The 49,697-nt window shown below is 60.6% G+C and carries 45 protein-coding genes and 9 pseudogenes (1 of these 54 only partly in view); 13 read left to right on the forward strand and 41 right to left on the reverse strand.

Annotated elements, in window-relative coordinates; genetic code table 11:
• The 14 genes from K408_RS41400 to K408_RS0130380 all read right to left on the reverse strand — a co-directional run.
• Positions 1-545, reverse strand: the 5' portion of a protein-coding gene (locus K408_RS41400) for an NUDIX hydrolase (protein WP_245265963.1). Its footprint begins 316 nt before the window's first position; 545 of the gene's 861 nt are visible here — the first part of the coding sequence; the start codon lies at positions 543-545; its stop codon lies beyond the left edge, outside the window.
• Positions 546-947: 402 nt separating this feature from the next.
• On the reverse strand, positions 948-1,925 hold the full coding sequence (locus K408_RS39220) for a branched-chain amino acid ABC transporter permease (RefSeq protein ID WP_024342803.1): 978 nt from the start codon (positions 1,923-1,925) through the stop codon (positions 948-950).
• Positions 1,922-2,824 carry a branched-chain amino acid ABC transporter permease gene (locus K408_RS0130325; protein ID WP_245265962.1) on the reverse strand — a complete coding sequence of 301 codons (903 nt, stop codon included), beginning with the start codon at positions 2,822-2,824 and terminating at the stop codon, positions 1,922-1,924. Before K408_RS0130325 ends, K408_RS39220 begins: the two co-directional genes overlap by 4 nt.
• The gene (locus K408_RS0130330) at positions 2,787-3,491 is read right to left on the reverse strand and encodes an ABC transporter ATP-binding protein (protein WP_024342801.1); all 705 of its coding nucleotides are present in this window, start codon (positions 3,489-3,491) and stop codon (positions 2,787-2,789) included. The genes K408_RS0130325 and K408_RS0130330 overlap by 38 nt, the downstream gene beginning before the upstream one ends.
• Positions 3,484-4,251 carry an ABC transporter ATP-binding protein gene (locus K408_RS0130335; protein WP_049820495.1) on the reverse strand — a complete coding sequence of 256 codons (768 nt, stop codon included), beginning with the start codon at positions 4,249-4,251 and terminating at the stop codon, positions 3,484-3,486. Before K408_RS0130335 ends, K408_RS0130330 begins: the two co-directional genes overlap by 8 nt.
• Positions 4,248-5,387: an ABC transporter substrate-binding protein gene (locus tag K408_RS0130340; RefSeq protein ID WP_049820494.1), complete on the reverse strand. Its 1,140-nt coding sequence runs from the start codon at positions 5,385-5,387 to the stop codon at positions 4,248-4,250. The genes K408_RS0130335 and K408_RS0130340 overlap by 4 nt, the downstream gene beginning before the upstream one ends.
• A 115-nt stretch (positions 5,388-5,502) precedes the next feature.
• Entirely contained in the window at positions 5,503-6,663 is a 1,161-nt protein-coding gene (locus K408_RS0130345; RefSeq protein WP_028139125.1) for an acyl-CoA dehydrogenase family protein, read from the reverse strand.
• Positions 6,664-6,712: 49 nt separating this feature from the next.
• Positions 6,713-7,177 carry a MaoC/PaaZ C-terminal domain-containing protein gene (locus K408_RS0130350; RefSeq protein ID WP_024342797.1) on the reverse strand — a complete coding sequence of 155 codons (465 nt, stop codon included), beginning with the start codon at positions 7,175-7,177 and terminating at the stop codon, positions 6,713-6,715.
• Positions 7,178-7,190: 13 nt separating this feature from the next.
• Positions 7,191-8,363, reverse strand: a complete 1,173-nt coding sequence (locus K408_RS0130355) for a thiolase C-terminal domain-containing protein (protein ID WP_024342796.1) — start codon at positions 8,361-8,363, stop codon at positions 7,191-7,193.
• Position 8,364: 1 nt separating this feature from the next.
• Positions 8,365-10,536 carry an acetate--CoA ligase family protein gene (locus K408_RS0130360; RefSeq protein ID WP_024342795.1) on the reverse strand — a complete coding sequence of 724 codons (2,172 nt, stop codon included), beginning with the start codon at positions 10,534-10,536 and terminating at the stop codon, positions 8,365-8,367.
• The gene (locus K408_RS0130365) at positions 10,533-11,675 is read right to left on the reverse strand and encodes an acyl-CoA dehydrogenase family protein (protein ID WP_024342794.1); all 1,143 of its coding nucleotides are present in this window, start codon (positions 11,673-11,675) and stop codon (positions 10,533-10,535) included. Before K408_RS0130365 ends, K408_RS0130360 begins: the two co-directional genes overlap by 4 nt.
• Positions 11,672-12,085 carry a Zn-ribbon domain-containing OB-fold protein gene (locus tag K408_RS0130370; RefSeq protein ID WP_024342793.1) on the reverse strand — a complete coding sequence of 138 codons (414 nt, stop codon included), beginning with the start codon at positions 12,083-12,085 and terminating at the stop codon, positions 11,672-11,674. The genes K408_RS0130365 and K408_RS0130370 overlap by 4 nt, the downstream gene beginning before the upstream one ends.
• 15 nt (positions 12,086-12,100) lie before the next feature.
• Positions 12,101-12,886 carry an SDR family oxidoreductase gene (locus K408_RS0130375; RefSeq protein ID WP_024342792.1) on the reverse strand — a complete coding sequence of 262 codons (786 nt, stop codon included), beginning with the start codon at positions 12,884-12,886 and terminating at the stop codon, positions 12,101-12,103.
• Between the two features lies 1 nt (position 12,887).
• Positions 12,888-13,655, reverse strand: a complete 768-nt coding sequence (locus tag K408_RS0130380) for an enoyl-CoA hydratase/isomerase family protein (RefSeq protein ID WP_028139122.1) — start codon at positions 13,653-13,655, stop codon at positions 12,888-12,890.
• 24 nt (positions 13,656-13,679) lie between these two features.
• On the opposite strand from K408_RS0130380, the gene K408_RS0130385 reads away from it, so the two are divergent.
• Complete coding sequence (locus tag K408_RS0130385) at positions 13,680-14,714, forward strand: enoyl-CoA hydratase/isomerase family protein (protein ID WP_210163722.1); 1,035 nt, start codon at positions 13,680-13,682, stop codon at positions 14,712-14,714.
• 55 nt (positions 14,715-14,769) lie between these two features.
• Here the strand turns inward: K408_RS0130385 and K408_RS39225 are convergent, their stop codons facing one another.
• Positions 14,770-15,477, reverse strand: a complete 708-nt coding sequence (locus tag K408_RS39225) for an ABC transporter substrate-binding protein (RefSeq protein ID WP_080654981.1) — start codon at positions 15,475-15,477, stop codon at positions 14,770-14,772.
• A gap of 62 nt (positions 15,478-15,539) precedes the next feature.
• On the opposite strand from K408_RS39225, the pseudogene K408_RS43640 reads away from it, so the two are divergent.
• From K408_RS43640 to K408_RS39235, 3 genes and pseudogenes are all read left to right on the forward strand, one after another.
• Positions 15,540-15,791: pseudogene (locus tag K408_RS43640) on the forward strand (ABC transporter substrate-binding protein); the annotation flags it as partial.
• A gap of 82 nt (positions 15,792-15,873) precedes the next feature.
• Complete coding sequence (locus K408_RS41405; RefSeq protein ID WP_080654979.1) at positions 15,874-18,204, forward strand: CaiB/BaiF CoA transferase family protein; 2,331 nt, start codon at positions 15,874-15,876, stop codon at positions 18,202-18,204.
• Between the two features lie 131 nt (positions 18,205-18,335).
• On the forward strand, positions 18,336-19,997 hold the full coding sequence (locus K408_RS39235; RefSeq protein ID WP_024342788.1) for a sigma-54 interaction domain-containing protein: 1,662 nt from the start codon (positions 18,336-18,338) through the stop codon (positions 19,995-19,997).
• Between the two features lie 186 nt (positions 19,998-20,183).
• Here the strand turns inward: K408_RS39235 and K408_RS44420 are convergent.
• Positions 20,184-20,336 (reverse strand): annotated as a pseudogene (locus K408_RS44420) (PaaI family thioesterase); the annotation flags it as partial.
• Here K408_RS44420 and K408_RS43645 point away from each other — a divergent pair.
• Positions 20,292-20,438, forward strand: a complete 147-nt coding sequence (locus tag K408_RS43645) for a hypothetical protein (RefSeq protein ID WP_245265961.1) — start codon at positions 20,292-20,294, stop codon at positions 20,436-20,438. The pseudogene K408_RS44420 and the gene K408_RS43645 sit on opposite strands and share 45 nt — an antisense overlap.
• Positions 20,439-20,488: 50 nt before the next feature.
• Here K408_RS43645 and K408_RS0130415 read toward each other — a convergent pair whose 3' ends face one another.
• The 10 genes from K408_RS0130415 to K408_RS0130460 all read right to left on the reverse strand — a co-directional run bounded on the left by K408_RS0130415 (position 20,489) and on the right by K408_RS0130460 (position 30,791).
• Positions 20,489-21,121: a 3-hydroxyacyl-CoA dehydrogenase family protein gene (locus tag K408_RS0130415; RefSeq protein WP_024342787.1), complete on the reverse strand. Its 633-nt coding sequence runs from the start codon at positions 21,119-21,121 to the stop codon at positions 20,489-20,491.
• Between the two features lie 4 nt (positions 21,122-21,125).
• Positions 21,126-22,007, reverse strand: coding sequence for a 3-hydroxyacyl-CoA dehydrogenase family protein (locus tag K408_RS0130420; protein ID WP_024342786.1), 882 nt, complete (start codon positions 22,005-22,007; stop codon positions 21,126-21,128).
• Positions 22,004-23,170, reverse strand: coding sequence for an acyl-CoA dehydrogenase family protein (locus K408_RS0130425; RefSeq protein ID WP_024342785.1), 1,167 nt, complete (start codon positions 23,168-23,170; stop codon positions 22,004-22,006). Before K408_RS0130425 ends, K408_RS0130420 begins: the two co-directional genes overlap by 4 nt.
• A complete protein-coding gene (locus tag K408_RS0130430) occupies positions 23,171-23,878 on the reverse strand; it encodes an SDR family NAD(P)-dependent oxidoreductase (RefSeq protein WP_024342784.1) in 708 nt (235 codons plus the stop codon).
• Positions 23,871-24,638, reverse strand: a complete 768-nt coding sequence (locus K408_RS0130435) for an enoyl-CoA hydratase/isomerase family protein (protein WP_024342783.1) — start codon at positions 24,636-24,638, stop codon at positions 23,871-23,873. The genes K408_RS0130430 and K408_RS0130435 overlap by 8 nt, the downstream gene beginning before the upstream one ends.
• Positions 24,639-24,641: 3 nt before the next feature.
• On the reverse strand, positions 24,642-25,421 hold the full coding sequence (locus K408_RS0130440; RefSeq protein WP_024342782.1) for an enoyl-CoA hydratase-related protein: 780 nt from the start codon (positions 25,419-25,421) through the stop codon (positions 24,642-24,644).
• A 128-nt stretch (positions 25,422-25,549) separates the two neighbouring features.
• Positions 25,550-26,542 carry an NADPH:quinone oxidoreductase family protein gene (locus K408_RS0130445; RefSeq protein WP_024342781.1) on the reverse strand — a complete coding sequence of 331 codons (993 nt, stop codon included), beginning with the start codon at positions 26,540-26,542 and terminating at the stop codon, positions 25,550-25,552.
• A 9-nt stretch (positions 26,543-26,551) separates the two neighbouring features.
• Positions 26,552-27,664 (reverse strand): CaiB/BaiF CoA transferase family protein, encoded by a 1,113-nt coding sequence (locus K408_RS0130450; RefSeq protein ID WP_024342780.1) that lies wholly within the window; start codon positions 27,662-27,664, stop codon positions 26,552-26,554.
• A 28-nt stretch (positions 27,665-27,692) separates the two neighbouring features.
• A complete protein-coding gene (locus tag K408_RS0130455; protein WP_245265959.1) occupies positions 27,693-29,387 on the reverse strand; it encodes a class I adenylate-forming enzyme family protein in 1,695 nt (564 codons plus the stop codon).
• A gap of 189 nt (positions 29,388-29,576) precedes the next feature.
• A complete protein-coding gene (locus tag K408_RS0130460) occupies positions 29,577-30,791 on the reverse strand; it encodes an ABC transporter substrate-binding protein (RefSeq protein ID WP_024342778.1) in 1,215 nt (404 codons plus the stop codon).
• A 360-nt stretch (positions 30,792-31,151) separates the two neighbouring features.
• Here K408_RS0130460 and K408_RS42945 point away from each other — a divergent pair, with 360 nt between their 5' ends.
• A complete protein-coding gene (locus K408_RS42945) occupies positions 31,152-31,415 on the forward strand; it encodes a hypothetical protein (protein WP_196232426.1) in 264 nt (87 codons plus the stop codon).
• Here the strand turns inward: K408_RS42945 and K408_RS44005 are convergent.
• The 5 genes and pseudogenes from K408_RS44005 to K408_RS42950 all read right to left on the reverse strand — a co-directional run.
• Positions 31,312-32,414: pseudogene (locus K408_RS44005) on the reverse strand (IS256 family transposase). The gene K408_RS42945 and the pseudogene K408_RS44005 sit on opposite strands and share 104 nt — an antisense overlap.
• 345 nt (positions 32,415-32,759) lie before the next feature.
• The gene (locus tag K408_RS44425; RefSeq protein WP_366864308.1) at positions 32,760-32,963 is read right to left on the reverse strand and encodes a transposase; all 204 of its coding nucleotides are present in this window, start codon (positions 32,961-32,963) and stop codon (positions 32,760-32,762) included.
• The gene (locus K408_RS44430) at positions 32,938-33,081 is read right to left on the reverse strand and encodes a hypothetical protein (RefSeq protein ID WP_283805292.1); all 144 of its coding nucleotides are present in this window, start codon (positions 33,079-33,081) and stop codon (positions 32,938-32,940) included. The genes K408_RS44425 and K408_RS44430 overlap by 26 nt, the downstream gene beginning before the upstream one ends.
• Positions 33,059-33,748 (reverse strand): annotated as a pseudogene (locus K408_RS44435) (IS256 family transposase). Before K408_RS44435 ends, K408_RS44430 begins: the two are co-directional and overlap by 23 nt.
• A gap of 170 nt (positions 33,749-33,918) precedes the next feature.
• A pseudogene (locus K408_RS42950) lies at positions 33,919-34,668 on the reverse strand (IS21 family transposase); the annotation flags it as partial.
• Here K408_RS42950 and K408_RS41415 point away from each other — a divergent pair.
• Together K408_RS41415 and K408_RS43670 are read left to right on the forward strand one after the other, a co-directional pair.
• A pseudogene (locus tag K408_RS41415) lies at positions 34,658-36,203 on the forward strand (integrase catalytic domain-containing protein). The pseudogenes K408_RS42950 and K408_RS41415 sit on opposite strands and share 11 nt — an antisense overlap.
• A gap of 335 nt (positions 36,204-36,538) precedes the next feature.
• Positions 36,539-37,235 (forward strand): annotated as a pseudogene (locus K408_RS43670) (ISNCY-like element ISBva1 family transposase); the annotation flags it as partial.
• 6 nt (positions 37,236-37,241) lie between these two features.
• On the opposite strand, the gene K408_RS41420 reads toward K408_RS43670, so the two are convergent.
• From K408_RS41420 to K408_RS0130535, 7 genes are read right to left on the reverse strand one after another with little or no spacing between them, the layout of a single operon-like run.
• On the reverse strand, positions 37,242-37,967 hold the full coding sequence (locus K408_RS41420) for an ABC transporter ATP-binding protein (protein ID WP_028139116.1): 726 nt from the start codon (positions 37,965-37,967) through the stop codon (positions 37,242-37,244).
• On the reverse strand, positions 37,964-38,746 hold the full coding sequence (locus K408_RS0130510) for an ABC transporter ATP-binding protein (RefSeq protein WP_024342770.1): 783 nt from the start codon (positions 38,744-38,746) through the stop codon (positions 37,964-37,966). The genes K408_RS41420 and K408_RS0130510 overlap by 4 nt, the downstream gene beginning before the upstream one ends.
• Complete coding sequence (locus K408_RS0130515) at positions 38,743-39,705, reverse strand: branched-chain amino acid ABC transporter permease (protein WP_024342769.1); 963 nt, start codon at positions 39,703-39,705, stop codon at positions 38,743-38,745. Before K408_RS0130515 ends, K408_RS0130510 begins: the two co-directional genes overlap by 4 nt.
• 2 nt (positions 39,706-39,707) lie before the next feature.
• On the reverse strand, positions 39,708-40,583 hold the full coding sequence (locus K408_RS0130520; protein WP_024342768.1) for a branched-chain amino acid ABC transporter permease: 876 nt from the start codon (positions 40,581-40,583) through the stop codon (positions 39,708-39,710).
• A gap of 51 nt (positions 40,584-40,634) precedes the next feature.
• Positions 40,635-41,783 carry an ABC transporter substrate-binding protein gene (locus K408_RS39275; RefSeq protein ID WP_024342767.1) on the reverse strand — a complete coding sequence of 383 codons (1,149 nt, stop codon included), beginning with the start codon at positions 41,781-41,783 and terminating at the stop codon, positions 40,635-40,637.
• Positions 41,784-41,817: 34 nt separating this feature from the next.
• A complete protein-coding gene (locus K408_RS0130530; RefSeq protein ID WP_024342766.1) occupies positions 41,818-43,521 on the reverse strand; it encodes an FAD-dependent oxidoreductase in 1,704 nt (567 codons plus the stop codon).
• Positions 43,522-43,568: 47 nt separating this feature from the next.
• On the reverse strand, positions 43,569-44,339 hold the full coding sequence (locus K408_RS0130535; RefSeq protein WP_024342765.1) for an SDR family NAD(P)-dependent oxidoreductase: 771 nt from the start codon (positions 44,337-44,339) through the stop codon (positions 43,569-43,571).
• Between the two features lie 151 nt (positions 44,340-44,490).
• On the opposite strand from K408_RS0130535, the gene K408_RS0130540 reads away from it, so the two are divergent.
• The 5 genes and pseudogenes from K408_RS0130540 to K408_RS43675 all read left to right on the forward strand — a co-directional run.
• Positions 44,491-45,321: an IclR family transcriptional regulator gene (locus K408_RS0130540; protein WP_024342764.1), complete on the forward strand. Its 831-nt coding sequence runs from the start codon at positions 44,491-44,493 to the stop codon at positions 45,319-45,321.
• Positions 45,266-45,547 carry a hypothetical protein gene (locus K408_RS42380; RefSeq protein WP_155248752.1) on the forward strand — a complete coding sequence of 94 codons (282 nt, stop codon included), beginning with the start codon at positions 45,266-45,268 and terminating at the stop codon, positions 45,545-45,547. The genes K408_RS0130540 and K408_RS42380 overlap by 56 nt, the downstream gene beginning before the upstream one ends.
• A gap of 597 nt (positions 45,548-46,144) precedes the next feature.
• Positions 46,145-46,414, forward strand: coding sequence for a helix-turn-helix domain-containing protein (locus K408_RS43165; RefSeq protein ID WP_210163721.1), 270 nt, complete (start codon positions 46,145-46,147; stop codon positions 46,412-46,414).
• Complete coding sequence (istA, locus tag K408_RS39280; RefSeq protein WP_245265958.1) at positions 46,411-47,103, forward strand: IS21 family transposase; 693 nt, start codon at positions 46,411-46,413, stop codon at positions 47,101-47,103. The genes K408_RS43165 and istA overlap by 4 nt, the downstream gene beginning before the upstream one ends.
• A 118-nt stretch (positions 47,104-47,221) precedes the next feature.
• Positions 47,222-47,389, forward strand: a pseudogene (locus K408_RS43675) (ISL3 family transposase); the annotation flags it as partial.
• 651 nt (positions 47,390-48,040) lie between these two features.
• On the opposite strand, the pseudogene K408_RS44175 reads toward K408_RS43675, so the two are convergent.
• The 3 genes and pseudogenes from K408_RS44175 to K408_RS0130560 all read right to left on the reverse strand — a co-directional run.
• Positions 48,041-48,565 (reverse strand): annotated as a pseudogene (locus K408_RS44175) (copper resistance D family protein); the annotation flags it as partial.
• A gap of 288 nt (positions 48,566-48,853) precedes the next feature.
• Positions 48,854-49,195, reverse strand: coding sequence for a copper resistance CopC family protein (locus tag K408_RS0130555; protein WP_028139113.1), 342 nt, complete (start codon positions 49,193-49,195; stop codon positions 48,854-48,856).
• 57 nt (positions 49,196-49,252) lie between these two features.
• Positions 49,253-49,697, reverse strand: a 445-nt coding sequence (locus K408_RS0130560; protein ID WP_028146074.1) for a transposase, incomplete at its 5' end; no start/stop codon positions are given.

The following is a 49,697-nucleotide window of genomic DNA, read 5'->3' on the forward strand; positions in this document are numbered from 1 at the left end:
CATGTAGAGTCGACGGCTTCGTGACCGTCGTGCCGTAAAACATGATCAATCGGAGCTTGAGCGAGAAAAAAATAGGTGTCGAAACGCTTTGGCATATGCGGCGGCGTAATCCAGTGGGCAAAGTGCACAAGCTGATCGAAGGCCGCGATCAAATATTCCCGCTCGATCATGTCAGCAAAGCCAAGTGTCCCGGCCTCGATGGCCTGACGATAAGCGATACCCAACGTTTCTGCTCGCGCACCATCAACCAAGGGACCACCGCGGTACTCGCGAGCGAAAAGAACGCCACATTCTTCAAAAGCTTCACGAGCCGCTGCCGCCATGAGACCAAGCATCTCGTCGTCAACCCCGGTCACACCTTCGGCCAGCTTGCGCCACCGCGGATCAAAGTCCAACTGACTTACGGAACCACCGGGAAAGACTAAGGCGCCAGATGCGAATTCAATCTCATGATGCCGAACGACCATAAATAGCTCAATGCCTTCAGCGCTATCACGAGCAAGCATCAGCGTTGCAGCAGAACGAGGTTTGATCTGTCCAGTCATGCGGATCCTCGAATGTTAAATTCTAAGTTCGGTCTACACGATGTGCGTCAGAAATACTTCTTCAGCAAAACTGGCGAAGCGCTTAAGCAGTGCAATAGATGAATACAAATTTCACCTACCTGTTCGTAGCTATCGATTTCGGACTTCGGGAGGCCGGCGATCGTGATAATCTTCGTCATGGCGTGATCTCCTCCGACGCTGAAACGCCGAAATCGCCTGTTGGATCAAGCTGGAGATTACGCCGCCTTCATTTTCCAACCACTCCTGCTACGGCACCATTGCCACGACAAAAGCCCACTAGTTCACTCACGATCCAACGGGGCTGGGGCGCGAGGCGCCAAGCCACCCTTTCAACGGACCTCGCCTAACTAAGACATACCAATTCAGGTCGCAGAAACTTGTTTAAGTTATTTGACGGCACGCGGATCGGAACCGACTCGCGAACCACCCAGTTATGCCTGAGGGCATGAGGCGAATGACGGCGACGAGAATGACGCCGAACAAAACAAGATGCAAACCAGGGAGATTGTTGGCCAAGTTCCCGCGGAGGATCTCTCCTAGCGGAAACAACAATCCGACCCCAAGTACGGGCCCCCACAGCCTGCCCGCGCCGCCGACCACCGTGAATAGCGCTATGGATATAATCAATATAGGTGACGCTACGACTTCGGGATCAACGAATCCGTCGTAGCGAGCGAGGACCGAACCGCCCAATGAACTGAGAACTGCGCTGATCACCATCGCGGTCGCCTTCGATCGGAAAAGGTCTATTCCGATGGCTTGCGCAGCGTTTTCGTTCCCTTTTAGCGCTCGCAGGCGATAGCCTAGCTTGGAGTGGAGGATCGCGTAACTTGTCGCGAGAGCTAAGGCCATGAAGCAAAGCGCAAGGAGGACATTTTGGTTTGCGACTGAAAGCTGCAGTCCGGATGCGGACATCGGCCTGTATTGAACGAGCAGTCCCGAGGCGCCTCCGAGAAACTCCGTGCCAATCACGATGATGCGTCCCAACTCGCCGATCGCAAGCGTCACCAGAGCAAAATACAGATGCCCAAGCCGAAATCTGAACGTGATCCAGGAAATCGCCGCGCCTATCGCACCAGACATTGCAGCCGCGCATAGCACACCTATCCACCACGGAACGGACAGTTTAAGCAACATCGCGGCCGGAAGGAGCGCGCCAAGACCAATGAAAACGCTGTGGCCCAGCGATAGTTGCCCCCCAATGCCACCAACGATGTTCCAGGCAGAAGCGAGCCCGATATAGATCAACGTTTTGGTGGCGATTCCGCCGTAGTAGCCGGGGAGCGCCATGATTGCCGCTCCCACGATGACGATGGTAGACGCAGTGATCGCGGCCTTCGTGACCTTGGCGAACTTCATGATCGCGATCCGAAAAGCCCTTGGGGCCGGAAGATGAGAATGGCGATGAATACCGCGTAAGGTACGGCGAATCCCAGTGGCCCGTTCAAGTAGACGTTCCCGAGCGTCTCGGCCACGCCGATGATGATGCCGCTGACGAGGATGCTAAGGAGATTGTTCATGCCGCCGAGCACGAACGGCATCAACGCGACCACGGTATAGTGAAGACCCTCGCCCGGATGAATCGGCCTTCCGGCGACGAGGAGCGATGCGGACACAGCAAGGATCGCCGCACTTAGCGATACCACGATGAGTTGCGTCCGTCGCACGTCGACGCCGACCAATGCCGCGGCTTTCGCGTTCTGGTGCACCGCCCGTACGCTTCGGCCGAAGTCGGTATACCCGAGCGTCCAGAAGAGGACGCCGGCGAGCCCCCATGTCGCAACGAAGGAAATGAGCAGCGACGTCTGTACAACAGCGAAATCGCCGATCACCAAGACGTCACCATCAAGTACGGACGGAACTCTTTGGAAGTTACCGCCGTAGACCATCAAGATCCCGTTTTGGATGACAAACATCAAGCCGAGCGTGAGTTGGATGACCATCAATTGCTGGGAACTGATCGGCTGGATCAGGTATCGATATACGACGGCCGTTACGGCGATGATGACCGGCATCGTAATCAGAATCGAGACGTACGGGTCTAAGTTCAGAAGGGTTGACAGCGTCAGCGTCATGAACATGCAGAGGACCATCAGGTCGCCCTGCGCGAAATTCGTGATGCCGCTCACGCCGTAGATCAGCCCCATGCTGAGGGCGATCAGTCCGTACGTGCTACCGATGAGCACGCCTTGGATCACCCCCTGGTATAATATCTCCATTTCAAGTCCCCAAATAAGCCCGCTTGACGGCGGGATCATCCTGCATATCCTCGCTTCGTCCGGAGATGACGATTTCGCCGCGTTCGAGGACGTAGCAGCGCTGCACGTTCTGTAGCGTCAGGTTCAGATTTTGCTCCACCAGCAGGATCGTCAGTCCTTCGCGGTGCATAGCCGTCAACGCCTCGAAGATCGTAAGCACAAACTTTGGAGAAAGACCGAGCGACGGCTCATCCAAGATGAGCAGCTTCGGTCCGGACATGAGCGCCCTTCCGATCGCAAGCATCTGCTGCTCGCCGCCCGAGAGAGTTCCAGCGGCTTGCACGCGCCGTTCGGATAGCCTGGGAAAGAGGTCGAGGACAAATTCTAGCTTGCGTGAACGTTCGAGGCGCGCCTTGCGGGTGTAAGCACCGAGAGCGAGATTCTCCCAGACGGTCATTTCCGGAAACAATTGTCGACCCTCGGGAACCTGGCTGATGCCGCGCTCGGTGACTTCGTGCGCATGCAGTCGCGAGATGTCGCTTCCCTCAAAAACGCACTTTCCGCCCCTCCACGGAACGATCCTGCTGATGCAATTGACGAGGGTCGACTTTCCGGCATTGTTCGCGCCGAGAAGACCCACGATCTCGCCCTTGGCAATCTTCAGCGACACCCCGCGCAAGATATCGAGGTCGCCGTATCCGGCACTCGCGCCTTCGATTTCAAGCATCCAACGCCGCTCCCAAATAAGCATCCTGCACGTCGGGATGCGACATGACCTCCTCCGGCGTCCCTTGCATTATCAGCTCGCCGAAGTTAAGGACGAGCATTCTATCTGCAAGCCGCATCACGACGGGCATCACGTGCTCGACCATGAGGAAGGTGATGCCGCGGTCGCGCAGCTTGCGAATGGCCGCGATCGGCACTTCCGCCTCCACAAGCGTCAGGCCCGCCATTACTTCGTCCAGGATGATAAGCTTTGGGTCGGTAGCCACGCACTTCGCCAGTTCGAGGCGCTTTCGGCTCTGAATAGGTAAAGACGAAGCGAGTTCCTTTCGCTTTTCCGCCAGGTCCAGCTCTTCGAGAATCTCGTCGGCAAGGCGGCGCGCGGCGGGCAAAGCGTGATGGAGCATCGCCGCCGCGACGACCGTTTCGTGCACCGTCAGGTCCGGAAACATTTGGACGATCTGGAAACTACGAACCATTCCAAGCTTCGCGATCACGTGCGGCGGAAGACCAGTGACGTCACGCCCATCGAACTGCACCTTTCCCTGGTCGTTGCGCAGAAAACCGCAGATCAGTCCGAACAACGTCGTCTTTCCCGCACCGTTCGGTCCAACGACGGCCAGTATTTCGTTGCGGGGCAGAACGAACGAGACGTCATTGACGGCGATAACGCCTCCGAAACGCTTCGTAAGATGTCTGACCTCCAGCAAAGCGCCCGGTCTTTTAGCATCAATCGGCGCCGCAGGCCCGGGACCCAGCCTCATTGATACGACCTCGGCTCCCCGCGCGAAAACTCCGCAGGCCACAACGCCTGTTGGCTGCCGTCCGGCTGCCACTGCAGCGCAAGCGCAGTCTGGTCTGTAAGGCAGTTGTCCTCGCCGAAGGCAAGCTCAGGCCGCGGCAAATACAAGAAAGGATCGCTGCGCCCGATCCGGACCTTCTCGAACGCGCCTCTGAGCGCTTCGCGGTCGTTATTTCCAGCAAGCTCGAACGCTGCCTGCACCAATCTGGCCGCTTGCGCCGCCCAGACCTGGTAGTGCCCGATGGGGCCCTGCATCTTCTTTTCGTTGATCTGCCGCTGTAATTCGGAAACGATCTGTTTCGCCCCTGGCTGGTCGATACCCACGACAAACCCCGTCGTGGCGAAGAGGTTACGCGTGAGGACCTGCTCGGCCAATTTTGCACCAAGCTCGTTCCAAAGCGTGACGTCCGCATATCCGGCGCCGCAGCCGACGAACGTCGCTTCGTTGTATCGCAAGTTGGCCCGCGCCTGATGCAGCAAGACGCCTTCCCGTGTCAGCACCAGGCCAACTACGGCATCGGGTTTCGCTGACTTGATACGAAGTATCGTGGATGTCTGGTCTTGAGCCGTACGGTCGACCGGGATGCGCGCCGCCACGGTGAGGCCCGCGGCTGTCACCATCTTTTCCTGGAAATTGGCGATCTGCTGGCCAGCTTCGTAATTCGAGTAAACGAGGGCCACCGACCGGATACTTCGTCGCTTTTCTTTAATGAGATAGTTCAAGAACTCGATTGGCGGAGCGGCGTATCCCTTTTCGTAGGTAAACCCGATCGAGAACAAATATTTAGATCGGCTATCGCCGCTGGTGAAGGAAAGCGCAGGAACCTTCAGTTCGTCGAGAACCGGAACCAATGCGAGCATTTCGCTCGTCACCAGCGGTCCGGCAATGAAAGACACCTTCTCCTGCTCGATCAAACGTCGGGCCTCGCTCGCAGTGCCGGCGCTGCCGCTCGCGTTGTCGGCGACGACAAGCTCGATCTTGGCCCCCCCCATGCTTTTGATGCCCCCCTCCGCGTTGACCTTGTCGATCACGTAGCGGAATGGCGGGAACATGTTCGCAGCATATTGGGCCAGATTGCCGCTGATCGGAAGGATCATTCCCACACGAACAACACGGTCGCTTTGCGCACGTGCGGAGCGTACTCCGACGGCAAGTACCCCCGTCCCGGCCAAGAAGGTTCGTCGAGAGAATCCACGCATTGTTCCGGTCCTCTTAAGAGAGCATCGATTTGGCGATGACGTTTCGAAGGATCTCGCTCGTTCCTCCGCCGATTGTGCCGACCCTGGAATCCCGAAAATACATCTGCATCTCCGAGTTCATCATCAATCCCGCGCCGCCCATGATCTGGATGCCGGTGTCAGCGCATTTGGAATTGCTCTCCGTGGCGAAAATCTTCGTGACGGCCGCCGCGGTGCTCGGTGCAACGCCTCTGTCCATGAGAGAAGCGAGCCGATAGGTCATGACACGCGATATCTCGGCCATGCTGCGTATGTCCGAGATCTTGTGGCTGATGGCCTGATATTCAGTGATCGGTTTGCCGAACTGCTTGCGCCGTCGGGCGAAATCGATCGCAGATTCCAGTATCCTGTAGCAATTCCCGCTTGCCGCGGCCGACAGGAGCAGCCGCTCGACATTCAAACCGCGCATGATGTTCTTCCATCCGCCATTGACCCCGCCCAGAACGTGGGTTGCGGGAACCTTGACGCCGTCGAAGAACACCTCGTTGGTGTGGATCATGCGCCTGCCGAGCCCCCGCAGCGGGCGGATGGTCACACCTTTCGCCTTGGCGTCGACGAGAAAGAGCGTCATGCCCTTGTGCCTTGCCTCCGGGTCCGTCTTTGTTGCAACGACCAGATAGCCGGCGACGTGAGCGCAAGTGATGTAGACTTTCTGGCCATCGATGATCCAGTCGTCCCCCTTCGCAACCGCCTTCGTCCGGATACTGCTGGCGTCGGATCCTGTGTCCGGCTCCGTCAGGCAGAACGCCAACTTCAGCTTCCCGGCGATGAGCTGCGGTAACATGGACGCCCGCAACTGCTCGCTGGCTCCGAACTTCAGATGCATTCCGCCATAGACGACTGTAGTCAGGTAAGCCGAAGCCATCTGGGCATTGTGATAGGCGATCGCTTCGATCAGGACGGCCAGATCCATATAACTGCCGCCTGCCCCCCCGTACTGCTCGTCATGAGGCAACCCAAGCCACCCGGCCTCAGCAAGAGCGGCGTAAGCGTCGAATGGGAATTCGCTCTTGTCGTCGAGTTCCGCGACCTTCCATGGCGGCAGCTTTTCCCGCAAAAGCTGGAGCACGCTCGCGCGCACCTGCAGCTGATCGTCGGTGAGGTCGAACTCTTCGTTGTTATCGAACAGATGCATCTGCGCTACCTGCATGCTTTCGTGCGGGAATTGAGCGACCTGCCACCGGTCATTTCGGCCGGCGCCGATAGAGCAGCGTGGCTTGCATCTCCTGGACGACACGTCCGTCATGCCGCACGCATTCTCGCTTGAAGGTGATGACGCCGCGGTCCGACTTGCTACTCTCCTTCTTGTCGACGACCTTGGAGCGCAGACGGATCGTATCGCCGTGCTTGACGGCATCAAGAAGGCGCCACTTGTCGATTTGCAGCAACGCCAGCAGCGTACCATCGTTGATTCCGCTCGCGTATTGCAGGCCGCCCATGATCGCGTAGACCAGCGGGCCATGCGCAATCGGCTCTCCGAATTGCGTCGTTTTGCAATATTCGAAATTCGTATGAACTTCATTGAAGTCGCCCGAAAGGCAAGCGAAATTGATGATGTCCGTCTGCGTCACGGTGCGCGCCGGGCTTTCGAATTCCTGGCCAACCTCGAAGTCCTCGAAGTAGCGTCCACGCGGGCGGGGGATGCTCATGGGTGTTCCTTTTTTAGTTCGGCTTGTTCGCGAGAATGAGTGTGCAGTGCGAGGACAGGATGCCGCCCTCGTTGTGAACCAGCGCGAGTTCGGCGTCTTTCACCTGGCGGGCACCGAGTCCGCCGCGCAGCTGGCGTACACCCTCAATGATGCCGAAAAGTCCACCAGCGGCTCCCGCGTGGGCATGGGACAACATGCCGCCATGCGTATTGATAGGCAGCTTGCCTCCGATCGATGCTCTGCCGTCGGAGAAAAAGGAGCCGCCCTCTCCCGGTTCGCAGAAGCCAAGCTCTTCCAGCTCGATCAGCGGCACGATGCTGAAGCAGTCGTAGAGTTGGGCAACGTCGATGTCTGACGGTGTTACGCCGGCCATTGCGTAAGCACGTTCACCCGACTGCTTTGCGCCAAACTCCGTAAGGCTCGGAGCGCACATCAGATGTTCATGAGTGTGGTGCTCGCCGATGCCGAGGAGATAGGCCGGCTTCGACTTGAGGTCCTTCGCACGTTCGGCCGAGGTCACGATGAACGCGCCGCCGGCATCGGAGATCAGGCAGCAGTCGAGCATGCCGAGCGGATCGGCGATCGGCTTTGCCGACAACACGTCCTCGACCGTGATCGCGCTCTTCATGTGCGCGTTGGGGTGAAGCAAGGCATGGCGGCGCGTGTTCACCGCGATGTTGGCGAGATGTTCGCGCGTCGTGCCGTAGACGTGCATGTGGCGCTGCGCGATCATGGCGTAGAATCCAGGAATCGATCCGCCGTAGGGCTGCTCGAAATAGGGATGTCCGACCGCCAGGAGCGCCGAGACCGCCGAGTCGCGCGATTGACCGGTCGCGCGGTTCTCGCCAGCGCACACCAGGATGGTCTCCGCGCTGCCCGCAAGGATCGCCTCAGCCGCGTGCTTCAGCATCACGGCGGGGGATCCGCCGCCAACGACGATGGACGCATTGTAGCGGGGCTTGATGCCAAGATATTCGCACAGCACCGATCCCAACATGAAGTAGGGTTCGGTGAAGGAATACGCCGTCAGGACACCATCGATGTCCGACACCTTGAGACCTGTTTCGTCGAGCGCACGCTTCGCCGCCTGGGCGTTCAGGCCCAGCCCGGTCATCCCGGGCACCTTGCCAATGTCGGATTCGCCAACGCCGACGATCGCGATCTTTCCAGAAGCCAATTTATTCATTTCAATTCCTCTTGCTGCCTAGCCCGATCAGAGCGTCGACGGCTACGGCACGATTGGCCGAAATCTTGACGGGATTGACGTCCAATTCAACGATCTCCTGGCGCAGATCGCTGACCAACACGGAGATTCGGCTCACGATCTCGGCGAGCCCCTTGATGTCAGCGGCCGCCTGGTTGCGGTAGCCGAATAACAGGCGGCTGCCTCGCAGTGAACGCAGCATGTCGGTCGCTTCCGAGACGTTGACGGGAGCACGCCGGGTCTGCACGTCCGCGAGCAGTTCGATGGCCGTTCCGCCGAAGCCACACGTGATCAGCGGCCCGAACTGAGGGTCGACCGAAGCGCCGACCATCATCTCGGTGCCGCCCGCAACCATTTCCTGAACGACAATGCCGTTGACGGTGACCGGACCGTCCAGCCGCCCGGCCGCCTGTTCGATTTCCCGATATGCCTTCCGCACCCCATCTGCGTCGCTGACGTTCAACCGGACGACGCCAGCCTCGGTCTTGTGCGGAATGTCCGCCGAGTCCGCCTTGAGGACGACGGGGTATCCGATGGCCTCTGCATGTGCGACGGCTTCATCGGCGGTCATGGACAAGGCCTCGCGGTTGACCGAAACACCGTAGGATGTGAGCAGCCTTTTCGATTGTGCTTCGCTGAGAACGCCACCCGCGCGGATCGTCGCGAGCTCGGCAAGGGCCGCATCACGTGCTTTGGAGTCGGACAGACTCTTCTCCGCCCTGGCCTTCCGGTCCGCCTTGTCGTAATAATCGAACCACGACCTTATTGCCTTCATGCAGCGGCCCATCGACCTGAACATCGAGATCTTCCGGCTCTTGTCGTAGATTTCGCTGCCCGGCCCCTCCAGCCATTCGTTGAACCAGACGAGGCAGATCGGTTTGGAGAGTTCGGCTGCGAGCCGATCAAGATGAATAGCTCTCTCGGTCGTGATCGGCTTCTGCGCCGAAAGCATAGGCACGACCACAACGCCGTAACTCGGATCATCGGCGAACGCCTTGATGCAGGCGCTGTACAGATCGAAGCTCTTGAGTGTCTCAGCGGTCATGTCCGTCGGGTTCGATACCGAACCGAAATCCGGCACCAGCTTCGACAGCCGCGCCACGGTATGGTACTGAGGCGCAGGCATCGCGACACCAAACTCCTCGGCCTTGTCTCCGGAGATGACGGCGGCCCCTCCGGAGCTCGCCATGACCCCCGCCCCGGGGCCCTTTGGAACGCCTGCGCGCTCGAAGAAGCAGGCGGTCTCGAGCACCTCCTCCCAGTTGTCGACGACGATCGCCCCCATCTCGCGGAATGCCGCATCGTAAGCCGCATTGGAGCCAGCCAAAGTGCCGGTGTGGGAAAGTGCCGCCTTCTTGCTGATTGCGCTATGTCCCATCTTGTAGATGACGAGTGGTTTCCTCGCTGCGAAGGCTCGGCGGCCGGCTTCGATGAGGCGACCACCGTCCCGAATTCCCTCGAACAAACATGCGATCACTGCGGTGCTCGGATCGTCGACCAGGTAGTTGATGAGGTCGCAGATATCGACATCGCTCGAATTTCCGGCCGACAGAAATTGCGAGAAGCCGATACCCCGCTGCAGGGCCTGGATAATGGTGTATCCGAGGCCCCCGCTCTGGCTGACGAGACCAATTCCGCCGGCGATGATCGGCATTTCGTTGAATTTCGGCATGAAGTGCATGCCGATTTTGGAGGCGAAGTTGATGATGCCAACGCAGTTCGGGCCGATGATCCGGATGCCCGTCGATTGCGCGATCTCCGCAAGTTCGCGTTGAGCAGCCGTCCGCTCCGCGATGCCCAATTCCGCAAAACCAGACGAGTAGACGATCGCGCCGCTGATTCTCTTGGCTGCGCACCGTCTGACAAGATCGGTCACCTGATCCTGCGGCACCGAAATGACGACAGCATCCGGTACCTCCGGAAGATCCTCGATCGTGGGGTAGGCCTTGTGGCCGAAGATCACGTCCCGTTTCGGGTTGATCGGAAGAAGCTTGCCGCCGAAAGTCGCGAGATTCTCCATCGTCCGCGCCCCGAAGGAGCCCGGCGATTCCGAAGCGCCGATGACCGCGATGCTCGCGGGGTTGATCAAGCGCTCGAGCTCCTTACGACCGAAGAGCTTCGTCCTGTTCTCGATGTATCCCTTGATCTCCGTCACAGTCCGAGCTCCCGAGCGATCAAGCTACGTTGGATTTGCGATGTACCTCCGCCGATCGTCGCGTTGCGCGCGTCCCGCCAGTACCGCTGCATATCGTGGTCATGCGTGTAGCCGGCACCGCCGAGTATCTGCATGCCCTGCGTGGTCACCCGCACGAACATCTCCGAGACGAACAGCTTGGCCATGCAAGCCTGCTTCACGCACGGCATCCCTTGGTCGTACCGCCAGGCCGTCGATGCCGTGATCCATCTGGCCGCTTCCACGTCCGTCGACATATCGGATAGCATGTGAGCGATCGCCTGAAACTCGGCGATAGGCTTACCAAACTGCTTCCTCTCGCCGGCGTAGCGGATCGCATCGTCCACTGCGGCCCGGGCGTTGCCGAGATAGTTCGCGGCGAGCAGAATGCGTTCGCGTTCCAGATGCTTGTTGATGTAGGACCAGCCGCTGTTTTCCTCGCCGATCAACATCCGTTTCGGAAGTCGCACCTCGTCGAGAAAGATCTCGCAGAGCCCGAGAATCCTTCTGCCCACGACGTCCAGCCGGTTGATGGTGATGCCCGGAAGATCGTTAGGGACGAGAAAAAGCGAGATGCCGGCATGCTTCTTGACGTCCGGGTTCGTCCGCGCGGCCAGAACGATCATGTTGTTTGGCGCATGCGCTCCGGACGAATAGAGCTTCTGGCCAGTAATCACGTAATCATCGCCATCGCGGCGCGCCCGCGTCTGGAGCGACGCCGCATCCGATCCGGAACCCGGCTCGGTCAGGCTGAAGGAAAGCTTCGTGTCGCCTTTGACGACTTTCGGAAGGATTTCGGCCTTGATCTCCTCGCTCGCGAAATCGGCGAGGATCATCGCGCCCCACCCGATCAACGCGAGACGCGTCGCGAAATCCACGCTCGGCCTGGCGATTTCCTCCAGTGCGATGGCGCAATCGGCGATCGGGGAGCCGACGCCGCCGTAGGCCGACGGCACCATCATCGCCAGAAGACCCGCTTCCGCCATGGCGGCGTAGACGTGCTCGGGCAACTGTCCGGTTCGGTCCCATTGACGGACGTCGGCCGGTTTGCAATGGCGTTTCACGAACGACGCGGTCGTCTCGCGCACCAGTTTCTGTTCGTCACTGTCTTCGAAATTCACGACCGCACCTTCTCCAACGAAAACTGCGGGAGCTTCGCGCCGTCGCGCTCTTCAAACTCGAGTCTGACGCCATCTCCGACCCGGACCTCCAGCGCACCGTTGCCGACGATGTTGGTCATCATCCGAGGGCCCTCCGCCAGATCGATCAACGCGACAACGTAGGGAGTGCGCCCAGCGAACGCGGGCGAGGACGCGCGCCGGACGACCGTGAAGCTGTGAACCGTTCCCTTACCCGACGCTTCGATCCATACGAGATCGTCGGACCAGCAGACGGGGCACAGGTATCGCGGCATGAAGTGCTTTTCGCCGCAGGAATTGCAGCGCCGGATCACGAGCTTCTCCTCATTCGCGGACTTCCAGTAGACGGCGGAATCCGCGTTAGCGACCGGCAGCGGGAGTTGTTTTTCCACTTATTCCCTCCTCTTCTATTTTTCAGAGACGTATTTCAGCCAACGGCCCCCATCGACGATGAGGTTCTCGCCCGTGACGAAGCTCGCCAGATCCGAGGCCAGGAAGACTGCCGCGTTGGCGACTTCCTGCTTATTTCCGAAGCGGCCAAGCGCCACGCGGCTCCGCTCCAGATCTGCGCGACCGCGATCTTCATAAATACGCTTTGCGCCCTCGGTGTCGCCGATTGGCCCGGGCGAGATCGCGTTGACCCTGATTCCTTCCCGTCCCCATTCGACAGCGAGCGTCCGGGTGAGCGACAGAATCCCGGCCTTGGCTGCAGCTGCATGTGCTGCTCCCGGCCAGCCAGACAGCGCCTGCATGGTGATGATGTTGATGATGCAACCATCGCCTTTGGATTCCCGGAGATGCGCGTAAGCGGCTCGGCATCCATGGAAGGTCCCATTCAAATCGATGTCGATCACCGTCCGCCACGCGTTCGAGGACATCTCAGCGGTCGGGCAGAAGAAGTTGCCCGCCGCGTTGTTGACGAGGATGTCGAGCGATCCAAAGCGATTCACGACGGCGTTGACCGCGGCCGATACCTGCTCGTAGTTTCTAACGTCCGCCTGGAAGGATGCGATTTCCTTCATGTCCCGCGCCTGCAGAGTGGCCACAGCGTCTTTGAGCCGTTCGGCATTCCGGCTGACGATTGCCACCTTGGCGCCGAGCGCCAGGTATTGCTCCGCTATACTCAGCCCGATTCCGCTACCGCCACCGGTGATGAGTGCCACGCGCCCTTTCAGAAGGTCGGAAGAATACATGTCATTTCACCTTCGCAACTCTGGCTTTCGCGGTAGCCATGGCCGACCGGTGGCATTCTGACGCCGTGGCGAGCCCGAACGCGTCCGCTTCGTGCCGCAGCGCTCCGGCTAGATGAACGGCCCACCCTTGAGCGCAAAGGGATTTGGTTAGCTGGAGAGCTTCCGCCGGTAGCGCCGCGAGTTCGTCGGCGAGCTTCATGGTCTGCCCCTCGAGTTCTCCCACTGGCGCAACGCGACGGGTGAGCCCGAGGGCGCGCGCCTCTTCTGCCCGAATGACACCGCCTGTAAGCAACACGTCGAGCGCGACCGCCGGAGTGGCCTTCGCTTGCAGCAGAAAGCTGGCGCCCCCATCTGGAACGACACCAAGCTTTACGAATGGGAAGCCCAAGCTTGCGTTCTCATCCATGACGAGAATGTCAGCAGCGAGCGCAAGCGACGCACCGCCGCCGAAGGCTGCGCCTTGGACTGCCGCGATGACGGCCTGCTTCATATTGATGATGCGCAGATGCTGAGTCTGAGCGGTGAGAATGCGATCCCGCCAGGCCATCGGCGTATCGGGCACATCGCCGAGGTCTGCGCCCGCGCAAAAGGCCGCCCCCTCTCCCCGCAGGACCACAATCCGGTCGTCGTCATTGATCTCGTCGAATCGACTCGCCAATTGTGCCCTCATCTCTACCGAGAGAGCGTTTCGCTGCTGGGGTCGATTCAGCGTGATCACGGCGACGCGACCGCGACGATGAAGCTGCACGATGTCTGATGACGACGACAATAGCGTTTCCTAATTGCGGCTTGAGTGCGAGATACGCGCCGCCTTGTACAGCTAGGTCAGCAAGAGCCATGCCATGCGCGTATCGCTCGCAAGTTTGACGATTTTTCTCGCGATGGCCGGCACAGGGTGTTCGCGGGTGACACATCGCGCGACCCCCTGTCCGCGCCACGTACACACCGCATGCGGGCCCGGTCCGGATTGGGGCACGGCTCCGGCGGCACATCGTTTGCACCGCAGATGTCTTTCAACGAAGGGAAAACGCCAGTGGATCCGAAGCAGGTTATGGTCGAGCGCGACGGCGCGGTTATGATCCTCACTCTCAACAATCCGAGTTCACGAAACTCGCTCACGTCGGAGCTCAGGGACGAACTCGGACATGCGGTCAGGGAGGCGTCCACCGACCGCTCCGTTCGCTCCGTTCTCCTCGCGGCCGCAGGTCCCTCTTTCTGCGCGGGCGGGGATTTCAAGATGCTCGAAGTCGCTTCCGATCCATGGGCCGTCCACCGCCGTTTCGCAGGTCTGAAGGATTGGCTCTTCCCGCTCATTTCGCTCAACAAGCCCATGGTCGTGGCGGTGAACGGGCATGCGGCCGGCGGTGGAATGGGACTTTCTCTATGCGGCGACGTCGTCTTCGCGTCCGAGGACGCCAAGTTCATGGCGGCTTTCTTCCGTCTCGGCGCAGTACCCGATATCGGCATGATGTACCATCTGCCCAGACTGATCGGCCTGGCGCGCGCCAAGACGTTCCTGTTCGGAAATCAGACCTGGACGGCCCAGGAAGCGTTCGCGAACGGGCTTGTCACACGGGTGTGCTCCAGTGACAAGCTCAAGGAGGAGGCGCTGGGCGAGGCGCGTCGGCTCGCGGATGGACCATCGGAAGTCATGGGGTTGGCGAAACAGCTCATGGCACGCACCTTTGAAACCGGAATGCACGACATGTTCGCATTCGAGGGCCTCGGCCAGGCGCTTGCGATGTCCAGCAGCGAGTTCAAGGAGGGTTTGCGGGCCGCCGTCGAGAAGCGGCCCGCGAACTTCGCGGCTCCCACCAGTCAGAAATAGCTTCACGCTATGTAAGATCGGAAGGGCTTACCCCCGAAAGCGGCCCTTCCGAAGTTCACTCGCCCGAGATGAGCGAACCGATCGGATCCCATCCCTCGCCGTTGAAGCGCTCCATGTGCAGATCCTTCATCGGGGCGAAGTCGGTCACACTCGTCTTGAGTCGAATACCCGGCAGGACCATCGGTAGCTGCATGTCGAGGTTCTGAGCCTGCTTCATGACGTTCTCGCGCGAGAGATCGTTTCCGCACTGCTTGAGCACCTGAACCAGCGTCTGAGCGTTGGAGTAGCCGAGAACATTGAACTCGTCCGTGATGTCTCCGGACGGATAGTACTTCTTCATCCACGCCAGCCACTCCTTGAAACCGGGGTCGTCCGCCAGGCGCGGGTCAGCCGGGTCCTTCATGTAGTGCAGGGCCATCACGCCGGTGCTCGCTTCCGCGCCGATCTGCTTGAGGACGGAGGTTGAGGCCGACACGGTGGCGAGAAGTTGCGTCGGTTTCCACCCCAGCTCGTAAGCCTTGCGGATCGCCTGAGCCGCGAACTTGGTCGTCGAAAGATTGACAAAGACGTCGGCGCCGCTCGCTTTTAATGTGATCAATTGGGAGCCGATGGTCGGTTCGGTGATGTCGTAGCTCAACTCCTTCACAATCATAGTATCAGCCTCCGCGCCCAGTTTGGCGCGCAGTCCTTTGATGTAGTCGCGGCCCAAATCGTCGTTCTGATACCGTTTATCGCGCTCGTAATTCCGGGAGCCGAACAGAATTCCTGTCGCCGATTGCTACACTTCCCATCCGACTGTTTTTGACGCGAACACATGCGCGGCGCTATAGCGGACCGGGTTCTCACTACTCCACGATAGCGAAGGCCAACCAAGCTTACTTCCAGATGGTAAACGACCAGGGAGGCGTGAACGGACGAAAGATCACGCTGATCAGCCTCGACGACGCATACAGCCCGCCAAAGACTGTCGAGCAAACGCGCAAGCTGATCGAGCAGGACGATGTGCTTCTCATCTTCGACACGTTGGGAACGGCGACCAACGCAGCAATCCAGAACTATCTGAACGGAAAGAAGGTCCGTCGCGGATGGGTCTTTCGGTCGCGGCACGGGAAATGCAACTTTCTTCTCCATAAGAAGAGCGCGGGAAGGATTGTTGCGCATGCGAAGGGCTTTCGAAGGATTCAGGGTCGTCGACGCTAGTCAGGGCGTCGCGGGACCGCACGCGGCGATGCTTTTGGCCCTGCACGGGGCGGACGTCGTCAAGATCGAACCGCCGGAAGGCGATTGGGGGCGGATCCTGGGGAGGACGATCGAGAACAACACCATTCATTTCACCGCGTTTAATCGGGGAAAACGATCGATAGCCATCGATCTCGCGAAAGAGGAAGGACGTCGCATCGCCGGCGATCTGGTCGCTACGGCCGACGTAGTGATCGAGAGCCTTCGGGCCGGGGTCGCTTCCCGCCTCGGCCTTGGCTATCCGGAAGCGAAGAAGGTCAATCCCGAAATCATCTACATGTCCGTGTCCGGTTACGGTCAAAGCGGCCCCAACCGAGAACGTCCAACCGTCGACGGCGTCATCCAGGCCTTTTCCGGCATGATGGTGATGAACGGATCCGTCGAAAAGCCGCATCGGCAGGCGATGGTCGTCATCGACACGGTCACGGGTCTCTACGGTTTCCAGGCTGTCAGCGCGGCTTTGATGCGCAAGGTGCGGTTCGGTACCGGTTCGTTCATCGACATGAGCCTGATGCAAAGCGCCGCCGCCTTCCAGGCCGCCAAGCTGATGGAGGCTCAGGCGGAAGGCCCTACTCCAGGACCGCTATATTCCCCATCAGGCATCTACGAAACGGCGGACGGCCATGTTCTCTTGAGCGCGATGCGATCGCGGAATTTCGAAGCTCTGTGCGATGCGCTCGGATGTCCGCAACTTTCGGGCGATCCGCGTTTCGGTTCCGTGGACAACAGAAACGCCAACCGCGCAGCGATGAACAAGGTCCTTCAGGAGATGCTCCGTACGCGTACCACGGCCGACTGGGTCGAGGTCCTGCTCGCCCGCGGCGTCATGGCAAGCCCGGTCAATACCTACGCCGATTGGCTCGCCGACGAACACGTGAACGCCGTCGGGGCCTACCAGACCGTCGCCTTGACGGCCTGGGATCGCTCCCAGTCGCCGCGATACCCGGCTGCCCCGGTCCCGAAATCGGGAAGAACGGGTCGATTCCGGGGCTTGGCGAACATTCGCGCGAGATCCTTGCTGCGCTCGGAAAGAGCCAGACCGAAATCCAAGCGCTCTATTCCGCGCGCGTCCTGGCTTGATCGTTTCCGTAAATACTTTCGCCTGCGAGGTCATATGGGTCCGCTGAACGGTCTGACAGTCCTGGAGTTTCCCGCGATCGGGCCCGTTCCCTTCTGTGCGATGCTGCTCGCCGACCTCGGCGCCACCGTTCTACGAATAGAACGGCCGGAAGACGCGGGTCTGGGGATTGAGCGCCCACGACGTTTCCAGATCTCGCATCGTGGCAGAAAATCCTTGAAACTCGATCTGAAACGACCGCAATCGCTCGAGTTGGTGAAGGTTTTGGTCGAGCGCAGCGACGTGCTGATCGAGGGCTTTCGCCCGGGCGTCATGGAGAGATTGGGGCTCGGTTGGGAAGTCTGTCAGCGGCTCAATCCGCGCCTGATCTATGGTCGGATGACCGGCTGGGGTCAGACGGGCCCGCTTTCGCCGTACGCCGGACACGACATCAACTATATCGCGCTGACGGGCGCTCTCAACGCGATCGGTCGGAAGGGCCAGCCGCCGACGCCGCCCCTGAACCTTTTGGGAGACTTTGGAGGTGGCTCGCTCTACCTAGCCCTCGGGATACTCAGCGCTCTATGGGAGCGGCAACGCTCCGGCCAAGGCCAGGTCGTCGATGCGGCCATCGTCGACGGCGTCCTTTCACTGCTCGGCGGACACATTGGCATGTTGGCCTCCGGGCTCGCAAAAGAAGAGCGAGGGACCAACATGCTCGACAGCGGCGGTCCGTTCTATGACGTGTACCGCTGCGCCGACGGCCGCTGGCTCGCCGTCGGCACCATTGAAGATAAGTTCTTCTCACAGTTGGCCGCCAAGGCTGGTCTCGATGCCAAGGACGCGCTTCGTCGCAAGCGCGAGGATTGGACATCATTGCGGCTCGACCTCGAGGCGGCGTTCTCGGAAAAGACAGCCGATGAATGGCGTGTCGCGTTCGACGGTACTGATTGTTGCGCGACGGTCGTCAACTCCGTCGAAGAGGCTTTCGCCGATCCCCATCTCGTCGAACGAAAATCGTTCATAGAGATCGAAGGGGTGCTTCAACCCGCTCCCGCCCCGCGTTTCAGTCGCAGCGTTACGGATACTCCGCGGTCTCCGAATGCGCCTAACACGGCCGACGAAGCATTAGCCGACTGGCTCGATCCGAGGACGATAGAGATTTTCAAGAAAAACGGATCATGGTACGACTAAAGTAGAAGGCAAAATCGCAATGCGTCATGTTCTCCGTGCATACACTACCGCGCGCTGAATCATTGTAGCGCCCTCTCTTTATGTGATTAATTGTCCTAAAGGACTACACGTCAGGGAGCCAAGGCGGGATAATGATACCGCTTGACAGCATTTCAGGCTATCGCGGCCTTCTGCTGTCGGACAGGACGAAGATCGTTCTTTCGACTGGCGTTGCGGAAGACCCCCGCCTTAAAAGTCTCGCGCTCGATCCGGATTGGATCGCCGAGGCTCGGATACGTCGCATCAATCGGCTCACTCTCGATCGCCAATCCTATATCGTTCTGGTGATGACTGTCGCGAGAGACGATCTCCTGATATTCGGCGAGCCACCCGGCGACGCCGTCATCAACTTCCTGTCGAGTGTCGACTTCGCCTGGGAAATGATGGAGCAGCTTCTCACGGATCCTTTCGAAGGCATGATCATCGTCGACGACAAGGCTCGCATTTCCTACATGTCACCCATTCACGAACGGTTCTTCGGATTGAAGCCGTGCGAGGCGCGGGACCGTCTGATAGAGGACGTCGTCGAGGGGACCAGGCTGCATAAGGTCGTGCAGTCCGGCAAGGCCGAGGTCGGCACGATGCAGCACATGCGCGGCTCGGACAGGATCGTGTCCAGGATCCCGATTCGTCGGAAGGACAGGATCCTCGGCGCGTATGGGCGGGTGATGTTCAAAGGACCCGAGCAGCTGGCCATCCTGAACGCCAGGATACGCGCGCTGGAGGGGCAGGTCGAATTCTACAAACGGGAATCGGAGACGCTGAAGTCCCAGAAATACGGGCTCGATAGCATCGTCGGCAACAGTCCCGCCGTCCAGCGCCTCCGCGCGGAAATCGTGAAGATCGCACCTCTGGAGATTCCCGTTCTGATACGCGGCGAGAGCGGGACCGGCAAGGAATTGGTCGCTCACGCGCTGCATCGGCTGAGCCCGCGAAGGGACGGACCCATGATCGCCGTCAACGCCGCGGCGATGCCTCAAACTCTGGTCGAGTCCGAGCTGTTCGGATACGAACCGGGAGCCTTTACAGGAGCCGACAAGAAGGGCCGGAAAGGAAAATTCGAGCAGGCGACCGAAGGCATCATGTTTCTCGACGAGATCGGGGACATGCCGCTCGAGGTGCAGGCGAAGCTGCTGCGCGTGCTGCAGGATAGGATCGTCGAGCGTGTCGGAGGCGACAAGCCACGCCAGCTCGATTTCAGATTGATCTCCGCGACAAACCGGGACCTTCAGTCCTTGGTTGAAGCCGGCAAGTTCCGGCTGGACCTGTTCTACCGGATATCACCCATCGTGATCCAATTGCCTCCGCTTAGGGAACGCATCGAGGATATCCCGCTGCTCTCCTCGAAGTTCCTCGAGAGCATCGCCTACCGCCATGCTCGCCCAGTGCCGTCGATCGACGACGAGGCCCTGACTGCGTTGATGGAAAGACCTTGGCCCGGCAATATTCGGCAGCTTCAGCACGAAATCGAACGCGCCTTTGCGTTCTGCGATGGCACCGCCATCAAAGTCGAGGATCTTACCGAGCCGAAGATTGAGCCTCAGGCCGCATCGCGGCCGACCATGATGGCCGAGACCGCTCCACCTATTGCGGCCGACGGACTCCGGGCGATGTTGGACAAGGTGGAAACTCAGGGAATCCGCGACGCTCTGGTCCGTTACAAGGGCAATAAGAAGAAGGCCGCCGAAAGTCTCGGCATTTCGAGATCCTACCTGTACCGAAAATTGTCCGAAATGAACGACTCGGAGGTCTGAGCCGCCGCGCCGACGTGGAGCTGGTTGAGCGTCACGTGATCCTGTTGTAGATGCCCTGCCCGGTCGCGACCAATTGCCCGCTCGGAAAGCTCTCCGCGACGATCGATGAGAAGTACGTTCTGCGCTCTGCTTCGAGATCCGGCCTGTTGCGCGGATCACGGTGTCACCGGCCTCCGAACGCCCGACGAAGCTGCACGTCAATGAAAGGGTGACCGCTTTCGGAGGAGCGTCTTCGTCCGGAGCCGCAATGGCCCAGAGTCCGGCGGTGTCGAGCATCGCCATGAGCACGCCGCCATGAATTCCGCCGTGCCGGTTGAGGTGCTCGGGGCCGATCTGGATTTCGAACGATGCCTCGCCGGCGCTCGTTCGCGTTCGGTGCATCCCGAGCACGTCTCCGAAATCGAAGCCTTCCGGGAAGATCTCGCCGATCGCGTCCTTTAGCCTGGACGGAACCATACTAGCGTCCAGCTCTTTCGGGGGCGCGAGCGGCATCATCGATCGCGCCTCCTGCTCATGTTCTTCGAGACGACGGCGCGCCGCGGCGGCGCATAAGCCGGCGTGCCGTAGGTCTCAAACAACGCCTGCGTCGTGTCGTAGTGGTTCTCCAAGCCCCCGCGTATGATGCGCTCCAACGGGCCGTCCGGATAACCCAGGCCGAGCTTGCACGTCAGATCCATGTCGGCCTGCGTCGCGAGACCTTCATCGAGGAAACGCAGCGCCGCGTTGTACTTCGGGATCACCAGCCTGTTGACGATACGCCCGATCTGATCCGACGACACCACCACTTCCAGTCCGGCCTCTTTGAAGACTTTGGCAGCGGCGGCGACGGCAGCATCCGAGGCGGACGCCGGCCGCACCAGTTCGACGAGTTTCGAGGGCGCGTCGTCGCCGTTCCGATAGCGGGCAAAACCTAACGCATTCGTGACGGCGGGATCCTCTCCGATGTGCTCCGCGAGGCTCTCGTCGCCGAGTTCGACCAGGATTGCGGCCTTTCCGGGATCGGCGACGAAGGGCGTGCCACAGTGGACGATGACGTCGGCATCCCGATCAGTCGCTCCGGCGAGGAACTTGTCGCCTTCGGCAAAAGATCTGCTCGGCCCGTCCTGGATAATCGCATAGGTCATGGGCTCAGGCTCCATACATCGCGTTGCCTTCGTAGTCGAAAAAGCCCTTTCCGGACTTGCGCCCGAGCAGGCCCGCGGCCACCATGCGCCGCAGCAAGGGCGGAGTCGCAGCTCGCGGATCCAGCGTGATCGGATAGAAAGCCTCGCAAAGCCTCACCTGCGTATCGAGTCCGATGAGATCGATGAGTTCGAGGGGCCCCATCTTGTATCCGAGCCCGGCCTTTATCGCCTTGTCGATGTCCGCTGCGCTCGCCACCCCCGCCTCCAGCGCCCGGATCGCGTCGTTGTTGAAGGGCACCAGGAGCGCATTCAGAATGAAGCCCGGCTTGTCCTGTGTTCTGACCGGTATTTGGCTGCAGGCTTTCGTCCACGCCCAAGCCGATTCGAACGTCTCTTCCGACGTCAGAATGCCCGGCGACATCTCGATCAACTTCATCAGTTGCGCAGGAAGGCAGAAATGCATCCCGACCACGCGTGTCGGCACCTTCGATCCTGACGCGATCTCCGTGATCGAGAGTGTCGAGGTGTTGGAAGCGAATATCGTGTCTTCGGAGCATACCGCGTCGAGGCGATCAAGCAACTTTTGTTTCGTCGCGAGGTCCTCGAACACCGCCTCTATGACGAGATCACAATCTTCCAGAGCGGAAATATCTGTAGTCCGTGACATCGCGCCGACTATGGCGTCGCGTTTCGACGCCTCCAGCTTGCCGCGTTCGACCGACTTATCGAGAAACGCGGCCGACTGCTTTGCGCTCCTTTCGAGAGCGTCCTCCTTCATGTCATAGGAAATGGTTCGAAAGCCCGCGCGCGCCGCGACCAGCGCGATGCCGGCCCCCATGGTCCCCGCAGCGCCGCAGACACCCACCGTCTTTATTGTTCTCGTCATTTCCCTGCGAAACTCCTGCCGATAAGCTGTCGGTGCACCTGATTGGTACCCTCCCAAATCTGCGTGATCTTGGCGTCGCGCATCAGTCGTTCGACGCGGTAGTCGCGGCAATAGCCGTACCCACCGAACATCTGCACGGCCTCGGTCGAAGCACGCATCGCGAGGTCCGACGCGCGCATCTTGGCCATGGATGCCTGGACGCGGAAGTCCTTCGCGCCCGAATCGATGAGGCCCGCCAGATGATCCAGCCAACAATCGGACATCGCGAGATCGGTCGCGAGATCCGCCAGCATGAACTGGTTGGCCTGGAAGTCCACGATGCGGCGACCCGATTGCTTGCGCTCGTTCATGTAGGCCGTCATATCGTTGAAGGCAGCCATCGCGATTCCCATCGCGTGCGCGGCGATGCTCGGGCGGGAGCGGTTCAATGACGCCAGCAAGATCCGAAGACCGTCGCCCGGTTCTCCGATCAGGTTCGCGCGCGGCACACGGACGTCATCGAAGCGCAGCGCGGCAGTCGACGACCCGCGGTGGCCCATCTTGTCTTCCAGGCGGAGGACTTCGAAACCGGGAGCCCCCTTCTCGAGCACCAACACCGAGATGGCTTTCTTCGGTTCGTCGATCCCTGCGAATTTGCCGAACAGAAGAATGCGGTCTGCGACATCGCCGTTGGTGATGAAGAGCTTCGAGCCATCGATCACGATTTGGTCGCCGTCTGGAGTAAATCTCGTCTTCATACCCGTCGCATCGGATCCGGCGGATTCTTCCGTGATGGCCAGAGACGCCAATCCGCCTTCGGCGATACGCGGCAGCAGACGGGCCTTCTGCTCGGTCGTTCCGAACTCGATCAGCGGCTTCATCGCATGGAAGTTCGTAGCATAGATGATGCCGGTCGCGGCACAGGCTGCGGAGATGCGCCTGACGATCGCAAGGTACAAACGGAATGAGGTGGGCGCTCCGCCGAATTCCTCCGGCACGAATACTCCGTTCAGGCCGAGCCCGTTGATTGCCTTGACGTTGGTCCACGGAAATTCGCCGCTCGCGTCGACATGTTCCGCGTTCGGTGCTATCACCTCATCACAAAGCCGGTCGACTTGCGACAGGATGAGCTTGTCATCGTCGCTCCAGTTGCGGCTGCGCTCCAGTTCGTCGAAGATGGACATCTAATGGTTCGCTCCCTGGCAGCCGTCGATGTAGATTGTCTCGCCCGTCAGGAACGCGATGTTCTCCGCATAGAGCGCGCCGACGAGGCGCGCGACTTCGTCGGGAGATCCGGCCCGACCGACCGGCACGCGGCGTTTCAGCCACGCCCGGACCTTGTCGCTCGCGAGAAAATCACGGTTCAGATCGGTCTCGATGTAGCCGGGCGCGACGTCAAGCACGCGAATGCCGTCGCGCGCCCACTCCGCAGCCAGACAGCGGGTGATGGCGCCGACCGCGGCCTTGGACGCGCAATAGGCGAGGTTATCGATCACCGCGAGCTTGTCGAAGAAGGAACCTATGTTAACGATCAGGGAATCGCCCGCAAGCTTCAGATGCGGATAGCTTTCTCGGCAGGCGACCATGACGGCCGATGCGTTCAGCCGCATCGTGGCTTCGAAATCCGACAGCGAGAGCTCGACGGTCCGCTTTGCCTCATGGGCGCCGGCGTTGTTGACTAGGCCGATGACCGGTCCCTCCAACGCGATCTTCGCGATCGCTCCCGAGATCGCGCTTTCGCTCGTCATGTCGCAGGCATAGCCAGTGCCGGCGGCGGTAGCTCCACTCCGGGAAAGACCGGCGACCGCAAAGCCCCTGCGATCAAGTTCGAGCGCGATGGATCTGCCTATGCCTCGGCTCGCGCCGGTAACGATAATCTGCCCCTTACGCATCCTTAAACTCCGGCCTCCGCTTCTCGATGAACGCAGACATGCCCTCGTTGGCATCAGCCGTGGCATATGCCAGCGTCGAGAGGTCAGCCTCGATCTTCAGTCCTTCGTGGACAGGAACATCCAGCGCGCGGGAAACCGCTTCTCGCGCAAACCCCTGCGCCAATAGACTGAAGGATGAGAATTCGTGAGCGAACGACAGCGCGGCGTCGACCACGTCGCCCTCGACGATCCTGTGCAATAGTCCGACGCGCAACGCCTCCTCTGCTCCGACCGTCCGACCGAGCATGATCATCTCCATCGCTCGCGCTTCGCCGATCAGTCTCGGAAGCCGCTGCGTCCCTCCATATCCCGGAATGAGACCGAGTTTGATCTCCGGAAGTCCCAGTTTCACACTCGGCGTCCCGATCCGGAACGTGCAGGCCAACGCGAGCTCCAAGCCACCGCCAAACGCGAAGCCATTGATTGCGGCCACGGACGCAAAAGGCAGCCTGTCAAGTTTCGCGAAGGCCGCCTGGCCGAGCTCCGCCCCACGCTTGCACTCGATCAGCGACCGGTCGCCCAGTTCCTTGATGTCGGCGCCGGCGCAGAACGCCTTTTCGCCGGCACCGGTGACGATCAGTGTGCGCACCTTCCAGGTGCCCACCTCTTTCAGAGCGTCCGATATCTCCTGCAGCACACCGAACGAGAGCGCGTTCAGCGCCTCCGGGCGGTTCAGACGCAGCAACGCACAATCGTCCAATTTCGCGAGTTCGACCGCCATGAGCTAATTCCCGAACTTGCGGGTATCCGGCTTTCGCTTTTCGGCAAACGACGCCGACAGCTCGTGGCTTTCGTCGGTCTCCAGGTACGGCCGCAACAGGAGATCGTGAGAGATGCGTGCCAGGCCGGATACTCCGCCGTGCCGGGCGTTGAACGCGCCCTTGATCGACGCCAGAGCAAAGGGGCCACGCTCGGCGATCTCCATCGCGAATTTGCGTGTTTCTTCCTTGAGCTTGTCATCCGGAACGACCTTGTTTATCAGTCCGATCTCGAGCGCCTCCGCCGCCGAGATCTTCGGATTGCGGAACCACATCTCCTTCGCCTTCTTTTTCCCGACGAGATCCTCGAGATACCAGGTACCGTAACCAGCATCGAACGAACCCATCATGGGGCCGACCTGGCGGAAAACAGCGCTTTCCTTGGCGATCGTGAGATCGCAGACGACCTGGAGGACGTTTCCGCCGCCGACGGCGAAGCCGTTGACGCTCGCGACCACCGGCTTCTGCAACCGATCGATGGACTCGTACATTTCCAGGGTCGGTAGCACCCCGGCATACAGCATGGTCTTCTCCATGCCTTCCTTGCGACCGCCGATGCAGAAGAACTTGTCGCCGGCTCCCGTCAGGACGATGACCCGAGTTCGTGTTTCGCGGCGGATCGCGTTGATGCAATCGCGAATTTCGTGGCACATGTCGACCGTGAACATGTTGCCGTCCTGAGGTCGATTGAGCGTGATCGTGCCGATCGGGCCGTCTTCTTCGTAAAGGATAGTGCTGAAAGACATTGCGTTCCTTTCCGTTTGTTCTTGGGTTGATCAGCGTCGGCTATTGCGAGCCGGCATTCGAATCGTCCGTCGTCAGGCGAATGAGCCCACGAGCGATGAAGGATTGTTTTGGACCGTGTGCATTGCCTTCATCCGTCCATCACGACGACCGCTTTGCCGCGGATCTCGCCCTTTTCGATCAGTTCGAGCGCCCTCGGCAGCTCCGCGAACGAAAACTCCTTCATGATGTACGGCTTCACGGCGCCAAGCCTCCACAATCTGAAGATCTCGTGTTGCACCGCCGCTATTCGGTCCGGGGCCCGATCGCGATAATCGCTCCACTGCAGACCAGCTATCGAGATGTTCTTGACCAGCAGGTAGTTGACCTTGACCGTCGGAATGTCTCCAGCGGCGAAGCCGACGACGACAAGCCGTCCGCACCAGGCCATCGTGCGCAGCGCCGCGCCCAGAAAATCGCCTCCGAGCGGATCGATCACCACGTCGACGCCTCTGTTCTCGGTCGCCGCGAGAACCTGAGCGCGCAGCTGCTCCCTCTGGCTCGGCAACGACAGATCGACGACGTGATCGGCGCCATTTTCCTTCACCAGCGCCGCTTCGTCCGCGCTGCGGACCGCAGCGACCGTCGTCGCTCCCATGGCCTTTGCAAGTTGTACGGCCGCCAGGCCTATGCCGCCAGCCGCGCCACCGACGAGCACATGTTCCCCTGGCTTCAGTTGAGCTCGATCGACAAGAGCGAGATAGGCCGTCTGATAGACCAACCCCATCGCCGCCGCCGCAACGAAGGACATTCCGTCGGGGAGCCCGAATGCCTGTTGTTCGGCCGCCAGCGCCTGCTCGGCGAAGCCACCATACTCCACGTGACAGAGCACGCGATCGCCACGAGCATAGCGAGTTACACCTTCGCCGACATCTAGAACGACGCCGGCGAAGTCCTTGCCGGGCGAGAAAGGCCGCTTGGGCAGCACCTGATATTTGCCGGCAATCACCAGCGTGTCCGGAAAATTGATTCCCGCGGCGCGGATACCCACGCGGATCTGTCCGTCTCCAGGAATGAGATCCGCGACGTCGCTGCACCGTAAACTGGACGGTGGACCATGCTCTAATACCTGAAAAGCTCGCATAAGGCTTGCCTACCCAGCCAATTGTTCGTCATTGTCCGCGCCCAGACGCGGTGAAGGCACTACGTTCGACCCGCGAAATTGCGGGCTTATCGGCACCGGAAGCGCCGGAATCGATCGACCGCCGGCCGAAATCTCTCGTGCGAGCAAGCCGCGGGCTTCGACATGAGGGTCAGCCACCGCATCCTTCAAACTGGCGACGATGGAGCAGCATACGTCCTTGCCCTCGAAGATGGCCCTCCAATCGGCCGCGGTTTTCGTCGCGACGATGCGGCCGACCGCGTCGATCGCCTCACGTGGGTTGGCATCCGACGCGCGCATCTCGGGCGGGAGGCCGATCGCCGAACAGAAGTTTTCCCAGAACTTGTCTTCGATGGGAGCAGCCGCAAGAAAACGATCGTCCGAAGTTCGATAGATTTGGTACCGAGGACTGCCACCGGTCACCAACGCGTCGCCACCGGCGGGCCATTGGTCGGCCGCAAAGCCATTGCCCAAGCCCCAGTACGCCAAGCTCAGCAGATTTTCTCCCATCGAAACGTCAAGATACGCGCCCTCGCCCGTCTTCTCGCGCCTGTGCAGCGCCAGCAGGATGTTCGTTACTGCCGGGTAGGCGCCGCCGGCGAGATCGGCGATCAGCACCGGCGGGATCACCGGCGCGCCGTTCGCGCCCGCGCTCAGGCCGAGGATACCCGACTCGGCGAGATAATTGAGGTCGTGTGCCGCCATCATCGCCTTCGGACCGGTTTGCCCCCATCCGCTGATCGCGCAATAGATCAGATGCGGATTGATGGTCTTGAGCGCTTCGTACCCCAAGCCCAGGCGGTCCATCACCCCGGGGCGAAACTGCTCGATCAAGACGTCAGCCTCGGCGACGAGCGGACGCAAGCGTTCGAGCGCGTCGGGGGCCTTGAGATCGATAGCGACGCTGCGCTTACCCGCGTTGAGCAATGCGAAGTTGACGCTGTCGTCGCCGAACTTCGGCAGGTAGCTCCGCATCTCGTCTCCGCGACCGGGTCGTTCGATCTTTACGACATGCGCACCCGCCTCGGCCAAGATCAGGCTCGCGAACGGACCCGGAAGCAACGTGCTGAAATCGACAACTCGGATACCTTCGAGGGGACGCATGTTGTTAAGGTTCCCTGCTTGAAACCGATCACGCCGTGCGCGCAGCGACCGTGGCCCGGATGGGCTGGGGCTGCAGTTGATTGCGCTGTACTTGGAGAATTAGCTCGCGCTTCATAATCTTTCCGCTCGCGGTCAACGGAAACTCTTCGACCCGCAGGAAGTATTCCGGCATGTCGTATTTCGAGAGACCTTCACGACGGAAGTGATCCATCAGATCCTTCGGTTCAACCAGACCTGATACTGCGATGCAAACGCGCTCGCCCAAACGATCGTCCGGAACAGGGAAGGCGGCAACGCGACCCACGGCCGGATGGCGGAGAGCAATCGCCTCTATGTGCGACGGATAGATGTTGTGGCCGCCCCGGATGATCAGGTCCTTCAGTCTCCCTTCGATCCGGAGGTTGCCGCTGGCGTCCATGACGCCAAGATCGCCGGACAAGAACCAGCCGCTGCTGTTGAAACTACCTTCCGTCACGGTCTGGTTGCCAAGATAACCCAGCATGAGCGCGGCACCTCGGCCGCCGATGTGCCCTAGCTCGCCAGGTCGCACTTCCTTATCGGGGTCGGCCGGATCGAACAACTTCACCTCGTACGATTTGCCGCCACGCCCACAGGTATTCACGATGATCTCCGCGGAGTCGCCGGGATGGGTGTACTGATGCGAGGAGCTTTCGGTCATGCCGTAAACATTCTGCGGTGTGATGCCCTGGCTAACGAATGCGGCTGCCACACTCGGCGGAATGGGAGCGCCGGCCATGTAGAAGGTTTTGACGGAGCCGAGTCTCTCGAGGCCGGCCTCCCGCTGTTCGGCGAGAATGTCCATCGCGTGCGTGGGCACGCCGAGGATATAATCGGCGCGTGTCGTCTCGATCCAATCGAGGCGGCTCATGCCGGGCGGCGGATCGGCGGTCACGAACCGTCCGCCAGCCAACAGCCACTGCGCCACCCCTACCCACGCGATGTGGTGCGACAGAGGCGAGAGGGAAAGCAGCACCGTACCGGGGCCTCGTTTCCAATCCTCGACCAGGTCCCGCGCGTTCGCGAGCAGGGTATTGTCCGAGTGCATGACGCATTTCGGTGCGCCGGTCGTCCCGGACGTGAACGCAAGGTACGACACTTTGTCGGGATCGGTGCACGGCGGAGTATTGTTGCTCGCCGGCGCGGGAAAGGTTTCGGGCGTGTAGACGACCTTCAGGCTGCTAATTCGGACGAGAACGGAATCGAAATCCGCCGTAGCGCGATCGGTCCCCCAACCATCTTCAGTCAGAAGCGCTCTCGCCGAAAGCGTCCTGATCAATTCACCTACTTCCGCACAAGTGTAGGTCTTGTGAACAGACGGATTGCAGGCAATGCCTTCGCGAGCGCAAGCCAGGAACGTGACGATGGCCTCGGCGCGGTTCGAGAGCCAGATCATCACCCGGTCGCCTCCGACCAGGCCATATTCGCGCAGGTTGACGGCGACCCCATCGGTCCAATTCTTGAGTTCGCTCCACGTCAGCGTTCGGCGCGCGTCCTGCAACGCGGCAGAATTGGGTCGCTCGGCTGCATGATGGCTCAGCAGGTCGTAAAAGGTGTCCTGGCGCCATGCGCCGGAGCCGTAGAAGCACTTTGCGTCTGCAGGGCGATGGAGGGTCAGGTACGGTTTCATCCCAATCTCGCTAAGCGGCGTTCGTTGAACGAATTTGGAGGTGGCTGACCAATTCATCAGCAACACCTGTGCCATCCCGACACCTCTAGTGCCGGGATGGCGAAGGGCATGTTTTCTCGATTGTCTTGGGAATGATCTTCAGGCGATACCCCCAGCGCAGGCCTGCGACTCCCGCAACCGTCCTCGTCGTATCCACGTTGTCCTCGGCGAAGACACATCGGAATGCTGCCCGCACACACAGCCGTCGGCAGCCGCTTCCTCGGTCTATTTCTTGATGAGCGGGCATTCGCTTTCGGACAGCGGTCGATAGGCCTCGTCTGCCGGGATGGTCGCTACGACCTTCATGAGATCCCACTCGCTCTTGGATTCGGATGGTTTCTTAGCCTGAAGCAGGTACATGTCGCGCATCATCCGCCCATCGTCGCGGATGCTGCCGTGCTTGGTCATGAAATCTTCCACCGGGAGCTTTTTCATCGCGGCCACAACCGCCTTGGCGTCATCAGTGCCGGCCTCCCTCACTCCCTTAAGATAATGGAGCGCAGCGCTGTAAATTCCAGCCTGAAAGGATGTCGGAGGCTTGCCGTGACGTTCCGCGAACCGCTTGGAGAACGCTCGCGTCTCTTCGTTTTGGTCCCAATAGAAAGCTTCGGTGAACAACAGACCCTGGGCCGCTTCCAACCCTAGCGAGTGGATGTCGGTCAACAGAACCAGCATGCCGGCCATCTTCTGCCCGCCAGCGATGATCCCGAAATCCGCCGCGCCCTTGATCGCGTTGATCGTATCGGATCCCGCATTGGCTAGGCCGATCACCTGGGCCTTCGAGGACTGAGCTTGCAGGAGAAATGAAGAAAAATCAGATGAGTTCAACGGAACGCGCACCGCGCCGAGCACCTTGCCTCCTTTCTTCTTGACGACCGCCGCCGTATCGGCCTCCAACGCATGTCCGAAGGCATAATCTGCCGTGAGGAAAAACCAGCTATCCCCGCCTCCGTTCGCTATGACCGCGTTGGCCGTGCCGTTCGCCAAAGCATAGGTGTCATAAACCCAATGCATTCCGAGCGGGGAGCACGATTTCCCCGTGAGAGCGGTCGACCCTGCCGACGTGGTAATCGAAATCTTCTTTTTCTCTTGCGTGATGCCTTGGACCGCGAGGGCAACCGCCGAATTGCCCAGCCCCATGATCACGTCTACATTCTCCACGTCGTACCAACGTCTGGCGATCGCAAGGCCCACATCCGCCTTGTTCTGAAGGTCGGCGGACACGACATCAATCGGCTTTCCGTTCACCTGACCACCGAAGTCTTCGACCGCCATCTTGACCGCCACGACGTCGCCCGGTCCCTGAATGTCCGCGTACGGGCCCGACATATCGTCCATCACGCCGATCTTGACGACACCGTCGGAAATCTGAGCGTGCGCCGGCGATGCCAAACAGAGGACTAGACTGGTCACCAGGACACAGATGCGACGTCTATTCATTCCATCCTCATTCTAGCTCGATATTCCACCCTACCTTTAGCAAAGAGAATGCCAGCGCCGGGAGGCCCAAGATTTTGAAGTCGCGGGGTGGCCAGCCTAACGAAAAGTGACCGCGCGAAGGACAAATGTCTTCTAAGACAACACTCAGAGACTGTCGGCCGGGTGAGGAAATATCGCGGGGTTGCCCCACCAATGCGTGCGGTAAGCCCTCTCACGCTCAGGATATGGATCGAAAGAGCCAGGTTCGCACAACTTGCGATCCCGGCAAGTCTAGCTCCAGCGGTTGGCTCTATTGTTGCCGGCGCAAGTCCTCCGGGAATGTCCGAAATTCTGTGTAAGCGATTTCTGTGAAGGTTGAAGTTGGTGTTTAAGGCATTGAAGATTGGCATCAACCGCATGGCGGACAATTCTGCTTGGCCGGACCGAGCGGTCAAGCCGCGCAGCGGCGCGCCGCAGGAGCTTGACGGCCAAGGTTCGGACCAAGCGATCATCGTCGGCGCCGTGATGTCGATTGTGCTCATCAGCGGGCGGTTCCTGGAAACCGAGCGCCAAAGTGGATGGCGAACTGGCCCATTGCGGCGGTCCACTCGACCGGCCGCCGCCAATGAACGCCGGCGTTCCTGATGGCGAGGAACATCAGTTTGAGCGCCGCCTCGTCGGGTCGGGAAGCTGGCGGGGGTCTTGATGATCTTGCGCAGCGAACGATGCAGCGCCTCGACCGCATTGGTCGTGTAGATCATCTTGCGGATGCTTGGAGCGAAGGCGAAGAATGGCACCACATGCTCCACGCATTGCGCCAGATCTGGCCGATTGCGGGATAGCGCTTGCCCCATTCGGCCTCGAACTCCGCAAGCCTGAGCGCCGCCGCGTCGGCGCTCTCGGCCCGATAGATCGTCTTGATCGAGGGCAGGATCGCCTTACGGTCCTTCCAGGAGACGAAGGCAAGGCTGTTGCGGATCAGGTGCACGATGCAGTCTGCACCAGGGTCTGCGGGTAGACCGAGGTGATCGCTTCCGGAAAGCCCTTCAGCCCGTCGACCACGGCGATCAGGATGTCGTTGACGCCACGTGTCTTGAGTTCGTTGACGACCCGCAACCAGAACTTGGCGCCTTCGGTCTGCTCGATCCAGAGCCCGAGCACGTCCTTCTCGCCGTCGCTGTTGTAGGCCAGCGCGGCGTAACTGCCTTGTTCTTGACCAGGCCCTAGTCACGAATTTTGACCCGCATCGCATCGAAGAACACGATCGCGTAGACGCGTCGAGCGGCCGGCTCTGCCATTCCCGAACCTCATCGAGGACGGCGTCGGTCACCCGGCTGATCATATCGGGCGAGACCTCGGTGCCGTAGAGCTCGGCCAGGTGGCCTTGGATCTCCCGCACCGTCATGCCGCGGGCGTAGAGGCTTAGGATCTTGTCGTCGAAGCCATCAAACCGGGTCTGCCCCTTGGTGACGAACTGCGGCTCGAAGCTGCCTGCTCGGTCAGCTCCGCGCCGAGCGCACGCTCAATCAAGGCCTTCTTGAGCTGTTTGAACAGCCCGTTCTCGCCAGTCAGGTCCTCTGGCTTGCTGTAGTTCGCCAGAAGCTGGTCAAGCAGTTCAGGAGTGATCGTCGAATCAGTCCTCATGTGAGTCTCCCCTCAAAGGTAAACTCACATACTTATACATCCTTCTGGACACCCTCGCGACTTGCTCGGCAAGGTGAGGCTGGCCGAAACAGGTCGCAGCCAACTTGGGCCACCTTAACTTTTCTTGCGTCGAAGCTTTTCGATCAGTCTGCGCTGCTCCTCGATGTCCTCGCTTTGGCTCTTCTTTGTTGGCCATTATTAGTCGCCCGAACGATCTGCCCGCACTGGGACTTGAATCCCGCAGGTAGACGTCTTTAGGTTCCAACCCGCTCCAACAGATCGTGCCCCGTTGCGTGGTGTAGCTGGCGGCGGGAGACCGCGTTCACCGGCAAGAGCCGGGGCAGGTCAGCTGGCGATCGCCGGAAGGCTGACGGTGGGATCATCGCTCAATGGCGCGATGGTTTCCAGCGTCATGTAGCGGGCGCGCTGGACGGCCCATTCATCGTTTTGCTCGAGCAGGATCGCGATGAGGCGAACGATGGCATCTTCATTGGGGAAGATGCCGACGACCTCGGTCCGGCGCTTAATCTCGCCGTTCAGGCGTTCGATCGGATTGGTCGAGCGGGAAGGTCATGTAGGCTAGCACATCGGTCTCGGCCTCGTCCAGGAAGCCGGCAAGCTTGGGCAGCTTGGGACGGAGCTGGTCAGCGACCTTGCGCCACTGCATGCGAGCGGGCCTCGGCATCGTCCTGGGCGAACGCGGTGGCGATGAAGGCGGAGACGACGCGCCGGCCGCTCTTGCCGGCATGGGCCAGTGCGTTGCGCATGAAGTGGACGTGGCACCGCTGGCCAACTGGCATTGAGCACCTTGGCGACGGTGGCCTTGATACCCTCATGGGCTTCGGAGACAACCAACTTGACACCACTCAAGCCGCGGCGGCGAGCTTGCGCAGGAACGCCGTCCAGAACGTCTCGGCCTCGGACGGGCCAATGTCCATGCCGAGAACTTCGCGCCGGCCGTCGCTGTTGACGCCGACCGCGACGATGACTGCGACCGACACGATGCGGCCATTCTGGCGCACCTTCACGTAGGTAGCATCGATCCACAGATACGGCCAGTCACCCTCGATCGGACGGGCGAGGAACGCCTTCACCTTGTGGTCGATCTTCGCACAGAGCGGGCTTACCTGGCTCTTGGAGATGCCACTCATCCCCATCGCCTGCACCAGATCGTCGACCGAGCGGGTCGAAACGCCTTGCACATAGGCTTCCTGGACCACGGCGGTGAGCGCCTTCTCTGCCATCCGGCGCGGCTCCAGGAAACCCGGGAAGTAGGAGCCCTTGCCCAGCTTGGGGATGCGAAGCTCGACGGTGCCGGCCCGGGTTTCCCAGATCCGGTCGCGGGGTAGCCGTTGCGCTGGGCCAGACGCTCGGGGTTCTTCTCGCCGTAGGCTGCACCGGCCTGGCCTTCGACTTCCAGCTCCATCAGCCGCTGGGCGGCAAAGCCGATCATTTCGCGCAAGAGATCGGCATCAGGGGTCTTCTCCACGAGCGTGGCGAGGTTGGCGTTGCGCCGGCCGACAATCTCGTCGACAAAAGCCCGGTAGTCATCGAGACTGGCGAAGTCGCGCGTGCCCCGCAGCAGCAGCGCATCCTCCAGGGCTAGCTTGAAATGAGATGCCTGCATTGTTGCGCGTTGGCGCCACGCCGTAATGGCCCATCAGTCCGGCGTAGCGCTGTGTCAGATCCTCCCGCGCATCGGCCGCCAGATTGCGGAACGCCGCCGACAGGCTGTCGATGCGATGCTCCCGCGGCACGCCGCCGAGCGCCCACAGGGCGTTCTGCAGGCCCTCGGCCAGGGCGACGAAGCTTTCGCCGCCGAGTACGACATGGGCATGCTCGAAGCCGGACAACGCCAGCCGGAAGTGATAGAGCCAAGCCTCACTCGCGATGGTGATGCCGAGCGCGCTCGTGCCGGTGAAGTCGGACAAACCCAGGCGGCCGGGCTCGTGCTCCTGGCGGAAGATCACGTCCTGTTCGGGGCCGTTGAGCCCCGCCAGGCATTGATGCGCCGCTCCAGCGTGCGTCGGATGTTGGGGGCTAGGTCGGGATGCCGTCGGCGCAGCTCGTCCAGCACGCCGATCACGCGGATGCCGGGCGCAGCCTTCAGGATCGGGACGATCTCGGTCTCCCAATAAGGCGCGAGCGGATCGGACCGGCGCCGGCCCCGCGGCGTCTTCTTCTGCGATGGCAGGCGCGAGTCGCCCTCGATCCGATAGGCACTCGCTTTCGGGAACCCCGCCTTGGCCGTGGACGAGTTGCTGACAGTGAGCGAGCGCTACAGAGGAAGCAGTCGGCCTGACAAGAAGAGGATCATCGACGAGTTTGCCGCTGCGGCAGGTTATCACCGGAAGCACGCGATGCGCGTATTGCGTGCTGGTCCGGCCCAAAGCAAGCGTAGGCATCACGGCCGTCACGGCGTATCTACGGAGAAGCCGAGCGCGGGGCGCTGATTGTGCTTTGGGAGGCGTCGGACCGAGTATGCGGCAAGCGCTTGAAGGCGATCATACCGACACTGATCGAGGCGATGGAGCGCCACGGCCATCTGGCGCTCACCGCCGAAGTACGTACATCTCTCTTGTGGATGAGCGCGGCCACGATTGATCGAGGGCTGCGGCCCCAGCGCGAGCAGTGCAGCCCAAAGCGTAGGCGAGCGGGTGCCATCTCAACGATTCGCCGCTCGATCCCTGTGCGCACATTCTCGGACTGGCGCGATCCACCTCCTGGATACGTGGAAGCGGATCTTTTCGCACATTCTGGTCCGGTGACGCGTGGGTCTTTCGTGCAGACGCTGGTGATCACGGATATCGCATCGGGCTGGACTGAGCTGGCGCCGCTCGTGGTTCGCGAGCAGACCGTGCTGGTGGATGTACTTCGCGAGGTCCGCCGTAGGCTTCCATTCCCGTTGCTGGGCTTCGACACCGACAACGATACAGTGTTCATCAACGAGACAGTACGTGACTACTGCGCGACGGAGAAGATCGAGTTCACGCGATGTCGGCCGTATCGTAAGAACGATCAGGCGCACGTTGAGCAGAAGAACGGCGACATCGTTCGGCGAATGGTCGGATATCGCCGATACGAAGGGGTCGCGGCAGCCGAGCAACTGGCGAAGCTCTACGCGCCGGCTCGACTGTTCGTGAATGCCTTCCAGCCGTGCTTCAAGCTCGCTGAGAAGACGCGCAACGGTGCCCAGGTGAAGAAGCGCTATCACAAGCCGCTGACGCCGTGCGACCGACTGCTGACTGATGGTCGTGTGGACGCCGTATCGCGCCAGCGCATCGCCGAGCTTCGTGCCGATCTCGATCCGGTCCGGCTATTGGCCGAGATACGCAGCGCACAACGAGCACTTCTCCGCTCGCGGACGCGGCGGACAACGCGTCGATCGCGGCCTCGAGGTCGGAGCCGACGGTGCCGCTCGACAGCTTCGTCGCCGGGCTGCGCACCGCCTGGCAAGGTGGGGAGATTCGTCCGACATCTCAGCCGAAGCTGAAAGCAAAGCGCGGCCGGCGCCGTCTCGACCCTCTCGTCGCGGTGACCAATGATCTGCATTCCTGGTTCGACGCCGATCCGTCCTTGTCCGGTCGTCAGTTGCTCGACCGATTGCAGGCCGAGTACCCCGGAGAATATCCGGACGGGCTTGTACGCACAGTGCAACGGCGCCTAAAGATCTGGCGTAGCGCCATGGCACATGAACTCGTGTTCGGGCGAGATCTGGGAGCCTCCGAAGCTACTCTCGCAGACGCACAGCGTCCGGAGCCAACATCAGCCGCAGGTTTGCAAACCTAAAGTCCATCCGGATGGACCGAGCGTGGCGTCGTGCTCGTCACCGTCAAGGTGTGGCCTGTCGACTTCGGCCCCAGCCTCCAGGTCGATCCGACGGCCAACCTTGACGGCGCCTGCGCGCGCCGCCATCGGGCTGCCATGCCGGAAAGGACAATTGCGCGATGCGCGGCATCGCCTCACTTGACAGGAATAAACGAAAATAGGCTCGGGAACAAACTTGGGTGAGGCAATACGAAGTCTCACCTTGATCGCCGCCGCGCAAAAGACGCCACGGGTGGCCGGCTTCAGATCGGAATACCTGGCCGGCTTCGAATTGGAACGCATGGCCGGCTGCGTTGGAATCCGCAACCATGCGCCGATGGGGCCTGGCGGTCGGCCCTCAAGTGCTCAGGCAGGTTCATGATCGGGTCGTGAAGCTTGCCCATGAGAACGGCGTCATCGCGAGACGGCGGATGCGCGTGGACACGATCGTCGTGGAGACCAACATCCACTATCCGACCGACAGCACGCTGCTGGGGGACGGAGTGTGGGGTGTTAACCCGGACCATGAAGAAGATCACGGGGATCGTCGGCGCGGCCGGAACCAAGCTGCATGACCGCAGCCGGAGCGTGAAGCTGCAGTCTGTTCGAGATCGCGCGAATAGCGCGCGCCAAGGTCCCGCTCAACCGGGACCGGCTGCAGCGGCGGTATCGTCGCTTGCTCGATACGACGAGCCGGGTCGCAGGACAGGCGAAGCGGTTCTCGGCGGAGATATCGCAAGGCGTAAAGCGATCGGCGGATGTTCTGCAGCAATCGCGCTGGAGGGCCTGCGCGCGGAGCTTGAGGAGATGGTGCCGCTGGTGCGGCAGGTGATGCGTCAGACCCGGGCGCGCCTCTTCCATGGCGACACCCATGTCGAGGGCAAGATTCTGAACGTGTTCGAGCCGTCGACCGAGGTCATCCGCAAGGGCAAGGCCGGCAAGCCCAACGAGTTCGGCAAGATGATCAAGCTGCAAGAAGCCGAAAACCAGATCATCGTCGACTATGAAATCTACGCACATTCAGACGCTCGATCGTCCTCCCAGAAACGCTTCGATGAAGGTCTGATCCGAAAGCAGCGCCGCGCCCGTGCCTTGCTTGACGACACAACCCAGGGAAAGAACGCATGCCTGGTCGGCAATGCGTAACGCCGCGTGCGCATTCTGCTCAACCAGAAGAATGCCTAGCCCGTGGGCGTCGCGCAGCTTAACGATGAGCTTGAATATCTCCGCGACGACGATGGGAGCCAGGCCCATCGAGGGCTCGTCCAGCATCAATAGCTTCGGATCTGCGATCAAGGCTCTACCGATCGCGAGCATCTGCTGCTCACCGCCCGACATCGTGCCCGCAGCCTGCGAGCGTCGTTCGATCAACCTCGGAAAGAGCTCGTAGACCCATTTCATCCGCTCCAGCACTCGCTCTCGGTCTAGGCCGTACCCGCCGAGCATCAGGTTTTCCTCGACGGCGAGTTCGGCGAAGATCCTTCTCCCCTCCGGCACGTGTCTTATCCCGGCACGAGCGATGACTGCCGGCGCCCTACCGAGAATAGAGTGTCCGCGGCAGAGAATGTCGCCGTCGCTGGGGCGGATGAAACCGGAGATAGTGTTCAGTAGCGTCGATTTCCCTGCGCCGTTCGCTCCGACGAGCGCCAGGATTTCGCCTTCTCGCACCGAGAGCGAAACGCCGTGCAATACTTCGACCGATCCATATCCCGCCCGCAGGCCGTCGACCTCCATGAGGGCCGTCATGCGACTTCCTCGACTATCCCGAGATATGCCGCGATTACATCCTTATCGGCCTTGATGGTTTCTGGCGCTCCTTCGGCCAGCTTTCGCCCGAAGTTCAGCACGACGATGTGGGACGAAATCGACATCACCATTCCCATATCGTGTTCCACTAGCAGGACGGCACGGCCATCGGCGGCGATGCTCACGAGGAGTGAAGCGAGTTCATCCGCCTCGCTCCGGTTGAGCCCTGCTGCCGGTTCGTCGAGCAGCAGAAGTTTCGGGTCTTGCGCGAGTGCGCGCGCGATTTCGACCCGGCGCTGATGGCCGTACGGCAGATCGGCCGCAGGCCGCCCCCACCATTCCTCGGAGACCCCTACCCGCGCGAGGCATGTGCCGGCGCGTTCGGCAAGTTCTTCGTTGTCGGCCATGACAAGCCATGGGCGGAGTAGAGAACCCAGCAGGCCATGCTTTCCGAAGCGATAGGCGCCCGCCATGACGTTCATCAGAACGCTCATGCCCTGGGCCATCTGCGGCGTTTGGTAGGTGCGGGCGATTCCGGCCCTAGCACGCATATATGCGGGCGTTCCCGCAAGATCGCGTCCATCGAGGCGTATCGTTCCTCGGTCGGCCGGGAGAACACCCGTGAGGAGGTTGATCAATGTCGTTTTTCCGGCCCCGTTCGGACCGATCAAGGCAGTCACCTCGCCGCGCGCCATGAAAAACGACACGTCTGCAACGGCGTGGACACCGCCGAAGCTTTTGGAAACGCCAGCGATTTCAAGGGTCGCTTGGAGCGTCATGCCGACTTCCGCCGGAACGTGAAAACGCGGAATAAGGTCTCGCCCAAGCCGTTCGGCGCGAACAACATGATCAAGATCATCGCGACCCCATAGACCACTTGCTTGGCTTGATCAAATCCTTCGAGGAGGTTCGGCAGGACTATGATAGCGAAGGAGCCGAACATGGCTCCCCAGATCGTGGACAATGAGCCGACGATCACCATCATTAGAAGCTCAATGGAAAGACCGACGCCGAAGGCGGAAGCATTGAACGAGCGGAGATAGAGCGCCAGGAGCCCTCCAGACAAGCCAGCGAGCGAGGCGGAAACGGCGAAAATCATGGACTTCGCCCGCGCCGTGTTCATGCCTATGCATTCGGCGACGAGCTCCGACGATCGCAGGATCATCAATCCCCGTCCGAACCGACCGTCGACGATACTGGCTGCTATCGCTGCGGCAAGGCAGAGCGCGAAAATCGACAGCCAGAAGACCACGCGCTCGTGGGCGAGACCCGCGAAGGCCATGCTCGGCAGATCGACGATCCCCGGATCGAGCCCGCCGGTCACATCGCGCACCTGTGCTGCTACCACGTAGAAGACCGCACCCAGCGCTAACGTACCGAGAGCGAGGTTATGTCCCGACAATCTCAGGATTGGACGAGCGATCAAAAATCCGAGGATGCCGGGTAGTACGACCGCTGCGGCCAGCGCGAACACGACAGGCAATCCCAGCCGCTGTAGACAGAACGCTACGGTGTAGGCACCGATCCCAACGAAGGCTCCGTGTCCGAGCGATACTTGGCCGGCGTAGCCGACAAGCAAAGTCAGCCCGACGGCCGCAACCGAATGAATCATCGACAAGATGATGACCGAACGGTGAAATTGGCTCGATACGCAGAATTCGACGAGTGCGAGTAAAGCGGCTACCAACGCCAAAATCTGCCAGTCGCGACGCAGCCTCGAAGTCTTGTGCAGTGTCATCGTCAGACCCTGCGCACGACGGCTTTTCCGACGAGCCCCTGAGGCCGCAGGATCAACACGAGTATGAGAAGCATAAAGCTTACCGCATCCTTGAAGCCAGATGCCACGAATCCCGAGGTGAGGCTCTCGACGAGGCCTATCAACAGGCCACCTACGACGGCGCCCAGCGGATTGCCTAATCCCCCGGCGACAGCGGCCGCAAAGCCTTTCAGTCCGAGAAAAATGCCGTTTTCGTAGAATGCCGCGGACATCGGAGCGAGCATCGCCCCCGCGAGACCCCCGATGGAGCCGGCCATGATCATGGCCAGAGCCGCCGTCCGCCTGGGTTCTATTCCGCAAAGCGCGGCCGCCCGAGGTTCCTGGCTCGCGGCACGCATGGCCTTTCCCAGCATCGTCCGGGAAAAAACGTACCAGAGCGCCGCGCTGACGACGACGAGAACCATAATGATCCAAAGCCCTTGGCTAGGGATGTAGACATTGCCGAGCAGCACGAGCGGGAGCACGCCGAATTCCGGCACGAAGCTGACATCCCTGCCGAAGGCGAGAGCAGCGGCGCCCCGCAATGCCAATGCCGACCCGATCGTCAACATGACGAGCGTGAGGGGATCTGAGTTTCGCGCCCCATCGAGCACGCCGCGCTGCAGGACCCACCCGACGAGCGCGCATCCGGCAATCGCGGCAAGGATTCCGACCGGGATCGGCACTTTCGCGGCGGCGACGAGTCCCGCCAGAAGCACTCCACCAAGCATCATAAATTCGCCGTTGGCAAAATTGATGATTTTAGTCGCATTGTAGACGATGGTGAAGCCCAACGCAGCCATGCCGTAGACGCAGCCTACGACGATGCCGGAGACCACCACTTGGAGAAACATATCCATCGAATCCTTCGGAGGGTAGCCGGGTGACGCGTGTGCGGTCGGCCGCGCCGATCACTTCACCACGACGAACTTCCCGTTCTGAATCTTGAGCATGACCATTGACTGAGACGACGCATCGAGGCCGTTGTGGTTGTCAGCCGTGAACTTAAATATGCCGTTCGCCCCCGGGAAGCTAATGCCGTCGGCCATCGCTTCGGCGAGTTTCGCGCGATCAATGCTGCCGGTCTTTTTCACCGCCTCCTCTACAAGCCTGAGCGCGTCGGCTGGATGACCGATGAACGTCGTGGCGTCCGACTTGTATTTGGTTTTGTAGTCCTCCGCGAGCTTGCTGACCACGGCACGCATGGGATCGTCCGCGGGAAGGCTCTCCGGTGCAAGGAGACGCATGGAAGATACGAACGAGTTCTCCGCGGCCGCACCGGCCTGCTCGATCAACTGAGGGCTTGCAGCTCCATAAGAATTATAGATTGGTTTGTTGAAGCCGACGGCGGCGGCGTTCTTGAGGATGATCGTCGGGCCGGGGTTCACGCTCCAGATAAGAAGCGCGTCGGCGCCGCTCGATCGAATCTTGAGAACTTGCGGTGTCATGTCCGTATCGCGCGGTCCGAATTCCTCGGCTGCGACTATCTTCATTCCGGTCTTGCTGGCGACTTCCTTCACCACGCTGGCACCCGCCTGACCATATCCGTCGTTCGAAGACAGCAGACCGATGGAATGGATGCCCTTGCTCTTCATAAAATCCAGAAGATGCTCGGCGACGATGCGATCGGTGGGCGGCGTCTTGAACACAAACGGTGTAGGCGGCACGACAACGGTTTCGGCGCCGGCCATCGAAATCAGCGGCACCTTCATCTCGTTCGCAACCGACCGGATGGCGAGACTTTCGCCCGTGGTCGACGGACCGATTACGACCGAGACGTTGTCGGAATCTGCGAGGCGCCTGAACTGCTGTGCCGCGAGGGTTCCGTTGCCCTCAGTGTCATAGAAGAAGGGCTTGACCTTATAACCTGACATACCACCGCGGGCATTGATCTGTTCGACGAGCAGCTCAAACACGTTTTTCTGCGAAGCGCCGAGGAACGCTGCAGGACCGCTTGCCGCCATCAAGGCACCGATCCGGATCTCCTTGTCCTCGGCGTTAGCCGGGAGGATCACTGTCGCGATGAGACCTGCCGCAAGAAGCGCTCTGCGTATCACCATGGTATTTCCCCCTTGTTTATCGATTGATCCCGGTTCAAGATCTTGCGCCCGCAGCATGCAGGGCCGCGATGTACCCGAAAGTCATTCCGGGACCCAGCGTGATGCCACCACCGGAATAGTTGCCTCCCAGCACGCTCGCCATATCGTTGCCGACTGCGTAGAGCCGGGGAATCGGACGTCCGTTCGCGTCGATGACTCGTGCGTGAGCGTCGGTGCGTAGGCCTGCGAAGGTACCGATGTCACCGGGAACGACGCGAACCGCGTAAAAGGGGCCGTTCGCGATCGGCGCCATACACGGGTTCGGCTTGACTTTTGGATCTCCATGAAAGCGATTGTACGCTGTCGATCCTTTTCCGAAGACCGAATCCGTTCCGGTGGGAACGTCGGCGTTCCATTTGGCGATGGTCCTTTCGAACTCGCCAACCTCGATGCCGGCATTGTTAGCGAGGTCGGCAAGCGTTTCGCCGACGATGAGATATCCCGAACGGATTGACGGACCAAGCGGCAGGGGCGCCGGCTTCACATGGCCCAACCCGTATTTTCGGATGGTCTTGTGATCGGCGATCAGAAATGCCTCGACGGGCTTGTCCGACGAACATGCGTGTTTCATGCCTTGGACGAAGTCATGATAGCTGTTCGACTCGTTAACGAAACGATGTCCCGCGCGCGTGACGGCGATCACTCCAGGTTTGCCGCGATCAATGAAGTGAGGGAACGGTCCTTTGGTGCCGTCTTCGCGCGGCACCAAGCTCGTCGGAGCCCAAGCCGCCGCATTCGGATAGCCTTTCACCGCGTTTCCGCCGACGGTCTCCCCGAGACGAATGCCATCGCCCGTATTGCCCGGGCTGGCTGCAGACCAATGCTCGTCGAGATCCGCGCGGTGGCCGTAGAGCGTTTGCCGACGAGCAATATCCAGAGGAAATCCGCCGCAAGCCAAGACTACACCGTGACGAGCGACGATATGACGAGAGCCTTTCGGCGTCTGAACCTCGGCACCCGTCACGGCCCCATTCTCGTCCTGAAGAAGGGCCTTAACCGGACTGTCCAGCCACAACTCGACTCCGAGATCTCGCGCGGAGCGGAAAAGCCTGGCGGCCAGAGCATTACCATTCGTCAGAAGCTGGCTTCGTCCCTTTAGGAGCCGATCGAAACCGTACTTCGTAAGGCGGCGCGCCACATAGACAAAGGATTCCAGACGCTGGGTAGCTCGGTAGAAGTGCCAAAGCTCTTTACCGGATCCAATGGCGAGACCAAACAGAGTGAGTTCGGGGCGCGGAGGCCGCAATCGCTCGATGTCTTCGCCCAGAATTTTAGCATCCACCGGTTTCGTGAGTATCGACCGGCCACCAGGTGTTCCGCCTGGGGCATCGGGGTGATAGTCCGAAAAAAGAGGGGAAGCCTCGAAACGGACGGCCGTCTTGTCTTGCATGAAGGAGACCATTTTCGGCCCGGCTTCGAGGAAGGCTTCGACCCGCTCCGCGTCGTAGTGATTGCCAGCTTCGTGACGCATGTATGCCCGCGCGGCATCCATGGAATCCTTGATGCCTTCGGCCGCATCCAGATGATTATTGGGTATCCACAGGTAGCCACCGGAGAGGGCTGTCGTTCCGCCGAAGACTGCCTCTTTCTCGACGACGATGACCTTCAGTCCGTGTTTGGCCGCGACTACGGCCGCCGTGAGTCCGCTTGCGCCCGATCCGGCGACGAGGAGATCGTATTCCAGAAGACTTTCGGGCATCGAACTTCCCTGCTGTCGACGTTGTGCTCTTGATCGGGACGCTGCGCTCAGTTCGCCAGATATCCACCGTCGACCGGGAGCATGACGCCGGTGACGTAGGAGGAGAGCCGCGAGGTCAGAAAGATGGCCGGGCCTACCAACTCGTCGGGTTCGCCCACTCGCCCCATGGGCGTGTGACGGAGGAAGCGATTGATGGCATCGGGATTGGCGCGCGTCGTTTCGGTCATCGGCGTGGCGATGACGCCCGGCGCGATCCCGTTGACCCTGATGCCGTGCTCTGCGAGATCGACCGCCAGGGCCGTCGTCAATTGCTTCACCGCGCCCTTCGAAGCCGCGTAGGCCGCTGAATTCTGGTAGGCAACGAATGATGCGATCGAGCCGATATTGAGGATCCGGCCCTTCGTGCGAAAGAGTTGGGGAAGCAGCGAGATCGCCATGGTGGCGCAGCCCCGGACGTTTATGGCTATCTGTTCGTCCAAGTGGTCGAGAAAAGCAGGATCGTCGGGAGGTGTCCGTCTAGTGATGCCGGCATTGTTCACAAGGATCGAAATGTCGCCGAAAAATTCTGCCGCGCGAGCCGCCGCCGCCTGACAGGCCTCTCGGTCTGCCACGTTCAATCCGATGCCGACAGCTCTCCCGCCAGCGCTCACTATAGCCTCGGCCACCGCCCCAACTCCTGCTGCATTCAGATCGGAAACGATCACGCTTGCACCGCTGGCGGCCATTCCTCGCGCTATCGCAGCTCCATTACCTTGGGCTGCGCCTGTGACGAAAGCGACGTCTCCTTCCAAGAGCCTGGAGACCGCTCCTCCAACCATGACGTTCCTCCCAAAGTGCGATCCATTTCGAAAGCTAGATTTTATATTGTGTAACATAATTCTTATATTGTAATTCTTATTTCCTTCTCGAAACGCGTCAAGAGGCTTTTTTGGTTTTGACAATTACCTTCGGTTTGGGCAGGCCGGTCGCATGCTGAGAGAGAATCGCGCGCAAACAAGGAGAAGCGCCTCGGAGTCGCCTCAACTCGGGATCCAGTCGGTTGAAGTCGCCGGCGACATCCTGAACGCCTTGATCCAAGCCGACGGACCTTTGAAGCTGGCGGAACTGGCGCAGCGCGCTGGGATGCCGTCCGCCAAAGCACATCGCTACCTGGTGAGTCTGATCCGGATCGGTCTTGCTACCCGCGACGGAGTATCGGCGCGCTATGACCTTGGCCCAATCGCACTACAGTTGGGCCTAAAGGGGTTCTCGAGATTCGAGCCGCTCCGGTTCGCGGAGGCGACCTTACGCGAAATCGTCGACCAAGTCGGCGAAACTGCCGCGCTGGCAGTTTGGGGGGAGAAAGGACCTACGATGATCCGCATCATCGAGGCCCGCCACGAGTTCGCTACGACGATTGCGCTCACCCATCATTGCCCGATGACCTATTCCGCAACTGGGCTACTGTTCTGTTCGTTCGAAGATGCCGCCAGAACCGATACAGTGATCGAGCGCGAACTCGAACAGAATCGGCGATCGGGAAGGCTGAACGTCCCGCACGATGGCGCCATCTTGGCTCGAGCGATCCAGGAAACCCGGGCGCGTGGATTTGCCTGCATGTCTGATGGAGGCGGCGACGGGTATGGGGCGGTGAGCGCTCCGGTGTTCGATGTGACCGGCAGCCTTTGCATGGCCTTGACAGTCTTCGGCCGAGCAAATCGGGTGGACGCAAGCCCAGATGGAGTCTTGGGCAAGGTGGTCGCCGATGCAGCCCGACGACTTTCCGGATCCCTCGGGTACAGAGAACCAGGCTCGAGCTGAGCGCCACGGACATTTCGCGAGCATCGACATCAAAACGGTCACCGCCGATGCTGGCTATGTCTACGCCAAGATTTTCGGCGCGATCGAGCGGCGCGGCATCGACGCACTATCAATGGCTTTCGAGAACCGCGTAAATCTGGCGACATCGTGCGCGCGGCGAGATTGGGCGGGAAGCTATTTCCTTGCGGATGGCGGAAGACGTTGTTTCCCCACGACGGGCTGGTAGCCGAGGCGGGGAGCTGTCCCCGGGTTGCGCAGCGCCCCGCCTCGGCGGATAGGGAACGGGTCCCTGAACAGACCAACAGGCGCGGCGCCGTCGTAACCCTGCAAAGTGAAGCGGAGCCGCGCCTGTACCCAATCCACCAACAGTCTGCGTGATCGGCAGACCGCGGATTGCGTGGCGCGCAGTATAGCGGCCATCGCGCATCCGTCGAGCCTCACGTCGGCCTCGTCTTCGGCATTTGCCGGGGATCGCCGATGCAGGCCGCAGGCCGCTTGTTCTTGTGTGCCCGTTGCCGGGCCCAGGTGCTGATCTGTGGCCGTTGCGATCGCGGCCAGCGCTATTGCACTGCCGAGTGCTCCAGGACGATGCGACGGGCGAGCGTGCGCGACGCCGGCCGGCGCTATCAACGCACCCGTCGCGGCCGCCATCTGCATGCGGCTCGCGCCCGACGTTACCGGGCCCGCAATAAAATCGTGACGCATCAGGGTTCACCCTGTCCGGCCATGGATGATGTAGTGCCGCCGGCCTCGATCGCTGTCGCCGGCGGACAACCGGCATGTCTCGAAGGCCCAGCGGCGACAGCGATTCGCGTTCATCACGATGCTGTCGCTGCTGCAGCCGGCTGCCACCGTTCGTGCGGCTCGACTTCGTGCGACGTCGCAGGCCCTCCCTCGATCCACCCGACTGACCACGGAGCGTGTTCGTGACTATCCCGGTGAACTGGAGGCCCGGATTCTGCGCCTGCATCACGTCGAGAAGTGGCGCTGCGGCACCATCGCGCGCCAGCTCCACTTGCATCACACGACCGTGCGTCGCGTGCTGCGCAGGCTGGACCGCCCCGGCATGGGCCGCAGTTGCGCTCCGCCATGATCGACCCTTATCTGCCGTTCATCCGGCAGACCTTGACCAAATTTCCCGACATCACCGCCAGCCGGCTGCATGCCATGGTGCGCGAACGCGGATACCAGGCGGCCCTGATCACACTGATCAGCTTGTATCGGCCAAGGCCAGCAGCCGAGGCCTACCTGCGGCTGCGCACGCTGTCTGGCGAGCAGGGCCAGGTCGACTGGGCTCACTTTGGCCATATACAGATCAGTCGCGCCCGCCGGCCGCTGATGGCCTTTGTGATGGTGCTTTCGTACTCGCGCGACATCCACCTGCGCTTCTTCCTCGATGCGCGAATGGAGAACTTTTTGCGCGGCCACGTCGGCGCCTTCAATACCTGGTGCGGCGTGCCGAGAGTCCTGCTCTACGATAATTTGAAGAGCGCGGTGCTCGAGCGCCAGGGGGAGGCAATCCGTTTTCATCCGACGCTCCTGGCATTCGCGGGCCACTATCGCTTCGAACCCCGGCCCGTGGCGGTTGCCCGCGGCAACGAGAAGGGCCGGGTTGAACGCGCGATTCGTCACGTTCGCGACGCCTTCTTCGCCGCGCGCAGCTTTACCGATCTGGCCGACCTGAACGCCCAGGCCGAGCACTGGTGTCGCGGCCAGGCGGCCGACCGGCCCTGTCCCGAGGATCGGACCATGACCATTCGGCAGGCCCTGGCTCAGGAATAGCGGCAACTGCTGCCGCTGCCGGAGAACCCCTATCTGGTCGAGGAGCAGTTGCCCGTAAAGGTCGGCAATCAGCGAGCGGAATGCTTGGAGCAAGGCGTATCACGGCGTCCACTGCGATGATGATTGGGCTTGGCGGCGCAATCACCGATACGCCAGCATCATCTGCAACCCGGAAAGGCGCCGGGTAGTTACCTTGCTGCCGGATCGTGAGCCCGCGACCGCCCAAGCCTGGCTGGCGGCTCATCCCACGATCTCGGTCGTCGCTCGCAATCGTGGCGGTGGATATGACTAAGCATGGGAATGTGCAAGCAGCATCGCGCCTCCGATGGCAACCAGCAGCGGAAAGGCCAGGGTCGCCCTTTGGTCTTTTTTGGGACTCGTTTGCACTCTCCATTCGAAAAAGTACGATAAGCAGCTCAAATATTCGATGCTGCGCCACCTCCACATCGCGCATCGATTCGAAAAAGCCGATCTGACCGATTGGCCACGCTTCTTCATCTGCGCGGAAAAACAAAAAGGCTGCCAGAGCCATGAAGAGCAGCGGCCAGTGCCGAGCCCATCTGCCCCATCTGGAGTGCTGAATCAACGCGAGAACGCCGATCAGCATGACGAAAATGCCAGCCCAATGGTGGTTGTATTCGGACCAGGCCACGTCTTCCGCATTGCGGGGCAATATAATGCCTTCTCCAGGCACATAAGCCCGGGGCCCTGGGATTCGCCGCGCATCCGCTTCAGCGATTTGGGCCTGCAACTGGTTAATCGTCAGTTGGTCCGAGCTGGGGCTGGTGAGGCGCGGCCATTGCGGCGAGAAGCGCTCGACAATTTCCGGCCAGGTAACCCTGTCCTGCACAAGGCCGATTGCCGGAGGCAAGGACGTAAGCGAGGCTGCAGCCAGCAAGACAGTTAGGCCAATGCCGATCTCGGCCTCCGCGAAACGCTTCAAACGAAGAATGGAGGTGGACGGATCGCGCTGTAGCTTTTCCACGATGAGGTAATTCGCTCCGCCGAGCCCGAGCAACATGAGGAGAAGTGCAATCTTGGTCGTCACCATGACACCGCAAGCCGTGCCATAGATCGCCTCAGGCACGCCGATGTAACCGAAGGCCATCAGCATCCCACTGCCAATGATGACTGTGACAGAGGTAAGCGATATAGCCGAATAACGTCGCCCAACAACTCTGCAATCGGTGCCGTCCCGAGAGAGACCCAACGCGAGAAGAAAATAGGGGAGGCCGCCGATCCAGATGGCTGCGCCGGTCATATGCAACGCATCTGCGAGTAGATAGGGCCAGCGCAAACCTGGGCGGCTCACCGCATGGGTCAAGGAAAGCTGTCCGGCCAAAGCCGCGACCGCGAAGCTGATCAGCGCTGCCGTTCGCCACCCGCTTTCTCGTCCACAGCTTAAGAGGCCGATGCAAAGCGCGGCCAGCGATGGCGATATCGGCCCGAGCGAAATCAGCATCGAGCGTATCTCGCCAGGGGAGATCCAAGGTACCGGCAAGCACCGCCGCGTTGACTATCAGAGTGCTGAGCGTGAAGATGGCGAAAGCGATGCTACTATTGGCAAGGATGATACGGCATCGCCTTCCTATTTCGGAGCTTTCAGTCGAAAGTCGTAAGCTCAAGGGCTGCCAAAGCAAAACTGTAAAACCGATGCCGCCAAGCGTGAGAGATTGCGCGATGAGAAATAAGCCGCGCAGAATCACCGAAAGAAAGCCAAAGATCTCAGGGAAGGATGACACAGCGAGCTTTAGCGGACGCTGAAGGGAATATCGCCGCGGGTGATGTGACCGTCCACGCTCAAGACTTGCCAACGCAGGTGCCAGGCGCCAATCGCAAGAATTCTGGCGTCCGCTTCGAGGCTGTGTGGTAAATCTGGATCAGTTTTCAAGATGATCTCTTTGCCATCGGCTGTATAGAGCCGCAGCTTCGAACGAGCATGATCGATGCGGCTGTTGAAACGAAGGCGGATTGCCACGTCGCCAGCGGCGACACTGGCATCGACCGCCGGGGAGGACTGTATGACGATTGCATGAGAAAATGCTCTTTGCGAGTAGAGCAGCAATAAGGCAAACGCGAGAAGTAGCGACAATCTCCAGCGGTTAGCTCTCTTATTGCCGGCGGAAGTCCCGTGCGAGATAGTCGTCCGTTAAGAAGCCGATTGCAGCGATGAGCGGTCGCTGATTGCAGCGATGAGGGCGCGCAGGATTAGGCACCAAAGAGCCCTGAGCCAGGCGAGGATGCGGCGGAAGTTGTGGCCGACGGCGGAGAGGATGACGTTGGCGGCATCGCCGGCGCGGCCTTTGAGGTAGCAGCGGCCGAGGTGACCATCGGTCTTCAGGTGTCCGATGATGGGTTCGATAGCGGAGCGGCGGCGCAGCTCGCGCTTGATGATACCGAAGACGCCGCGTTTTTGACCCGAAATGAAGACGCGACGGGGATTTTGCGCGTCGTGGCCGCGGTATCCCTTGTCGACATAGGCCCGCTCGATCGCGCAGCCGGTGAGCGTCTCGGTGCGGTCGATGACGTCGCGCAAGGTGTGACCGTCGTACGGGTTATCGGGCAGAGCCCTGGCGTGCAGCACGAAGAGGCCA

Source organism: Bradyrhizobium sp. in8p8 (assembly GCF_000426845.1).
GTDB classification, from domain to species: domain Bacteria; phylum Pseudomonadota; class Alphaproteobacteria; order Rhizobiales; family Xanthobacteraceae; genus Bradyrhizobium; species Bradyrhizobium japonicum_C.

Coding starts and splice junctions, on each gene's coding strand:
- K408_RS39220 (WP_024342803.1), bottom strand. CDS start 1,925: ATGAAGTTCGCCAAGGTCACGAAGGCCGCGATCACTGCGTCTACCATC.
- K408_RS0130325 (WP_245265962.1), bottom strand. CDS start 2,824: ATGATCCCGCCGTCAAGCGGGCTTATTTGGGGACTTGAAATGGAGATA.
- K408_RS0130330 (WP_024342801.1), bottom strand. CDS start 3,491: ATGCTTGAAATCGAAGGCGCGAGTGCCGGATACGGCGACCTCGATATC.
- K408_RS0130335 (WP_049820495.1), bottom strand. CDS start 4,251: ATGAGGCTGGGTCCCGGGCCTGCGGCGCCGATTGATGCTAAAAGACCG.
- K408_RS0130340 (WP_049820494.1), bottom strand. CDS start 5,387: ATGATCCTTCCGATCAGCGGCAATCTGGCCCAATATGCTGCGAACATG.
- K408_RS0130345 (WP_028139125.1), bottom strand. CDS start 6,663: ATGCATCTGTTCGATAACAACGAAGAGTTCGACCTCACCGACGATCAG.
- K408_RS0130350 (WP_024342797.1), bottom strand. CDS start 7,177: ATGAGCATCCCCCGCCCGCGTGGACGCTACTTCGAGGACTTCGAGGTT.
- K408_RS0130355 (WP_024342796.1), bottom strand. CDS start 8,363: ATGAATAAATTGGCTTCTGGAAAGATCGCGATCGTCGGCGTTGGCGAA.
- K408_RS0130375 (WP_024342792.1), bottom strand. CDS start 12,886: ATGTATTCTTCCGACCTTCTGAAAGGGCGCGTGGCACTCATCACCGGT.
- K408_RS41405 (WP_080654979.1), top strand. CDS start 15,874: ATGCGAAGGGCTTTCGAAGGATTCAGGGTCGTCGACGCTAGTCAGGGC.
- K408_RS39235 (WP_024342788.1), top strand. CDS start 18,336: ATGATACCGCTTGACAGCATTTCAGGCTATCGCGGCCTTCTGCTGTCG.
- K408_RS43645 (WP_245265961.1), top strand. CDS start 20,292: ATGAATTCCGCCGTGCCGGTTGAGGTGCTCGGGGCCGATCTGGATTTC.
- K408_RS0130415 (WP_024342787.1), bottom strand. CDS start 21,121: ATGACCTATGCGATTATCCAGGACGGGCCGAGCAGATCTTTTGCCGAA.
- K408_RS0130420 (WP_024342786.1), bottom strand. CDS start 22,007: ATGACGAGAACAATAAAGACGGTGGGTGTCTGCGGCGCTGCGGGGACC.
- K408_RS0130425 (WP_024342785.1), bottom strand. CDS start 23,170: ATGTCCATCTTCGACGAACTGGAGCGCAGCCGCAACTGGAGCGACGAT.
- K408_RS0130430 (WP_024342784.1), bottom strand. CDS start 23,878: ATGCGTAAGGGGCAGATTATCGTTACCGGCGCGAGCCGAGGCATAGGC.
- K408_RS0130435 (WP_024342783.1), bottom strand. CDS start 24,638: ATGGCGGTCGAACTCGCGAAATTGGACGATTGTGCGTTGCTGCGTCTG.
- K408_RS0130440 (WP_024342782.1), bottom strand. CDS start 25,421: ATGTCTTTCAGCACTATCCTTTACGAAGAAGACGGCCCGATCGGCACG.
- K408_RS0130445 (WP_024342781.1), bottom strand. CDS start 26,542: ATGCGAGCTTTTCAGGTATTAGAGCATGGTCCACCGTCCAGTTTACGG.
- K408_RS0130450 (WP_024342780.1), bottom strand. CDS start 27,664: ATGCGTCCCCTCGAAGGTATCCGAGTTGTCGATTTCAGCACGTTGCTT.
- K408_RS0130455 (WP_245265959.1), bottom strand. CDS start 29,387: ATGGCACAGGTGTTGCTGATGAATTGGTCAGCCACCTCCAAATTCGTT.
- K408_RS0130460 (WP_024342778.1), bottom strand. CDS start 30,791: ATGAATAGACGTCGCATCTGTGTCCTGGTGACCAGTCTAGTCCTCTGT.
- K408_RS44430 (WP_283805292.1), bottom strand. CDS start 33,081: ATGCAGTGGCGCAAGGTCGCTGACCAGCTCCGTCCCAAGCTGCCCAAG.
- K408_RS41420 (WP_028139116.1), bottom strand. CDS start 37,967: ATGACGGCCCTCATGGAGGTCGACGGCCTGCGGGCGGGATATGGATCG.
- K408_RS0130510 (WP_024342770.1), bottom strand. CDS start 38,746: ATGACGCTCCAAGCGACCCTTGAAATCGCTGGCGTTTCCAAAAGCTTC.
- K408_RS0130515 (WP_024342769.1), bottom strand. CDS start 39,705: ATGACACTGCACAAGACTTCGAGGCTGCGTCGCGACTGGCAGATTTTG.
- K408_RS0130520 (WP_024342768.1), bottom strand. CDS start 40,583: ATGGATATGTTTCTCCAAGTGGTGGTCTCCGGCATCGTCGTAGGCTGC.
- K408_RS39275 (WP_024342767.1), bottom strand. CDS start 41,783: ATGGTGATACGCAGAGCGCTTCTTGCGGCAGGTCTCATCGCGACAGTG.
- K408_RS0130530 (WP_024342766.1), bottom strand. CDS start 43,521: ATGCCCGAAAGTCTTCTGGAATACGATCTCCTCGTCGCCGGATCGGGC.
- K408_RS0130535 (WP_024342765.1), bottom strand. CDS start 44,339: ATGGTTGGAGGAGCGGTCTCCAGGCTCTTGGAAGGAGACGTCGCTTTC.
- K408_RS0130540 (WP_024342764.1), top strand. CDS start 44,491: ATGCTGAGAGAGAATCGCGCGCAAACAAGGAGAAGCGCCTCGGAGTCG.
- K408_RS42380 (WP_155248752.1), top strand. CDS start 45,266: ATGCAGCCCGACGACTTTCCGGATCCCTCGGGTACAGAGAACCAGGCT.
- K408_RS43165 (WP_210163721.1), top strand. CDS start 46,145: ATGCTGTCGCTGCTGCAGCCGGCTGCCACCGTTCGTGCGGCTCGACTT.
- istA (WP_245265958.1), top strand. CDS start 46,411: ATGATCGACCCTTATCTGCCGTTCATCCGGCAGACCTTGACCAAATTT.